Below are 53,422 nucleotides of genomic sequence, written 5' to 3'. Positions count from 1 at the left end.
TCCAAACCCGCCGAGCTGCAGGGATGGTTATGCCTTCCGCCAGCATGTAGCCGCTGCCAGGCGCAACCGCAAAGTGGATATGATCCCGGAATTTGACCAGTACCCTATTTTTTATTTTACCAATCACCATAGCATCCAGGGTGCGGGAGAAGTGCGCTGCATGCCCGATCATTTTGAAAAGCTGGATTTCGAACTGGAAGCAGCCATCGTGATCAGTAAAGCCTGCCGGAATGTTACTGCCGCTGAAGCGGATCAGTACATCGCCGGGCTGATGATCATGAACGATATGAGCGCCCGCAGACTACAGATGGAAGAGATGCTGCTGAACCTTGGCCCCGCAAAAGGAAAAGATTTTTCTACCGCCATCGGGCCCGCCCTGGTAACGCCGGAAGAACTCGAACAATATGAAGTGCCTTGTAAAGAAGGCCATACCGGCAAAGCCTGGAACCTGGAAATGACCTGCTCGGTAAATGGCATCCTGGTAAGCAGGGGCAACCTTGCCGATATGGACTGGACATTTGCAGAGATCATCGAAAGGGCGAGTTATGGCGCCACCCTCTATCCCGGCGATGTGATCGGAAGCGGTACAGTAGGAACCGGGTGTTTCCTCGAACTGAACGGCACGGGCAAGTTCAACGACCCGAATTACCAGGAGCAATGGCTGCAGGAAGGGGACGTAGTAGATATGGAAATAACGGGGCTGGGGAAATTGAGCAATACGATGGTGAGAGAGGACAGTGAGTTGAGTTTATTTGGGTTGAAGAAGAAATAGTTGCGGGTGAAGGGTGACGGGTTGGTTGATCGTTGGTGAAGAATGAAGCGGTGGAGTTTTGAAGAAATATATAGTTTAACTAAAGAAACATTAGTGGTAAGTTAGGGGCAGGGAAAGGAGGGTTTGTATATTTGTTTGCGGGTTTGTTATAAGCGAAGTTTTTTTAACCGCAGAGAAGCGAGGGAGCAGAGTTTTCGCAGAGATAAATATACAAACTGGAAGATGAACAAAGAGATGTTGAATGGTTTAGGAGCGATTATATTAGACGCGTCCATTACTGTCCATAAAGAATTAGGTCCGGGCTTGCTGGAATCTGCTTATCGTGTGGCTTTGAAACGGGAGCTGGAATTAAAAGGGCTGATGGTAAAATCGCATGTAGCAGTAGAATTGGTTTACAAAGATGAGCCCTTGGGTAAAGCGTATGAAATCGATCTTTTGGTAGAAAACGAGATCATCATCGAGACAAAGGCTACGGAAGGAATCGCTCCAGTTTTTGTTGCACAATTAATAACATACTTAAAATTATATAGTAAAAGTTTGGGCTATTTGATAAATTTTAATGTCCCACTACTCAAAGATGGATTCAAAAGAATAGTATATAAATTTTAATTTTTACAGCAGATAAAAAGATGTAACAGAGTTTTCCGTAAAAAATTTTTAGGTAAAATTTATCTCTGCGAAAACTCTGCTCCCTCCTGTTCTCTGCGGTTAAGAAACCTTCAAAAAATTCAGACTCCCTAAAAAATATGATCCTCGATTTAAAACATCTCTCCTCTGCCGATAGTCAAAACTACCTCCAGCATGCCATCGCACCAAGGCCCATCTGTTTTGCATCAACAATAGATGGTAACGGAAATGTCAACCTAAGCCCGTTCAGTTTTTTTAATTTATTTTCTTCCAACCCACCGATCGTAATTTTTTCACCGGCGCGGCGGGTAAGGGACAACAGTACCAAGCATACTTTACAGAATGTGCACGAAGTAAAAGAAGTGGTGATCAACATCGTGGATTATGATATGGTACAACAGGTATCCTTATCCAGCTGCGATTTTCCGAAAGAAAACAATGAATTTATCAAAGCTGGCTTTACCGAAGAAAAAGCAACCCTGGTAAAACCGCCGATGGTGAAGGAAAGTAAGATAAAACTTGAATGTAAAGTACTGGAGATAAAAGAGCTGGGCACCGAAGGTGGCGCCGGTAACCTCGTGATCTGCGAAGTGCTGCTGATGCATATTGATGACAGCATACTCGACGAAAATAAAAAAATAGACCAGCAGAAAATACAGCAGGTGGCCCGCCTTGGCGGCGACTGGTACTGCAAGGTAAACAGCAGCAATCTCTTCAAAGTAGCCAAGCCGAATATACAATTGGGTATCGGCATTGATGCCCTGCCGGAGAATATCCGCACAAGCACCATCCTCTCCGGCAACCATCTCGGGCAACTGGCCAATGTGCATGAAATGCCCTTGATAGATGCGGCTTTCAGCGACGACGAACTGGCCAAGATCGTTCATTATTACAGCCTCAATACTCAGGATATGGAAATTGAAATGCACCGTTATGCAAAAAAACTGCTGGATGCCGGCAAAGTAACAGAAGCATGGCAGGTATTGCTTTCAATATAATTTGATAATGGATAATGTTAAAATGGATAATTGATAATACATTAAATTCGAAGTTTAACCGATAATTGTAACCGGAAAGGCATTATCCATTATCGAATTATCCATTATAACATGCCATGAAAAAAGTATCTGTGATCTTCCTTCTTTTCATTTCGTCGGTTTCCGATGCGCAATACAAAAACCTTGTATTTGAAGGCGGTGGCACCCGTGGCCTGGCTTATGCAGGAGCAGTGCATGCCCTGGAACAAAAAGGTGTACTCGCCAATGTGGAAAAAGTGGCCGGAACTTCGGCGGGCGCTATCATTGGAATGATGCTGGCGCTGGGGTACAACAGCAAAGAGATCGATTCTATCATGTTCGGCTTGCGGATACAAAAATTCAACGACGGAAATGGCGGATTGGTAGGAAAATACAAAAGGGCGAAAAAATATTACGGCATCCACAAAGGTGATGCATTTGAAAACTGGCTCGAAGGGCTGGTAGAAAAAAAGACCGGCAACCCATTCTTCACTTTTGCACAACTGGATTCGCTTTCCAAACGAAATAAAAATTACCGCCAGTTTGCCTGCGTAGGTACCAACCTGAGTAAACAACGATCCGAAACATTTTCATTTGCCAACAGCCCATCCATGCCACTGAAAACAGCAGTGCGCATCAGTTGCTCCATTCCATTCTTCTACGAGCCGGTGCTGATAGATAGTGCAGGCAAACAAATAAAAGAACCGGTAAGAGGGTATAATTACCAGGTATATGCCGACGGAGGTATCCTCGCTAATTATCCCGTCAATATTTTTGATTCCTGCAAAAACATGGGCAACCCGTTGTTCTGCGACAGCATTTTTTACAATAAGGAAACGCTTGGTTTCAAACTTGACAGAAAAGAGCAGGTGGATCAATATCCTTCTTCCACCGACATTACTCCTTACAATATCCGGAACCTGAAAGAATACGGTGCCGCATTTTTCAATCTTATCATGGAAACCATGAACAGGAAAGCCGCTTTGCTGAACGAAAAAGACCGAACCGTCTATATACCTTATTCCGACCTGTTTTCGAACCCTAAAAAAGTGAGCGATGCCGAAAAGAAAGAGATGTATGAGAGCGGCAGGGCTGCTACGGAGAAATTCTTTAATAAATGATTACACGAATTTTTCGAATTACACGGAATAGCGAAGATTAAATAAGTAATCCATGTCATCCGTGTAATTCGTGTATTAAAATTATTTATACGCTCCGCCAAACACTTTCTTCAAAATATCCGAAGTACGTGCTGCCAGGTTGGTGCGGATATTCACTTCTTCTTTTGCCACCAGGTCAAACAGTGCATTGGTAGCCCTTTGTGTAACATACCCCGTAAGGTCCGGGTTTAGTTTATTGAAGGTTGTGGGGAGGCTGTTGTATTTATTGATGAGGTCGCCATAATATTTTGTACCATCTACTTTATCCAGTGAAGCCTTTATTACAGGGGTAAAAGCCGCGATGAGTTTTACAGTTGTTTTTTCGCGAAAAAAATGGGTGGCGCTGGTGTCTCCATTTCTTACCAGGCCGATAGCATCGGTGATCGTCATGCTTTTGATAGCATCCACAAAGATCGGCTTGGCATATCCTGCCGCATCTTCCGCCCCGCGGTTGATCTGCAAAATGGCTTTGTCCACCATACTATTCAACCCAAGCGCACGAAGTGTATTCTCAATCTTTTTTGCTTCCGGCGGTAATAATATTTTGTAAAGCGCATCTTTGAAGAACCCATCTACGGAATTCAGTTGCAGTACCGATTTTGCCAATCCCTGCGACAGCGCTTCTTTGATACCCTGACCGGCTTCAGTCTGTGAAATACCGCCGATGGCGCTTCCGGTGGTAGGCAGGTTTTGTATCACATCGCAGCTGCTGAGCCCGATTGATGCAACCAGTAAAAGTGTAATGATCTTTTTCATAAACGTTGTTTATTTTTTCCATAGACGAGCAAATAGGCTGCCACGTTTTTAAATGGATAATTGTATAATTGATAATGGACAATGCTTCTAACAGCTAATTACCGCAATACCTGAGTGTAGCACCATCCGAAAGTACGCATTATCAATTATCCATTATCACATTATCCATTGTCTTATCTTTGGCGCCGAATTAAACAAAATATGAGTACTCAACATTTATCTGAACAGGAGATCATCCGCAGGGAAAAACTGGCCGAACTGGCAAAACTGGGCATAGACCCTTATCCTGCTGCACTTTACCCGGTAAACAGCAGCGCCGCTTTCATCAAAGAAAATTTTAAGGAAGGCGAAAATAACGCCGACTTCGCGGAAGTATGCATCGCAGGCCGCATCATGAGCGTACGCGACATGGGTAAAGCCAATTTTGCCGTAATACAGGATGCCAGCGGAAAGATCCAGTTTTACATAAAGCAGGATGACATTTGCCCCGGGGAAGATAAAACCATGTACCAGACTGTCTGGAAAAAACTGGTCGACCTAGGCGATATCGTTGGTGTAAAAGGGTACGTGTTCACTACCAAGACCGGCGAAACCTCGATACATGTAAAAGAATTTTCTATTTTAAGTAAAGCGATCCGCCCGCTTCCTGTGGTAAGGGAAAAAGACGGGGAGACTTTTGACGAAGTGACTGATCCGGAATTCAGGTACAGGCAGCGTTATGCAGACCTTATCGTAAATCCGGGTGTGAAGGAAGTTTTTATCAAACGCACCAAAATGGTAAATGCCATCCGCGAATTCCTCAACGAACGCGGGGCGCTGGAAGTGGATACCCCTGTGTTGCAGGTGATCCCCGGCGGCGCGGCGGCAAGGCCTTTCACCACGCATCACAATGCACTGGATGTACCGATGTATATGCGTATCGCCAACGAGCTTTACCTGAAACGACTGATCGTAGGCGGTTTTGAATGGGTGTATGAGTTCAGCCGCAACTTCCGCAATGAAGGGATGGATCGCACACACAACCCGGAATTTACCGTGCTGGAATTTTATACCGCTTATAAGGATTACGAATGGATGATGGATACCACAGAGCTCTTGCTGGAAAAAACGGCGATCGCTACCAATGGTGTTCCGAATACCGTGATTGGAGATAAGGAAATCAGCTTTAAAGCGCCTTACAAAAGGATCAGCATGTATGATGCCATCAAGGAACATACCGGTCACGATATCAGCGAAATGGATGAAGACGGTATACGCGATGTATGCAAACAGTTAGGCATACACGCAGATGTGAAATGGGGTAAAGGAAAACTGATAGATGAAATATTCGGCGGTAAATGTGAAGCAAATTATATTCAACCAACTTTCATTACGGATTACCCGGTTGAAATGAGCCCGCTTACTAAGAAGCATCGCAGCAAACCCGGGCTGGTAGAACGTTTCGAATTGATCGTAAACGGGAAAGAGATCGCGAATGCTTATAGCGAGTTGAACGACCCGATCGAGCAGCGCGAACGTTTTGAAGAACAGGTTAAGCTGATGGAGCGTGGCGACGATGAAGCCATGTTCATCGATCATGACTTTTTACGTGCATTGGAATATGGCATGCCGCCTACCAGCGGGATCGGATTCGGTATCGACAGGCTCTGCATGCTGCTTACCGGTCAGGTTTCCATACAGGATGTGCTGTTCTTCCCGATGATGCGACCAGAGAAAACGGACTAGTGAATGAATAATTAATAATTAATAATTTTTTTGAGGGAGACTTCTGGTGATTGCAGAAGAACTTTCCTTTGAAAGAATTATTAATTATTAATTATTAATTCACACTTTAAACACCGTCCCTTCTCCTATGGCATAAAAATCACATTCCTCTATACAATAACCTACATCCAGCCCGGTAAATAAACTGAATGCCGGCAATACCAGCTGATTTTCATTGACTGCAAAACACGGCAGCTTTATCGCCTGCTTCGCTTTTCCCCGCAATAATACCCCGGGATGGATATGTCCCGAAATAGAAAAGTAGTTTTCATTCGGCCCTGTATATTCATGTACAAACTGAAAAGGATGCAGTGACAAATTCGGTTTGTACAATTCGATGTCCATGTGCATGTACTGCAACGGTTTCAGCCTGTCGTGGTTGCCCTGTACCAGCACTATCTTCAATCCGTTGAATGAATGGCGCCAGTTGGCAAAAGTTTCTATGTCAGTATTATGATTTTGATGATGAAACATATCTCCCACAACGATAAGTTGTTTTGGTTGAAATTCCGCGATCAGTGAAGTCAGTCTTTCCAGGTCAGCTGCCAGCAAACTGGAGGGAACCGGTATTCCGAATTGCCTGAAATGCGCCGCCTTGCCAAGATGTACATCCGCTATCACCAATGCTTTTTCCCGTTCCCAATACAATGCCCTTTTTTCAGAGAGAATAATTTCCTCTCCTCTTATCGTTATTTTCATTTCTTTCCAATTCTATTCTGTCAGCCTGAGCTTGTCGAAGGCGAAATTTTACACCCCGAATCGCCTTCGACAAGCTCAGGCTGACAGAAGCAAAAAAATTTAAACCTTCAGCATATCACTCTTCATTTTTTGTATCCGTGTCTCCAGTTTTTCGCTGGTAATATTATCCCGGAGGCTATCCACTTTTATCGGGAAACTGAAAGGCGTGAACACTTCTAATTCTTTGATCACAATATTACTATGTTTTATCCTTTCGAGGGCGGCAGCCAGCCGGGGCTCTTCCAATTGTTGATAAAAAACCTCGTCGTAAGCCTGGCGCAATAAAAGACTGTTGTTGTCAAACTGCTCAAACACATTAAAGAATATTCCTGCCGACGCCTGGATATTCCGGTTGCTTTGTTTCTGCCCTTTGAATCCCTGGAAGATCAGTCCCGCAATGATGGCGATGTCGCGGAATTTCCGCTTCGCCATTTCACCGGCATTGATGCTTTTCTGAATATCGGCAATGAGATGTTCTCCGCTTAAAATGGTTTTTACATTTTCATCGGTAATATCAATCGGCTGATCGCTGAGCAACTCAAACCCGTAATCATTCATCGCGATGGAAAAACTGATCGGGCTGATGCAGCTGAGCCGGTATGCCACCAGCGATGCCAGCACTTCATGTACCAGCCTGCCTTCAAAAGGATACACAAATAAATGATGGCCTTCTTTTGTATTGATCTTTTCGATCAGCAATTCATTTTCCTTCGGAAGATGTGAAAGCTTTTGTTGTTTTTCAAACAGCGGTTTCAATTTGATCAGCTCCACATCCGTGGAATTTCCATAAGCCGCTTCTGTAAACTTTTCCCGCAACACCGCACTCAGGTTTGCCGAAAGCGGCATCCTTCCGCCATTCCAGCTGGGTGAGATAGCTTTCTTTGATTTGCTTTTGCGCACAAGCACCGTCATTTCCTTTATCATCACAAACTCCAGGATATGCCCGCCAAGCGTAAAACTATCGCCGGGGTTCAGTCGCGACGCGAAGTATTCTTCCACCATGCCAATGTATCCGCCACTCATGAATTTGACCTTGATCATAATGGCGCCTACGATGGCGCCGATATTCATCCTGTGATTCATCGCGATCTTCCTGCTCGTTACTTTCCACAATCCGTCTACCAGCGACACTTTATTGAATTCTTCATATGCTCCCAACGTTTCGCCCCCTACCGTGATGAAGCGCATCACCCATTTCCACTCTTCCTCATTTATTTCAGAAAAAGCGAATGTTTTTTTCACTTCCTCAAAAATGATCTTATCATCAAAACCGTCGCCAACCGCAAGCGTTACGAGATATTGTATCAATACATCAAAAGCCATCAGCATCGGCACACGGTTTTCGATCAGGAGCCTTTTTTCAGCTTCTTTCAACGCGGCTGCCTCCACCAGCTCCAGCGAGTTGGTAGGCAGAAAGTAAATGTTCGATGTTTCATAAGGCGAGTGGCCGCTACGCCCGGCCCTTTGTAAAAAACGGGCCACGCCTTTGGGCGAACCGATCTGTATCACCGTATCCACCGGCTTGAAATCCACGCCCAGATCCAGCGACGAAGTGCAGATCACCACTTTCAATATCCCATCGTGCAGCGCATCTTCGATCCAGTTGCGTAATTCAAAATCTATGGAGCCGTGATGCAAAGCGATCAGCCCCGCCAGGTCGGGATGGATATTGAGCAAGACCTGGTACCACACTTCCGATTGGCCGCGGGTATTGGTGAAGATCAGCGTAGTATTGCTTTTTTCGATGATGGGGATGAGTGTATGCGCCATCTTCAAACCGAGATGACCCGCCCAGGGCAATAGTTCGATCTCATCCGGCAGGATGGAAATGATATTCGTTTTCTTTTTTTCTTTGGTAAAAACAAGGGTCTTTTTTATATCTCCGGGAATCAATACTTCCAGCGCTTCTTCTATATTACCGATGGTGGCCGAAATACCCCAAACGCTCAGGCCCTGCCGCAATCCTTTCAGTCGCGAAACTGCCAGTTCTGTCATCACGCCACGTTTACTGCCAATGAGTTCATGCCATTCATCCACCGCCACACAAAGCAGCTGATCGAAATATATTCCATGATTTTTTTGCCCCAGCAAAAGATGCAATGTTTCGGGAGTTGTCAGCAAGATCTCGGGCATCTGCTTTTGCTGTCGCTGGCGTTCCGCTACAGGGGTATCGCCATTTCGCACCCCCACTTTCCAGTCGATATCAAGATCGGATAAGGCAGTCTGCATGGCCCTGGCGATATCTTTCGCCAGCGAACGCAGCGGTGTTATCCATAACAATTTCAGCCCCTTCTTCCGGGATTTTTTTTCTTCGTTGAGGTGTTGAATGATAATGGCGAGAAATACGGAAAATGTTTTACCGTACCCGGTAGGGGCATTTACAATACCGGAGTAGCCTTCGTTGTAGCGCTGCCAGGTCTCTTTCTGAAAATCAAATGGCTTATTGCCCGACTTTTTCATCCAGGCAATTATTTCCTTATATCCCTTTGTCCGTTCTATCTGCATGCCTGGTACTGTTTAATAAATTTCTCAGGTCGTCGATGGTATTGATCTCGTCGGCTTTTTTATCTTTCCGCCAACGCCTGATCCTCGGGAAACGCAGCGCTATTCCGGCCTTGTGCCGCCCGCTTTCCGCGATGCCTTCAAAGGCGATCTCAAATACCAGTTCAGGTTTTACCGTACGCACCGGCCCGAATTTTTCAATCGCATTCCGTTTTACAAAATTATCCACTTCCCTGATCTCTTTATCTGTTAGCCCGGAATATGCTTTGGCAATACTCAATAATTTATCCCCATCCTTTACGGCAAAAGTGTAATCGGTGTAAAAATTCGATCGCCGCCCGGCACCTTTCTGCGCATAGATCATCACCGCATCAATGCTGAATGGCTCTATCTTCCACTTCCACCAGTCGCCACGCTTGCGGCCGGTACTGTAGGGCGACGATCGTTTTTTCAGCATCAGCCCTTCGCTGTTCATTTCCCGCGAACCTTCGCGGATGGTGGCCAGTTGCTCCCAGCTTTTAAAACCGATCACCTGCGATAAATAAACCGTATCATTTTCGGGCAACGCCGAAATGAGTTTTTCCAGTTGACTTCTTCGTTCGCCCAATGGTTTCTCCCGCCAGTCTTCGTAATTGAATTCCAACAGGTCGTAACAATAAAACCCGATGGGTGTTTCTTCCTGTTGCTTTTTAGAAACATTTTTGCGGTTCAATCTTTTTTGCAGGCTGTTGAAAGAAAGCACCTGGCTTTTTTCAACGGCCAATATTTCGCCGTCTATCACGCAGCCGTCGGGTAATATCGAAACCATTTTTTCCAGCTCCGGAAACTGGCTGGTGATGAGCTCTTCGCCCCGCGACCAGATGAATAATTCTTCTTTGCGCTTGATGATCTGCCCGCGGATACCATCCCATTTCCATTCGGCCTGCCACTCCTCCGGCTCGCCGATAGATCCCACTTCCTGCTCCAGCGGATAAGCCAGGCAAAAAGGATATGGCTGCGAAATGTTGGTGTCGAGATCCAGACCATTGATCAGTTCGGCATAATTGGTATCGGCCGGCACCCATTTTCCCATCAGGCTATGCATGATCTTGTTGGCTTCGATGCCGCTGTGCTTCGAGATTGCATTTACCAATAATTTATGCGATACACCTACCCGAAATCCGCCGCCGATAAGTTTATTGAAAATGAGCCGCTCCTGCACATTCAGTCCGCTCCAGGCATTCAATACATATTCTTTTTTCGCTTCATCGCTTTGCTTGCTGATGGCGGACAATTCATTGATCCAGGTGGAAATATTTTTGCTGATCTTATGTGTGGGTTTTGGCAAAATGAGCGAGATCGTTTCGCCGAGATCGCCGACTGAGTGATAACATTCTGCAAACAACCAATCCGGTATCCCGGAGATCTCGATCGCCCATTCGCGGAGTAATTTTGTATTGATACCACGCTTCGGCCGTTTGCCGGTAAACAATGCCACCAGCCAGATCTTGTCTTCTTCGGGCACCACATCAAGGTATCGCACGATCGCATCTATCTTGTCGTTGGTTTTATTGCTGATCTCCAGGTCGTGTATGAAACGGGCGAATTTTTCCATGTTTCGAATTCTTTAGAACCTCATTGCTTTTAATTAAAGTTGATGTCACCCTGAGCTTGTCGAAGGGTTATTAGAAGTACCGAAAACCCTTCGACAAGCTCAGGGTGACAGACTGGATTATCATTCTTCCTCATTTTTAGGTTCCCCAATCTCTTCATCGTCTTCCTTGCCATACTGTGTTGCCACTTCCGCCGCCTCGATACCGATCTCGTTCAGGTATTTGCTGAAAGTGGCGGTACTGCCGTGTGTCACATAAACCTTTTCTGCCCCGGTAGCTTTGATGGCCGACAACAATCCGCTCCAGTCTGCATGATCGCTTACCGCAAACCCTGCATCAGCAGCCTGCCAGCGGCGGCTGCCACGTACCTGCATCCATCCGCTGCAGATGGCTACGGAAGCGCTGGAAAGTTTTTTTATAAGATTGGTGCCGAGCAATGCCGGTGGTAAAATGACGACCTGGTTCTGCGTTTCCGTCCTGGGAGTTTCCATGGTAACCAATTCCGCCTGCGGTAAAACGATACCGTTGCTTTCGATCGCTTTATTGAGGTTGTTAATGGAATTGTGTACGAATAATTTAGCCGTTCCTTCCAGGCCTTTCATCAGGCGCTGTGCTTTTCCGAGGCTGTAGGCGATGAACACACTTGTTTTATCCTGGAGCTGGTTATTAGCGATCCAGTCTCTGATCCCGCCAAAAAGTTCATGCTGCGGCAGCCAGTTGTAAATGGGTAACCCGAAGGTGCTTTCCGTTACAAATTCATTGCACCTTACGGGTTCAAAAGCGGTGCTGATGCCGTCATATTCCGTTTTGTAATCGCCGGAGATAACGGCCACATATCCTTCATACTCCAATCTTATCTGGGCGGAGCCTACAATATGCCCTGCGGGAAACATGCTCAGTTTTACTCCGTTGATGAAAATGGTTTCGTTGTAATCGAGCGTGCTGATGCTGAGAGCAGGATCGATGCGCAATCTTAGTATGGGCTCGGTATATTTATGGCAGAGGTAATGTTTGCTTCCCCGGCGGGCATGATCCGCATGACCATGGGTGATAACGGCATGGTCGACCGGCAACCATGGATCGATGTAGAATTTTCCCTGCGGGCAATAGATACCTTTATTGGTGAAGGTGATGATGGACAAGTCTTTTTTGTGAAATTAATGCAATTACTGAACCAAGAAGTGAATAGTGAATGGTCAATAGTCAAATCTTCAAAGGTTATACTTTTTGCAGAAGCTATGTTATTAAAAAACAATATTTTTACAAGTGTAAAAAATGCCCCAAATCAGTAAAAGTAACGGGCTTTGACTATTCACTATTGACTATTCACTATGAGGCTCATCTCCTACAACGTAAACGGCATACGCGCCGCCATTAAAAAAGGATTCATGGATTGGCTGAAGACCGATCCCGCTGATATTATTTGCCTGCAGGAAACCAAGGCCACCGATGCCGACATCGATGTAAAGCAACTGGAAGAGCTGGGATTTTATCATCATTGGTTCAGTGCACAAAAAAAAGGCTACAGTGGGGTGGCTGTTTTTACCAAACTAAAACCTGATGCGGTAAAGATCGGCAGCGGTTTTGAAATGAGTGATTTTGAAGGGAGGGTGATCGAAGTGCAGTTTGGGGATATCAAGCTCATCAATGCTTATTTCCCGTCGGGCACTTCCGGCGACGAACGCCAGACATACAAGTACCAATGGCTGAAAGAATTCCAGGGATACCTGGAGGAGATCAGGAAGACCAACCCGAAGATCATCCTTTGCGGAGATTACAATATTGCCCACAACGAGATCGATATCCACGATCCGAAAGGGAATAAAAAATCATCCGGCTTTTTGCCGGAAGAAAGGGAATGGATGACACAGTTTCTCGGTTCGGGCTGGATCGATACATTCCGTGAATTCAACAAAGAACCGCATCATTACAGCTGGTGGAGCCAGCGTTTTCCAAGTGTGCGGCTGAACAACAAGGGATGGCGCATCGATTATTTTACCGTAACGCCCGAACTGAAAGAACAACTGGTGGCGGCAGCCATCTATCCTGATGTAAAACACAGCGACCACTGCCCGATATACCTGGAAGTCAAGGATTAGAGAGTAGAGTTTAGATGGAAACGCATTCAAACTAAACCCTAATCTCTAAACTAAAATAACAACCGATAATGAAGAAAAAGTGGTTTAATGTTTTGTGTTGCTCCCTGCTCGCCATGAGCGGTAAAGCGCAGGTCGAGGGTTATAAATATTACATGCAGCTGGATACGGTGTCCAAACCGGGCTATTACAATATCGCTTTGTCGCCGGAAATTACCGGCCGCATAAAAACTGATTACAGCGATGTGCGGATCGTGTACAATGCCCATTGGGTGCCGTATGTATTAAATACCGAAAAGGAATTATTACGGGAAGCCTACCTGCGTGACCTTAAATTTTCCATTCCGGAAAGCAACCGGCAGCACACTGTGGTGTTGGCTACAGCCAATGATTTTGATAAGACCACCCTGAACCTTCTTCTTACCATCCGCAATACTGCCGCTGAAAGAGCGTGTTCGGTGAGTGGCAGCGATGACCTTAAGAATTGGTTTGTACTGAACGATAGCACCTGGCTGAGCCCTTTCCCGGGTCCACAGCAAACTATCAGAGAAATAAGGATCCCTTTGCCTGCAAGCTCTTACAAGTATTTCAAAGTGGTCATCCATAACAACAACAGGGATCCCTTCGACATCATGAAAGTAGCGACGGCAGTAGCCGATGATGGCAACGACAATAAGATACAGCAATACACCCGCGTGATACAAAATCCACCGGTGAGGATGACACAGACGGATAGCGGTAATATTTCCTATATAACAGTGCGGCAGTCGCAGAGTTATCATTTCGACCGGATAAGTTACCAGATTTCGGGAACAAAATATTTCAACCGCAAAGCCGCCGTATACCTGTCAGGCGATGATGTCCCATCCATTGGCAATCCGGGCAGGCTTTACGCATTATTCACGATCGCCGACAACAGCTGCTTCAATACGAAACTGCCTGTTGCGAACAGCAAGACTTTTTTTATACTTGTTTATAATGAGGATAATCCACCGCTCAGGTTTTCTGAATTGAGCACTTCACTGAACCAGCGATTCATAACGGCGTATCTTGAAAGCAATAAGCTTTATCAGCTGATCTTTGGAAACAGTGATGCCACCTTACCGGCCTTCGATCTTAAGGTCGCTGACAGCAACCGGGTAAATGAATTGCCCTTTGTAAAGACCGGCAGCCTGGTGACGGTGAGAAGTGTAAAGCCTGATGCCCCCAAACATACTCCTGCAAATTATAAATGGTTACTCTGGACGGCCATCGGCCTCGTATTGCTGGCGCTGTTTTTTTTCAGCCTGCGAAGGTTCAGGGAGATCGGTAAAAATAAAACAACATGATCGTATATAACATCACCACTAAAGTAAGCCATACCATCCATGCCGCCTGGCTGAAATGGACCCAGGAAGAGCATATCCCCGCGCTGATAGCTACCGGCTGTTTTACGGAAGGTAAAATATTGCAACTGCTGGAAGTGGACGACAGCGAAGGGCCTACTTTTGCGGTTCAGATGATGGCCGAAAGCAAGGCTTTGTACAACCGGTACGTGGAGCAATATGCTGCCGCACTGAAGCAGGAATCTTTTGCCAAATGGGGCGACCAATTCATCTCTTTCAGGTCTGTAATGAAGGTTGTGAACTAATTGTGCAAAACAAAAAATTTACAATTTTTTTTAATGGAATTAGTTTTTATATTCCCTTGCAAGCCGCATCTGCAAAGGATTTTAAAGCATTGATCACCAAAACCCTGTATTGACAGGGGTTTCAGCAATCCGGTGGCAGAATTATACATAGAAAACGATCTATGCTATACGGGCAAAAACCTTGTAGAATCTGCATTGTAGCCATTTTCGTAAATTTACGTTCCTCAAAAAAAATTTTGTTGCAATTAAAAACCTTCTATATTTGTCCCACTATAAATTTTTCAAAAAAAATATTATGAACAAAGCTGAATTAATTGCAAAGATTGCTGATGACGCAGGCATCACAAAAACACAAGCGAATGCAACTGTAGATTCTTTTGTAGAAGCAGTTACTAAAACTTTAAAAAGTGGCAACAAAGTTACTTTGGTAGGTTTCGGTACATTCTCTGTATCTAAAAGAGCTGCACGTAACGGCCGCAATCCACAAACTGGTGCTGTTATCAAAATCAAAGCAAAAAAAGTTGCTAAGTTCAAAGCTGGTAAAGAATTATCTGCTAAGATCTAAGCATCAAAAAAAAATTAAAAAAGCAAGATGCGTTCGTATCTTGCTTTTTTTATAATCACTCAAAAAATTAAATATCATATTATGGGACGTGGCGACATCAAAACAAAAAAAGGAAAAATCACTGCAGGATCTTTTGGAAAGACAAGGCCTGCGAAGACTGCTAAGAAAGTAGCGGCTAATAAAGTAGAAGCTGCAAAAAAGAAAGCTTAATTAATTTGATAATGGATAATTGAATAATGGATAATGTTTCAGGCTTGACTTGCTAATGAAATAGCAATATTGTAAAGTTCAACATTATCCGTTATCAATTATATAATTATCCATTCTAAGGCGCTAAACGCTCAATCTTCCATTCATTGCCCTTTAGAATATATTGTATTCTATCGTGTAATCTACTCTGTCTTCCCTGCCAGAATTCTATCAGCGTTGGTTTTACCACATACCCACCCCAGTGTGGCGGGCGATCGATCTCTTTTCCTGCAAAGCTTTTTTCCAGTTCGGTTACATTTTCTTCTATCACTTCCCTGGAAGCTATCACGGAGCTCTGTGGTGATGCCCAGGCGCCGATCTTGCTACCTTCCGGCCTGGAGGCGAAATATTCATCGCTTTGCGACGCATCCACTTTTTCAATAACCCCTTCTATACGTACCTGCCGCTCCAGCTCTTTCCAGAAAAAAAGCAGCACTACTTTGTTATTGGCTTCCATATCGGCAGCTTTGCGGCTATGGTAGTTGGTGTAAAATACAAAGCCGGCCTCATCATACCCTTTCAGCAGCACGATCCTTGCCGACGGTGTGCCGTCTGCAGCTACTGTTGCCAGCGTCATCGCGTTCACCTCAGATATATCGCTTGCCATCGCTTCGTTCCACCAGCGGGTAAACTGGGCGAATGGTCCCGGTGCTACATCCGATTCGTGGAGGGATCTTAGTTTGTAATCTGTTCTTATTGCTGCGATGGAAGTCATGGTCAGAGTTTAGAGATTAGGGGTTTAGAAAGTTTAGATGGTTTAGGAGTTGAGATGATGTTCTGAGAGCAAAGTTGGTTTATTTATGTCAAACAAAAAAGCATCCTTTTAGGGGATGCTTTATAGAATAATTTATAAACGATCACACGGCAGGAGGTGTGGGGTTGTCATTTTTTGTTTTCTTTTCGATATCGTCTTTCAGGCTATCGAAACCGTCCTTCACATTAAATCCTGCGGCACGGTATTGATAAGTGGCAAACAGTACTGCCAGTGACGCGGCAATGGCGAGATAAAAACCGACAGAGAAGTAACTGATCGCATCCAATGCCCTTAAAAAATTAATGATCATGATCAACGCTGCCAGACCGGAGGCTATCAGCGAAATCATCCACATGGTCTTGTCGAGCGGTTTCGTCTGATCGCCTACTAACGTGATACCTGCGCACCCTAAGAAGCAAAGAAATACGAGGATGCCAAAACCGTGCATACCATTTACATTTCCGAAGGACATGCCCATTACAGAGATTGATACCCATGGCAGAAACATAGCGATCACACCAATGGCCGCAGCAATAAGGATAAATTTCCTTTGTTTGTTCATTGTTTGAAAGTTCATATTCAAGTAATTTTAGTTAGACAAAATAAGGTATATATCCCGTGAATACAAACTTTATACATTAAATTATTATAGCTTACCTGGAAGCAGGATCAGGATATGCATCCTTATAGTCCTTCAACTCTGCCTTCAACCCTTCAATTTCCATCTGGGCTATTTCAAGGTTGCTTTTTGTTTCGGTGAGCTGGGTGGTAAGCTGGCGTACTTTTTTGTAGAGGGAAGCGGCTTCTTCGAGTTCGGAGCTGGTGTCTTTGAGGTTGGCCTGCAGGCTTACGTTTTCATCGAGTATATTGTAATAATTTGTTTCCATCTTTATGGATTTGAACAACTCGTTTTCCAGTTCTTCCAGTCGCTGGTTATTTCCGGCCACCTCCCGTTGTTTTTCGCCGATGGTGTCCTGCATCTGTTGAAACTCGAGGAGGTTCATATCCAGCTTGCTCTGCAGCTGTGTAGCCTTTTGCATTTTCTGCCGCAATATCGCGAGTTCTTCTTCCCTGATAGCGATGATCTCGTTGACCTCCTCGAGCTGTAGCTTCAAATGCTCGTTTTCCGCCTGGATCTGTTGTAGTTGTCTTTCTGAAAGCATAGGAAATAAGAAATAAAAAATAAAAAAATAAGGAAGTTGTGGCCCTTCACGAGTTTCATCCCGTATAAAGTTACAACTTCCTTATTCCTTATTATTCTGTTCCTTATTTCTTATTTCTACTGGCTTACCAGTGTACCCACTTTTTCGCCTGTAACCACGCTCATCAGGTTGCCGGGTTTGTTCATATCGAAAACCACGATCGGCAGGTTATTTTCCATGCAAAGCGTGAATGCCGTCATGTCCATCACTTTCAGGTTTTTGGAGATGCATTCCGCGAATGTTATCTTATCGTACTTGGTGGCGTTGGGGTCTTTTTCGGGATCTGCGGAATAAATGCCATCCACCCTGGTTCCTTTCAGGATCACATCTGCTTTGATCTCGATTGCCCTCAATGAACCTGCTGTATCGGTAGTGAAATATGGGTTACCGGTGCCGGCGCCGAAGATCACCACGCGGCCTTTTTCCAGGTGGCGCATCGCCCTGCGGCGGATGTATGGCTCAGCGATCTGCTCCATCTTGATAGCGCTCTGCAACCTGGTATACATACCGGCTTTTTCAAGTCCGCTTTGCACTGCCATACCATTGATCACAGTGGCCAGCATTCCCATATAATCGCCCTGCGCCCTTTCGATACCGGTTTCGGCTTCGTTCATTCCGCGGTAAATATTACCACCGCCTATCACGATGGCAACCTGTACCCCCATTTCGATGATCTGCTTGATCTCCTGGGCATATTGTGCAATGATACGGTGATCGATCGGGTCGAAACTGTCTTTACTGCCCATCAATGATTCGCCGGAAAGCTTTAAAAGAACACGTTTGTATTTAGGAAGCATAAAGGATGTATGATTTTTTGATGTATGATGTATGATGTATGATCTGAGTGCAAAGATAAAAAGAAAAAAGTTGGCAGAAGCGGGTTGTCAGATGTCAGTTGCCAGATGTCAATGAATTACACTTGAAATTTAGCAAACAGCACGAGCTGAAATTATAGACTTACACCCTTATGACCCGCTGACAACTCAAATCTGACATCTGACAACTCCTAAAAAAGAATCGGGCCGACACTTGCGTGCAGCCCAATCCTCATAATACAGCTTCCCTAAAAGCCATACTAGTATTTGAAGCCCTTAATTTCGTTGTTATCACTTTTGTAGAATACCAGCTTGCCTATCTCGTCCAGTTGATAATCCGGGTCTTTTTTATCGCCCAGCAACATCTGCCTGCCGTCTTTACCCGAAACCTTATCTACAATGATCAGCCCGGCATCTCTTGCATTATTACTGCCGCCTACAGAAACCATCATACTCATGAAATTATTGGCTTCTTTGGTTGCCTTGAAACGTTTGCTGATAGACTTGAAACTGGCTACAGATGCATTGCTCCAGGCTCCTGCCATGGCATTATAATTCTTGATATCCGCATCCACCCTTGGATCGGTGCTTCCGTAATATCCCTTGGAGTAACTCAGCTGTGCGCTCGCGGCCATATTGGCTGCGCCCATCGCAGCCGAAGCTGCACCGCCCAAACCGCTGAATATTTTTCCAGCCATGGTCCTACCTGGCGCTTTCTGGTAATTATGCCAGATCTGTTTACCATCGTAGCTGTATAAACGGATGTTTTGCGAAGAACTCAGTAATATCCCGTTTTCCCTTACCTGCAAAGAAGTGGGGTCTTCGCCACCATCAAATTTGATATCGGTCACCCAATCAGTAAGATCGCCTTTCTCAAAATCTACCTTGTAGATCTTATCATTGGCAAAAACATATCCTTCTTTCGCGTTCGCGTTTTCGCCGGCGCAATTTTTCACTTTGAATCCTTTTTTCCATGTCTTGTCGCCCGATTCAAGATCAAGGATGTTGATCTCGTCTGTTGTGCGGTAATACAATCCCTGCGGAACGATCTGGAGGTCCTGCGCCTCGCCATTTATTTTCAATGCTTTCTTCGTGATCGATTTGCCTGCATTCAGGTCTACGATGCTGATGAAATTTGTTCCCTGGTCGCGGGCTGTAGCCAGAATAAGTTTATCGCCTGTTTTTTTATACGCCACTACATCCCCCTGAAGGTCTACTTCATCGCTCCATATTTCATTGCCTGTTGCGGGATCCAGGCAAAGTAATTCGGCACGGTTCTTTTTGCCGGCAGAACTTCTTTTCAGTTTTCCAATCAACCCACCACCACCTTTGTTGGCTTTCGCAATATCTTCTTCTCTTTTTTCCGCGGTAGTGATCAGCATGCCTTTTGTATCGAACAATATCTGTGTGATAGGGGAAGACAATTCCACTCTCTTCCATACTTCTTTTCCATCGGCCACATTGAATGCTGTAAGCACATCCTGGTTCCAGAAGTAAACGATGCTTTTATTTTCTTTCTGAAAAAAATCCGCTGAAGTAGCTGTAGCCTGTTCTGTTGCCCCTTCGGCACTGAAGGCGGCCTTGAAGCCACCAAAAGGGCCTTTCGCTTTTTTAGGCGGAGCCACTACCGGCAGATCGCTTTTCATATCTACTGTCCATAAGATTTCGCCGCTGGCGGGATTCAGTTTATAAATATTCCGGTTGGTTGCGATGAGTATCCCGTCGCTTACAACACCAGCCTGTGAAACGATCTGTTCGCTGTTCTTTTCAAAAAGTTTTGATTGTTCCCATTTCACTGTGCCGTCTGTATAACTTACCATGGTAAGCGATGGTTTGCCTGTTTTATTTATACCGTACAGTAGCATCGATGCCAGTCCGGGCATTTCCAGTCTCTTGGTAACTGTGTACATGCCGAGTTCTTTGGAATTGGCGATGATCTTACCGGTGGTGACATCCAGCACGGTGTGATGACGCTTGCTAAGTCCTCCTTTTACAATAGCAATGTAAGGCGAACCTTCGATAGGATCGTAATTGCTTTCGTTGACATCATCGAGGTTTTCAAGCTTCCATATTTCAGCGCCGCTTTCGGGCTGTATGCCATACAATGCATCACCGGTGCCCACTACGAGTACACCTGCATCGGAGATCTTGTACCATTTTACATTGCCGGGAAATTTTTTCGTCCAGTCTGCGTCAGTCTTTTGTGCAAAGCTGAAAATTGCCAGCAGGAGTGCTGTTGCAAGGAGAGCCATCTTTCTCATAACAAACGATTTTAGTTTAGTGTTGTAAAAGTGGCGAAAGAAAGAGGGTGGGTCAATACCCGCTCGACGGTATATTCATTTCGACGGGTCGAAATGAATTAAGAATTAAAAATGAAGAATGAAGAATATTTTTATGGGAGGTTGTTTCTTTTTTGAGAACGTTTACAGGATGAAATTTTTCGCTCCGTAGGAACGGTGTGGGTCTCGCCGGATGCACCCCGTCAATGGACTAAACAATGGGCAGCAACCCTGAAAGGGTTGAATTTGTTTTTCGCCATGGGTTGCAACCCATGGCGTGGATAGATTCGACCCCTTCGGGGTCGGCCATTTTTTAGACAGTTGTATAAAAAACAAAAAGGCGAACATTGCTGTTCGCCTTTTCAAAATTTATCTGCAAATGATTAACCTAATGCTACCCTTTTGAATTCGGTAACTTTCAGGTCAGCATTGATGCTTTTCAGGTAACCTTCTACTGACTGGTTAGCATCTTTTACGAATGCCTGAGCCATCAGCGTATTATCCTTGAAGAATTTGTTCAATTTGCCCATCGCGATCTTTTCAGCCATTTCAGCAGGTTTGCCTTCAGCTTTGATCATTTCGATAGCGATGTTCTTTTCCCTTTCGATTGTTTCAGGAGAGATAGAGCTTTCGTCCACTGCCAGCGGGTTCATAGCTGCAATCTGCATTGCAACGTCTTTGCCGGCTTCAGCAGCTTCCTGGGTTAATCCTACCAGTACACCCATACGGTTTGCACCGTGGATATAACTTGCTACGAATGGAGCTTCCACCCTTTCAAACTTAACGATCTCGATCTTTTCGCCGATTGCAGCGAGTTTATCGTTGATAAGGTCTGCAACTTTAGCGCCGTTAACAGAAACTTCGTTCAGTTCTTCTGCAGTTTTTACATTGTTTTCGATCGCAGCATCCATGATGCTTTGAGCGAAAGCCACGAAATCAGCATTCTTGCTTACGAAATCAGTTTCGCAGCTGATGCAGAATACGATACCGGCTTTATTATCTGCAGTAGTTTTAGCTAAAACCACCCCTTCTTTTGCTTCACGGTCGCTGCGTTTTGCCGCTACCTTTTGTCCTTGTTTACGAAGCCAGTCAATCGCTGCTTCGAAATCGCCGTTGCTTTCTGTCAAAGCTTTACGGCAATCCAACATACCGGCGCCGGTTGCCTGGCGTAGTTTGTTGATATCTGCTGCTGTTATTGTAACACTCATGTCAATGAATAATTAATAATTAATAATTAATAATTGGGGCAATCCCGATAGTAACGGCTAACAAATAACTAGTGAATTTTCCGATGAAAGAATTATTCGTTATTAATTATTCATTATTAATTGCTTCCAACTTTAAGTCTTCGCTATTATCTCCTCCATAGTTCCCCCTTCAGGGGCGGAGGGGGGATTAACGTGCGCCACCCGGAGCACCGCCACCTGCTGGCCTTCTGCCACCGGCACCCGGACCTGGTACACGACGTTTAGCCGGAGCGTTACCCCTTGGGGCACCTGCACCACGCCTGTTCCTGTCGTCACCTTCGCCTTGTTTCTGTTCGAAACGAGCCGCTTTAGCTTCTGCGCTTTCTTCGCTGTCGTCGCCACCGTCTTCGTCTTTGTTAGCCTGACGTTCAGCCAGCCCTTCAGCGATTGCTGCGGTGATGTAGTTTACGATGATCGCGATAGATTTGGTAGCATCATCATTTGCAGGGATAGCATAATCAACTTTATTTGGATCAGAGTTGGTATCAACCATACCGAAAGTAGTGATGCTCAAACGTTTTGCTTCAGACAAAGCGATGTGTTCGTGTCCTATATCCACCATGAACAATGCTGCCGGTACGCGGCTGATCTGAGCGATACCGCCCAAAACTTTCTCCATTTTATCCCTTTCACGGGCAAGTGTCAGCCTTTCTTTTTTGTTCAGGCTTTCAGCTGCTGTGTCGCCAAGCATCTTATCGATGCTCTGCATTTTCTTAACGCTTTTACGTACGGTGTTGAAGTTGGTAAGCATACCACCCAACCAACGTTCGGTAACGAAAGGCATGTTAACACGCTTTGCGCTTTCCTGTACGATTTCTTTTGCCTGTTTTTTTGTAGCTACAAACATGATCTTTTTACCGCTGCGGGCGATCGCTTTCATAGCTGCTGCTGCTTCCTGCAAACCTTCTACAGTTTTGTTAAGATCGATGATGTGGATCCCTTTCTTTTCTGCAAAAATGTAAGGAAGCATTTTTGGGTTCCACTTTTTCTTCAAGTGACCGAAGTGAACGCCTGCTTCGAGAAGCTGCTGTTGTAAGGAAGTGTTATTTTCCATTGTTGTAATTTAAGTGGCCTCCCCAACCCCTCCAAAGGAGGGGCTATCGAAGCGATTTTAAAAAAGTTTAATAATATTATAAACTTCCCAATAGTCCCCGTTGGGGGATTTAGGGGGCTGTTAACGTTTAGAGAACTGGAAGCTCTTCCTTGCTTTTTTACGGCCTGGTTTTTTACGTTCCACGCTGCGTGGGTCGCGTTTAAGGAAACCTGCAGCTTTCAGAGCCGGACGATAGTCGGCGCTTACTTCGATGAGGGCACGTGCGATACCCAGTTTTGCAGCTTCTGCCTGACCTTTTACACCACCACCGGTAGCGTTGATCACCACGTTGAATTTATCTGCGCTTTCTACAGTTTTCAACGGAGCTTCTACCTGGTTCTGTAAATATACCAGCGGAAAGTATGTTTTGTAGTCTTTACCGTTTACTGTAATGGTACCTTCGCCACGGCTAAGGAAAACACGTGTTACAGCTTCTTTTCTACGGCCAACTGCGTTTTTTTGCTTTTCCATTTATTGATTATTTTTTAGGGCCTGAAGTTGCAGGCGTAAGTTTAGTGAATGTTAATTCGGTTGGTTTTTGTGCGGTGTGCGGATGTTCTGCACCTTGATATACAAACAGTTTTTTGTACATCTGGCGGCCCAAACGATTTTTAGGCAACATACCTTTGATCGCTCTTTCGATCACCACTTCCGGACGGCGTTTCAGCAGGTCTTTTGCTGTTTCACCTTTTTGACCACCTGGGTAACCACTGAAGGTCAGGTATTCTTTGTCGTCCATTTTGTTACCGGTGAACTTCACTTTTTCGCAGTTCGTAACGATCACAAAATCTCCGCAATCTACGTGAGGAGTGTAATAGGCTTTGTTCTTACCACGGAGAACAGACGCAATTTTTGCGCACATACGACCAACGGTTTGATTAGTACCGTCAACAACGTACCAGTTACGTTGCACAGTAGCCTCGTTCGCATGTTTAGTGGTGAAATGTAATTTACTCATTGTTTTGTTTTTTTTAAGTTTGCCCGGCTATCCCCGGGACTTTTTTTAAATTGGAGTGCAAAGGTAGGGGCAAGGGGGTGTTTTTTCCAAAGAAAACAAGGATTAATTTCAGAGCAATGTTTGCAAACAATTGATTTTCAATAAAAAAAGTTGGCACTTTTAAAATCATGTTTCAAAAACCGGGTTCTTCGGGCATAAAAAAAGCCGCTAACGCGGCTCTTTACATCATGAATTTTGTTTACTTAGCAGGTTTCAGGTTGTATGTTATAGAAATGAACGACCCCCAACGATAATAGTTTTGTGTGGGCACTGTAGTGAGATTGAGCGATTTCGCTACTTTTTGATTTTCCTGGTATTCTTCCGTGAGGTCTTTTGCCTGGCTCAATGTAGCGCCCCCCGAAACTATTATACGCTGTGTTTCGCCAAATAGCAGCGAAAGCCCGCCGTGATAGTTCAATAATGATTGATTGCTGACACTTAACCCCAAAACCCCTCCAAAACTCACAAAAGAAGGTTGTTTCCAATAAAAATGCATCAACGCCCCCAGCGACGGCTGTATCTTGCGCCTGCTCTTATTCTTTAAAATGATATTATTATCAGGATCACCATCTATCGGATCAACCCGGTATGTCTGGTCAAACAGTTTTTTACCCATGATGGCAAAAATGCCGGAACTGAAATTTATTTTGAACCCATAGATAGTTCCTGTGTATTCCCCGTTAAAAATGCTGTAATTGCTGTTACATGCCAAAGGTTCCTTCGGTTCAATGTTTATTTTGATCGTCATCTCATCTTCTGTGGCTTTATACGATGGAGAAACATATTCAAAAGATGTCCGGTTGATCTTTCCATATACATCGATAAGTGTCTTTACAAAACCTTTCTCGTTCATTTCGTCCAGCTTCTCAGCCCTCGCTTTAACTACAGCTATGTTTTCATTGATGTCGTCTAGGCCCGCTTTTTCTGTTGCCAACTCAATTTCCTGGTCAGCCACCGATTTGGATCTTGTAACCGATGGTGTCTTTTTCAGTTGTTGCTTTTCCTTATCTATTTCAGCCAGGATCGTTTTTTCCAATAACGCATATTGCGACTTCAGTTGCTGATGTGTTATCCTTATTTTTTCCGCTGTTTCATTAATATCAGTAAAAAGGCTGTTAGCATTTGCTTCCAATTGCCCTTTCAGCGATAGCTCATCCGCGGCTACCCCAACTATCTTGGGAAGAAGATAAGCTCTCGTATCCTTTATTTTAGCGGCAGCTATGTCATCGTATGTATGGCAGCCATCCATAAGATACCCTGAGAGGTTCTTATAAAGCACACTCAATTCTTTTGCAATTCCGTTCAACAGGTCGAAATGTACGGAAAGCTGCAAAACCTCCGTTTTCAGTTTCTTGTATTTGTCAATGATAGCCTGCTGTGCACTGCCGGTATTTTTTCGTGAAATTTCAGTCATGATACCTGACCCATCGGCTTCCACTATTGCATTCTCCGCCGCGGCATCCTTCAATTTCGACAAATCCAGGTCGGTGATCACTCCGAATATAGGTGGCTGTTCAGCAAACAATGCCCGCTGATCCATGCTTACCGAAATATTGTAAAGCTGTTTGTTGAAATTAATGATCCTGTAACTAATCCTTTTCTTATTGAGTATATAAAAATCGCCGGGATGCAGATCTCCTTTCAAAAAATCGAATACCAGGGTTGCATCTTTCCGGAAAACGGGAGTTTGTGCTTTGCTGTATTGAATGGCAAATAGCCAGACGATCATACATACTAAGAGTTTCATTTTCATATTTTATAGTTTAGTGTTTGGGATAAACAGTTAAGGAACCGAAAGTATCGCTGCGGGAAAATTTCATTTCGCGGGTGCCTGCATCTCCACAGAAATAATGCATCACCGATAATTTGTCATAATAAGAAATGGGTATTCCCCTACTGGCTTCGGGATATTTGTACCTGCAATCCATTGGCACATCGGTGGAGCCCGAGCTGTGTTCGTGGTAAAAACCAAGTATATGCCCTATTTCATGCCTGAAAACCCCTGTTTTATCATAGGAGGTATTCCAGTAATTGGGATATATCACCAGCTGCCTTTTGATGGCCGGGTCGTTTGGAAAAAATGCTGTCGCGATGAAGCCGCTGCTGGCCGGAACATAAGTAACCACAAAGTCGATGGCGCCGGCCGGCAAGATCGGGCCTTCATCCGCTTCGGGCATATATAGAAAGCGGGTATTGCAAAGGCCCTCCCAGTCGTTGGTAGCTTTCAGCATATTTTCCCTTACCATTTCATATCTCCCCGGAACACCTGAAAATGATTTTTTGTCGATCCTGTAAGTGATGGGGAATTTATTCCATTTGACCGTATCATTCTTTTCAGGATCAAAGCCGATGATAATATCATTCCATTCCATCATCGCGTGTTTTTCAGGACTTTTAGTACTGTCGGTAACTATAGAAAATTTTTCATGCATTTTGACGGCCAGTTCTTCCCGGGTCAATAAGATATCGCCCTGGTACAAAAAGAATAACGAGCCGTTTATCGTCACAGTGTCGAAGCTTTTGATAAGAGAGTCGCGTGGAATTGAATTGATGATAAGCGATGAATCGGCTTTACTGATCAGTATGGCCGTATCCATATCGAAGTGATCATTGTCCGCCTTTTTTTCTCCCGCATCATTACATGCAGCTAAAATGACAATGCCTATGATTGGAAAAAGTAGTTTCAACATGATGGCTCGTTTTACTTGTAAATTTTTATTGCTGTAAAATTGAAAATCATTCCATTCACCATCAAACGTGTTTAGCCCGAATCGGGCAGGGTGAAAACACGGTAAATAAAAGGTGGCGACACTATTGCATTCGTCATTTTAATTATAGACTTTCATGCTATCCTAATCATCAAAAAAAACAAACAACATGAAAACTATTCTTATCTCCCTGGCAACACTAGCAATGTGCGTATTGTATTCCTGCAACGAAGAGCAAAAGCAAACAGGCAAAGTAGCTACAGTCGATTCTCCCACAGCAACTACCGGAGCAGAAGCCGGTAAAATTTACAAATTTGACAAGGATTGCATCGGCGTAGGCAACCTCACAGTACCAACCGCGGAAGCGGCAACGATGAAAGACGATTTTAATGCAAAATATGTTAACGGGAATGGCAAGATCACAACAAACATCTGGATCGATAAGGCTGTCCTCGAAGCATTGCTGAAACATTTTGGAGATTTTAAAAAATATGACGGCGTGCGATTTATCAATGCCGTAAAAGATAAAAACTCTTCCACCTCATTGATCATGGTGCCTACTACTTTTAATGCATCTGCAAAAGATCCTGTCAGCAAGCATGCAAATAGTTGGGTTGATATTAGTATGTCATCAACTCCTTATGAATACAAGGATTTCAACCTGAGGCAAAAGGAAACGGAAAGGAGGGCTAAATTGTTTGATACCATATATGGCAAAAAACCCGAAGATACCACGCTTTACTTCTCTTCCTCCGTATGGATCAGCGCCTGTGTTTTCAAATCGCTTTTCGATATTCTCGATGCACCAAATTCCGAATTCGACGGCATCCGTGTATGGCAGGGCGCTTATAATGCCAAATCACCGGCCGATATGAAACCAAGTCAGTACCGGCTGAGGCAGACTACACTCATCCTCGTGCCTACCTTTAAGCTGAGCGGCAGCGCAGAACACCGCGATGACTGGGACATCATTGAAACCAAGACAAAAGTCTCAGGCGGCGGCGGTTACAACCATGGTGAACTTTGCCCAAAAATCTGCCCATAATGTTCCCTCTACCCATCCACCTGTATTTTGAGATCGGTGCAATGATCACCGCTATACTTTACCACCGGAGCCTGCGTACGTCTGTGCTCCGGTGGTTCATTCCATTCCTTATTTTCATCGTACTGGTGGAACTTACCGGAAGATCCCTGGCATATATATTACACCAGCCGAATGCCTGGCTGTACAATTTTTCCGTACCCGTAGAATACCTGTTTTATTCAACCATGTTTTATTATCATTTCCGGAATAAATTCAGCAGGTTCATGGCCTTAGCATTCATCGGTAGTTTTTCATTATTTGTATTGATTCAAAACTTTTTCCTGTCGGGCATCGCCAGCTTCAATCTTCATTTTTTAAATATCGGTACCTTCGCCATGGTATTTTTCAGCGTGCTTTATTTTTTCGAATTTTATAATTCTTCCGGGGACAAACACCCGCTCAGGGAGCCCATGTTCTGGATCACTTCCGGGGTATTGCTGTTCAATGCCGGGGAATTTTCTTACAACCTTTTTTCTGAATACCTTGTTGAAAATGATTTTGACAAAACATTGCAAATATTCCGCGACATCAACAACCGCCTGATCCTGATCTTATATTCCACCATCATAATTTCATTTCTATGCATGAAAGTTACAGGGACATCCAGGAAGGCCTGACCAACCAGGTGAAAACAGGTACGGCCATCTTTCTGACCCTGGCCGCTTTGTTTATTTTTTTCATCGTCTTCTCTATGCTCAAAAAAAGAAAATTAATGCAGGAACAAAAAGACATGCAGTCCCAATTCACTCAATCGCTTTTGCAAACCCGCATCGAGATCCAGGAACAAACCCTCCGCACCATCTCCCAGGAAATACACGACAACGTAGGCCAGATACTCAGCCTGGCAAAACTAAACCTTGCCACACTGGAGTTTGGCGAAGGCGAAAAAAAAGAACTCAAGATCAAAAACGCCACCCAACTGGTGGGCAAAGCCATCAACGACCTCCGCGACCTTAGCCGCAGCATGAACGGCGATAAAGTAGCCGATCTTGGATTGAAAGACGCCATCGACAATGAATTGAAAATTGTAAAGAACACAGAAGTGTTCGATACCGAATTGATCGTTCAGGGAAAACCTTTCAGGCTGCCGCCGCAAAATGAAATGGTGCTGTTCCGCATCGTCCAGGAATCGATTCACAACACCGTCAAGCACAGCAAAGCAACGTTGTTGCGGGTTACGATCGAGCATACCGAAGGGCTTTTGCGCATCGCCGTACAGGATGATGGCAAAGGCTTTGACGCCGACAAACTGGAAGCTTCAGAAACCGGCATCGGGCTGAAAAATATGAAAAACAGGGCATCCCTCATAGGCGCACGCTTTTCCATACAATCGTTTCCCGGCGGCACTTCTGTTTTTATAGAATTACCTTATACTAACTCCTAATAAATTATCATGGCAAAAATCGCTTTAGTAGATGACCACGTATTGCTTCGCAATGGCCTCGCCGGCCTCATCCGGGACCTTGGGCATACCGTACTTTTTGAAGCCGATCATGGCCGCGAATTGGTACAGAAATTAGACCCCCTCGCACTCCCGGATATCATCCTTCTCGATATCAACATGCCCGAAATGGACGGTTACGAAACCGCCCGATGGATGAAACAGCATCACCCCGATGTCAAGATACTCGCGTTGAGTATGTATGATAACGAAAAAGCCATCATCAATATGCTGCGAAGCGGCGCCAAAGGTTATATACTCAAAGACAGCGATCCGGCGCAATTGAACTCAGCCCTGCACGACCTGCTGCAAAAAGGGTTTTACTATTCCGATCTCGTCAGCGGTAAACTCATACATGCCATCAACGGCCTGGAAGAAAAAGGGTCATCCGAAAACTATGCAAACATCAACGACCGCGAAACCGAATTCCTGAAATACGCCTGCACCGAACTTACTTACAAGGAAATAGCGGAAAAAATGTACCTCAGTCCACGCACTATCGACGGCTACCGCGACTCACTGTTTGAAAAGCTGAATATAAAAACCCGGGTAGGCCTTGCCATGTATGCCATCAAAACCGGGCTGGTAGAAATTAACTGAAATTTCTGCCTGCTTATGCCTGCCACAGGTGATCTTGTAAAAGACTTTCGGTAGATTTACTGTTCACAATCTTTCTATGCTTTTACAACCTTTGCCGTACCACCTCAAAGTGCGGGATCATTTTAAGCAGCAAACAAAAACCTGGGAGTTTTTTGCTGCCGTCAATAACAAAGACGGCCACCTGGCAGAATACAAATCGGGGCTGTTGAAAAATACCTACAAATTTGATCCCTCCATTGATCTTATCATTTATAATGCAGTAGATAAAGCAAGATCCGGACTCGGACTGCAGGGTTTATCAGTCACAGTTTACCAGACGGGGTATACAGATGAACTCAATGCCGGCATCGTTTATCACAATAACGAAGCACACATCGTTTTCAGCGGTCCGCTTACAACGTTGCTGGACGAAAAGGAACTGACAGCTGTGATAGCACACGAACTCACACACGTAAAATTATACAGTATGCTGGATGGCGACCTTGAAATCGCCGACCGCATCATTTCCGCCATCGCCAATAATCCGCAAAGCGAACCGGCACATTATGAAACAGCACGTTTGTATAAATTATATACAGAAATTTTCTGCGACCGCGGGGCCTATTCCGTCATCGGCGAAACAGCCCCTGCCATCAGCGGGCTGGTAAAGGCAACCACCGGCCTCGCCAAAGTAAGCGCCGAAAGTTATCTCCGCCAGGCGGAAGAGATTTTTGCCGAAGGCAGTCATGAAAAAACTTCTACCGTTTCGCACCCCGAAAATTATATCCGGGCGAGAGCACTGCAGCTCTGGCACAACAAGAAAGAAGCTGCAGAAGACGAGATCGTAAAAATGATCGAAGGAATCGCCGACATCGACCAGCTCGATATTTTCAGGCAACAGGAACTGGCAAACCTTACCAGGGAATTCCTTCAATTATTCCTCAAACCAAAATGGATGCAAGGCATTTTGCAGGTCAGCCACGCGAAGAATTTTTTCACTGATTTTTCCTTATCGGAAAATAGTTTACTCACCCGGGATCTTACAGAAAAAATAGCAAAAGCCCACAACAGCATCCGGGATTATTTAGGTTATTTGTTACTTGACTTTGCACTTGCCGACAGCTCCATTGAAGAAGCTGCTTTTGGCTGGGCTTTTCAGTTTTCGGAAGATGTTGCATTAAAAAATGTATTTGAGGCCATTGTCAAAAAGGAATTAAATCACAGCGATAAAAAATTGCTACAACACCGCAGCAGGTCACTCACGGCATTTTACGAAGTGAATGAAAAAGAAAGCGAACAGATTTACGAATAAGCTGAATTAATGATATGGATACGAAACCCCAGGCATTCCGTGATTTTTTGAAAAACTGTTTCGACATCGGCAATTATTCTGCCGATGACGTGATCGCTTTTGTACTGCCGGTATTTGAAGAAGTACTCAGTTTTCATGAAGCGGGGCTGGTGGCGCCATTTGAAACGCCTGGATCATTATTTATCACCAACAACCAACTGGATATCGAGGAGAAACTTGCTCATGCTCCGCAAAATGCCCTGGCAAAAATCTCGGCTGTTTCGGAGAAGACAGATACAGAAAGTTTTACCATTTCGGGCAGCATAAAATTAAATGTTGATCTGGATACCGGCCAGCAGGAACATGAAGACCTGGCTATCCAAACGGATACAGGCAAGCCGATCGATCAACCGGTTTATGTTGCAGGCTACAATTGCTACGAGATAATTGCAGGCCACCATGATGCGCTTACAGATATTTTTTGCCTCGGCCTGATACTTGGCAGCATGTCGTTCGGGCTTGATCTGTACGATCCGGAAGAATTGAAATTATTTGTACGCTACCGCTCAAACCCTGCAGCCTACAACGATCGGGTACATCCCGCCCTCAGCAAGCTGATCACCGAAATGACAGAACTGAAAAGGGAGCGACGGATCTCCGATCTGTATGATATCATCACCAGGCTGCGCAATTACCGCAATCATATCCCCGACAAACAGGCGGAACTGGAAAATCTTCCCGGTTGGGTAAACAAAGAATTGACCGGCAAGAGTCAATACATTTTGAATAAACTCCGCAACAGGCTGTTTGATACCAGTCGCCGCAACAGGCTCCTGTACTACAAACCCAACATGCGCTTCGTAAACCTGACAGTGAGCAGTGTGCCGATCGTTCTACATTACCAGAGCATTCGCCCCGAAACATTATTTACCTGGAACAACGAGATAGCGTCCAAAGTAACCGGGATGAAAGATATCCTGTTGAATAAATATTTACGTTTTGAAGATCATCTGTATTTATCTGCTTCCCTGGATAAGATAAGAGTGGAAGCGCAGCGGGATGTGCAGGAATATGGTTTCAGCCAGTTGAAAATGGTAGCCTCTTTTTTGAACTGGCACAATTTGAAGGAAGATAAAAACGAACGCATTCAAAGCCCGTTGCTGTTATTTCCTGTAACACTCAAAAAAAATAAAAAGCTGAAAGAAGATCATTACGTGGTAACGGTAATGGATAACGTAGCGGAAGTAAACCCCGTGCTGGCAAATTATCTTTCGGAATTGTATGGGATCAGGCTGCCCGATTTTGTTGACCTGGATGAGATGAGCATGAACCAGTTCTATGAAACCATCAGGCAGCAGATAGAAAGTGCCGGGCAAGGGATCAGGCTCAATTACATCAACAAGCCAATGATACGGCTGGTGCACAGTGTTGCGAAACAGGCAGTCAGTAATTATAAAAAACGATTGAACAGATCGGGCGGACAATTTGATAGTTACCGAAACATCCATTATAGCTATCAACCGAATCATTACAAACCGTTAGGCCTCGAAATATTCCGTCAGCGGGTAGAGCCGCGTTCCTCCTTGCCAGAGTTCCTGGTGAATGAAAACATGGATATTTCTTCGCATCGGCTTACGGGTACCGAGGGCACAAAAGAACGACAGTTGTTTGAATTGACGGGTAGCGAAGAAAACCCGTACAGCTGGGATTTCGATGTATGCAACATGGTACTGGGAAATTTCAATTACAAAAAAATGAGCCTGGTACGCGATTACAATTATGTCATCGACCACAAAGTGGAGCATGCAGTTTTTGAAAAGTTATTCAGTGCGCTGCCCAAACAGCAAAGCGAATCTGTGTTCAACCTTAATGATCCTGCGGATTGGTATCATGTGATTGCAGCCGATCCTACACAAACAAAAGCCATCCTGCAAGGCCGTACCGGTGAAAGTTATATCATCCAGGGACCGCCGGGCACGGGCAAAAGCCAGACCATCACCAACCTTGTGGCAGATTTTACAGCAAGGGGCAAAAGCGTGCTTTTTGTCTGCGAAAAAAGAGCAGCGCTGGATGTGGTATATCATCGCCTGAAGCAGCAGCAACTGGATGAGTTGTGTTGTTATATCCACGACAGCCGGCAGGATAAAAGGGCGTTTATCAAAAACCTGAAAGATACTTACAGCGATTTCATCAGGAATACGATAAGCCTGAATGAGATCTCCCTGAAGCGGAATATACAACTTCAGCATTTGCAGGAGCAGATCAGTTTGCTGGAACAATTTCATTCCGCCAATAAAAATATTGCCACGGAAGCGGGTCTGCCGGTCATTACGCTTATCGGGCGTCTGGTAGAGATCAAAAAAAACATTCTCCCGTTGTCTTCCGTAGAGCGGGAAAGGATTCCGCAATACCAGGAGTGGTTACGTTTCGGGCACATCATAAAAGAATTAAGCGCCGCTCTCGAAGAAACAGGTGCTGAGCCTGCGTTTGCAGATCACCCTTTCAGCAAACTTAATGATAAGTTGTTTGTAGCAGAACGTCCTTATGAATTGTTAGAAACCCTCACGAAAGACATTCATATTTCACTGGAAAAACTTTCGGCTTTCCTTTCCGAAAAAAATATTGCTTCTAACCATGCGGAAAAAATAGGGCAGGTAAAAAATCTTATCCAGGATGCGGTGTTGCTGCAGCCCCTGGCCGAAACGGACAATCTTTCGTTAGTTGACAGTAAAAGTGAAAAAGGCCGGCAGTTCAATAACGAGTTAAGGTCGCTGGCGCAACTAGAGAAAAATTTAGAGCAGGCAAAAAATACCAACATCAACTGGCGGCAAAAATTCAGTGAACAGGATGCCGATGCCGCTCTTGCGATAGCGGTGGAAAAAGAACATTCGTTTTTTCGTTTCTTCAGTTCCAGCTGGCGCAAATTAAAAAGACAGCTGGATGAATGTTACGCTTTCAATCAACACCAGGTTAAACCGGCCTACAGCAAAATATTGAAACAATTGCGGGAAGAATTTTCTCTTTCTGATTCCGTCGCATCGGAAAAGCTACGCTTGCAACAGGTTTACAAAACAGATAATATCGACCTCACATACGTGAGCGTGGAAATGTTGCGGAGCAAGCAAGGAGATGAGGAGATCGATTACCTGCTTCAGCGGGAAGACGCCAATTCATTGGTAGTGCAGCTCAGCCGGTTCAACAATAATTTATATGAACTTGAAAAGAAGCTGCAACAATTTTTCAATTCATATACAGAAAAAACAGTGGTGCAATTATCAGATGAACTGGAAAGCATTTCTGCCAGCGTTGAAGGATTGAAGGAATTGCTGCCCGCGTTGCGTTTGTTTGCCACATTACCAACGGCATTGAAAGAAATGTTGTCCACGATCGCCCTGTCTCCCGCGGAAGCCGAAGCTACGATGGCAGATAAATCTTTACAGACATTTTTTGCAGGCAATAAGAATTTCGCTAATGCGGACATGGCGCTCCTGGAAAAAACGGTGTCTGAACTTGGAACCGGTTATAAAAAATTACTGAAGCTGAATGCCGCGTTGATACGGGCAAAACAACGAAAGAAATTTTTAGATAATGTGGAACTCAGTAATATGGCCATCAGCCAGCTGGATGCTGAACAGCGCCAGTTCAAAAAGAATTACAACGAAGGGAGAAAAATATTGGAGAATGAATTTTCCAAAAGCATGCGTTACAAAAGTATCCGTGAACTGACCGCAAAAGAAAGCGGCCTTGTGTTAAAAGACCTTAAGCCCATCTGGCTGATGAGCCCGTTGAGCGTAAGTGATAGTCTCCCGGTAGACACTTCGTTTTTTGACATCATCATTTTTGATGAAGCCAGCCAGATCACATTGGAAGAAGGAATTCCGGCTTTGTATCGTGCACCCCAAACAGTGATTGTGGGCGATGACAAACAGATGCCCCCTTCCAATTTCTTTACCGCTAAAGGCGATGATCCTGATGATGTGGACAACAATGATGAGAATGATGAAATATTGAGCAGTGACACCGATAGCTTGCTGGTACAGGGTTCTAAGAAACTGGATAGCGTGATGCTCGGCTGGCATTATCGCAGCCGCTACGAAACGCTGATCAGTTACAGCAACCACGCGTTTTACGATGGCGGCCTGTTGACCATACCGGATAAAAAGATACACGATACACCAAAGCCGCTTATTGAATCCTTTTCTGCGCAAGATGCGGCACAAAATACCGATGCCATATTCGACAGGAGCATGAGTTTTCATTTTCATCCGGCAGGCATTTATGAAAAACGCAGCAACCTGGATGAAGCAAATTACATTGCAGAAATGATCCGTGAAATGCTGAAGCGGGATACCAGGGAAAGCATTGGCATTGTAGCTTTCAGCCAGGAGCAGCAACATACGATTGAAGATGCGTTGACAAGGCTGGCCAACGAGGACAAACATTTTGAACAACAATTGGAAGAAAATTACAACCGTACCGAAGAGGGACAATACATCGGGTTGTTTGTAAAAAACCTCGAAAATGTGCAGGGAGACGAACGCGATATCATCATTATAAGTGTATGTTATGGCTTTGATGCTAAGAAGAAAATGATCATGAACTTCGGGCCTATCAATAAAAAAGGGGGTGAGAAAAGGCTGAATGTTATTTTCAGTCGTGCAAAGAAACACATGGCCGTGGTAAGCAGCATCAAACATTTCAATATCACGAATGAATACAATGAAGGAGCCAGTTATTTCAAGCGCTTTCTTCAATATGCCGAACTGGTAAGCAATGGAAACATGCAAATGGCAAGGGTTGTACTGGACGGGTTGATGTTGAAAAAAGAAAACACAAGACCGGCAACTCCATTGCCTGCTACCTTAAATTCTATCAGTGAGCAATTAGTAAAAAACGGGTATCATGTTACAGCCAATGTAGGTCAATCAGGGTTTAAATGTTCGCTTGCGGTAAAACTGGATCCTGCGGATGACAATTACACTTTAAGCATTTTGCTCGATGATGAACAGTTTTATTCCGCCGACAATATTGTAGAACAGTATTATCAGCGCCCGGAAATACTGAAGAGTTTTGGCTGGAAGATGATCTTCATCAGCAGTAAAGACTGGCTGCTACAGCCGCAAGTAGTGATGAGCCAGATTGTAAAAAAACTGACCGAAAAGATCATTGAAGAAACAGAACAGGAAGAGGCGAATGTCAGTTTGCCGGGAAACAATCCTGTTTCGACTGTGGAGGATGGAGGAAAACTTTTTATCCAGGAAGGGGCTGGCATCTCATCGGGATTGTATAACGATCTGCACTTCCGGAGGCTTACTTACACAGATGAAGCAAGCAACAAATTCTGGGAAGTTGCCACAGATGGGCATAAACTCATCATCCGTTATGGGAAGACGGGCACAAAAGGGCAGGTACAGGTAAAAACCTTCGCCGATTTTGCAGCAGCAGATAAAGAAAAAGAAAGGCTCATAAAAGAAAAAACAAACAAAGGGTATAGGTAGCCGTTGGTAACCTTTAAAACCCGCCGCTGGCGCCGCCGCCGCCAAAACTTCCTCCACCGAATCCTGTGTCCGGTTTGGGTGAATGCCCGAATGTTTCAGTTACCACCAGTGCTTCGAGATTTAATTTATCCATGATGAATTTACCCTTGATCTCTTCAGAAGTAAAGCCCATTTTAGGTTTTGAGAGCCAACGGGTAATGAGGTAGGCAATCAGCACCAGCAATATTCCACCGAATAACATGACTATCTCTACCGGCCATATCGCATGATAATATCGTACGGTGAATACGATTGCCGCTACCAGCAAAAGGCCAATCCTTAACAACACAGGATCTTTTGTTTTTACACCCCAGCCAATATATAAAAGTGGTACAAGAAAAGTCAAAATCCAAAATAGCCATCCGTACAGGATGGTTTGTCCTGGCTGAAGATCAAGTTCAAACATGGCATTACTTGCTTCCCTCACGATAAAATAATTTCCGGCGGCATAAAATAAAAGAAGGGAAATAATCTTCACCATCATATTACAAAGAGTGTAATGTTTGAAGATGATGTTTTTTTCATTTCGCTTCGCGACAAAATAAATCATTCCTGCAAGGATCATCATAACAAAAGGCGTGGTCTCCTTCGCAAGATTTCCGAACTGTGTGTAATTATGAAAAAATAACGAAGCAAAAGCGATGACCGCCAGACCGGCCATCAGAATGTCGGCAAACCTTACTGCAAAATAAAGAGCTAATATCAATACTACAAATGCCATACTATTGAAGTTGAAATCAGTGGCTATCGCAATACCAAAAAGAATGCACCCGCCGGCTATCCACATCAGCGCATCGTCTACCCCTGACCGGTAGTGATTTTTTTGTCTAACAAAGAACTCCAGCATGGCATAAGCCCCGCCGCCGAAAAATATGAGTAGCCCACTAAGTATGGATTCGACGGCACTCATAAGTATCAGGCAGATCAGTCCGAAAGAAAACCCAGCAATTATAAAAGTCAGGATAAACAAGCCTACCCTGATAAAATAATTTGGCGAGTAAAATCCAACGGGAAACAGGGGGCAAGCCTGTTTTTTTTCTTCGGCACTGATCAGGTACATTTCATAAGCCTCATCAATATCGTCGTTTGCAGCCTGATTATCCAACCATTCTTTATTGTATGCGATCATGATGCCTTAATTTTTTTGTTCATTTTAACCAGGAATATGATCAATGCGATTGCGGAAAATATAAAATAAAAACAAGCGAGATAAACCCCGCCAATATCAGAACTCATTTCAAACAACCCACGAATGATGGTATAAGTAAGGCCTGTATAAAAATACAAAGTCAATATCAGCAGAAAATAAAATGATCTGTCACGCAATGCTTTTTTGTAAAAGAAAAAGCAGATTCCTGTCAGAACCAGCAGGTATGCGGCATAAACCTGGTCGTACATGAACATTGCGCCCAGTGTACAAATAAATAAAAGGTTTGCCCCAAAGTTGCTGTAAGTAAATTCGAAGTGTGCTTTTATTTTTCTTTTTGTAGAAACAAGCCCGGCAACGACCAATAATATCCCTAACAAAGCCCCGGTCAACAAAATAGTTTCGCTGTTAAAATCATTGTCCTGCAAAATCGTAGATGGCGTAACCGCAAATCCAGCCCAGGCGGCCAATGCAGTGATGGCCATGCTCAATACTCCCAGGTGATCAAAATAATATGCTGCCGCAAAAAGCAACACCATCGGGATGAAAGCAGCAAGTCCATACTTCGTGCCGAATACATTGTATTGGAATTGGAGGTAGCCGATAAAAGTGACCATGGTAAGGCATCCCAGCAATACTATATAATCAAAAAATGAATTGGGAGAAATGGCTTTGTTGTTAGTATAAGCGGGTTTCTTTTTGTGCGCATACACAAAACTGCTCATGCAAACCGCGGCAATAAAAGCCAGGATAACCTGGTGGCCGATGGTATCGATGTTTTTGTACACCAATATACCAAGTCCGCCACTCAGCAATAAGATCCCGAGATATAGGATGGTGCGCAATTCCCAGTAAAGCGAAAACAGCCTGTTGTTATCCGCCACTTTGATCTTTTGAAACGAGGCATCGGATAACTGCCCGCCTGAATGCAGTTTTTCGAATAAGGGTATATTCATTGTACAAATTACGTGAAATAAGGTGGCAGAAGTAAATAGAATCTATATCCGGCGGGAATTATTCATTTAGCGGTTAGGTGAATGGTGAATAGTGAATAGTGAATAGTCAATAGTGAATAGTCAAATCGTCCAAGTCTTTAATATTTTTTTAAATTTCTTCTCCGGGAATAGAGAAAAACAGAGCGCAGTTCAAATGAACTGCGCTCTGTTTTTCTGATATTAAAAACTTTGAAATAACAATTAACGTTCAAAGATTTGACTATTCGCTATTCACCATTCACTTAATAGCTTACACCCATATTATACAACACAAAGCTCCAGATATCGGTAGCTTCATCAATCGTCTTTGATGTTGGCTTACCGGCACCATGGCCGGCTTTGCTTTCGATCCGGATCAACGCCGGGTTATCGCAACCTTGCGCTTCCTGTAATGCAGCGGCGAATTTGAAGGAATGCGCCGGCACCACCCTGTCGTCGTGATCTGCTGTAGTGATAAGGGTTGCGGGGTAACAAGTGCCTTTTTTCAGATTATGCAATGGCGAATATTTCAGCAGGTAATCAAACTGATCTTTCTTGTCGCTGCTGCCATACTCTACCGCCCAGCCCCAGCCTACAGTGAATTTATGGTAACGCAACATATCGAGCACACCTACCTGCGGCAATGCCACTTTGAAAAGTTCCGGACGTTGCGCCATACAAGCACCGATCAGCAATCCTCCGTTGCTGCCTCCACGGATAGCAAGTTTTTCCGAACTGGTATATTTTTCTTTGATCAACCAGTCCGCACCCGCGATAAAATCGTCAAATACATTTTGTTTCTTATCCAACATACCTGCCTTGTGCCAACTCTCGCCATACTCGCCACCACCACGCAGATTGGCCACACAATACACACCACCAGCTTCAAGAAACGGCATGGCGGCAACCGAAAACGATGGCGTGATATTCACATTGAAACCGCCATATGCATACAACAGGGTCGGATTATTGCCATCCAGTTTCAATCCTTTTTTATGTGTGATGAACATAGGCACTTTTGTTCCGTCTTTGCTGGTATAAAAAACCTGTTTGGTTTCGTACGCAGCCGGATCGAATTTCACTTCAGATTTTTTGAATAATTCCGACTTCCCCGTTTTTATATCATATTTAAAAATGGTTGTAGGATAAGTAAATGAAGTAAAGCTGTAGAAGAAAAACGTATCTTCTTTTTTGCAGCCAAACCCACTGGCAGTGCCTACTCCCGGCAAGATGATGTTATGCTCCAGCTTTCCGTCCATGGTATATTGGCTCACCAAAGTAGTAGCATCTTTGAGGTAGCTGGTAAATATCCTGCCGCCACCGGTACCAACTCCTTCCAAGGGTTGTGGCTGTTCAGGCACGATTGTTTTCCAGTTCGATTCAGCCGGATTTTTCGGATCGAGCAATACGATCTTGAAATTAGGCGCGCCACTATTGGTTTGCAACAAGAGTTTATCACCAATATTATCCACCACATTAGCATTGGTGCTGAAGCCGGGAACGATAGTAGTAAATCCTTTCGCATTTTTGTCCCGCAGATCTTTTACTTTTATTTCGCTGCCGTCGGTTCCTTCCGCTATGCCCAATACCAGGAAACGCTCATCTTCGGTAAGGCCGCCACCAACATACCGCAACGGGTGTTCTTTATCTTCATAGATCAGTTGATCGGCCGATTGCTGCGTACCGATCTTGTGATAAAATATTTTTTGGTATTCTGTTTTTGCACTGAATTTCGTTTTTTCATCTTTCGGTTTATCATAACCGCTGTAGTAAAAACCATCTTCACCTGCCCAACTCATACCGGTGAATTTTACATATTCGAGTTTTTCACTCAATAATTTTTTGCTGGCAAAATCCATGATATTAATTTCCTGCCAATCGCTACCGGAAGCTGAAACCGCATAAGCGAAATATTTTTGCTTTTTCGAAAAGGCAGTCGCCTGCAAGGCTACTGTACCATCGGCAGATAATTTATTAGGATCGATCAATACTTCAGGGGTTCCGTTGAGGCCTTTCTGTACGTACAATACAGCCTGGTTCTGCAAGCCATCATTTTTGTAAAAAGTGAACCATTCGCCTTCTTTTTGGGGTGCGCCGTACTTCGGATAATTCCAGAGTTCCGTCATGCGCTGATGGATCTTGGCCCTGAACGGGATCTTGCTGAAATAATCGCCGGTTACCTTGTTCTGCTCCTTTACCCAGGCTTCGGTATTTTTTGCCGTATCGTTTTCCAGCCAGCGATACGGGTCTGCTATTTTTGTTCCGAAGTAATCGTCCGTCTGATCCACCTTAGCCGTGGTGGGATAACTGATCTTTTGTGCTGTCATAACTGTTGGTATGGACGATAGTGCCATCAATGCGGTGAAAAATTTTTTCATGATGCAGGTATTGATTGAGTGTGTCAAAGATAATATGAAAAGCGGTGCTCGTTGCTGGTTATCATAGCGAAGAAGTTTGCGAACATGAAATATAACAGCTTTCAAGTATCTAGTATCTAGCATCCCGCCCGAACGGCGTTCAGCCGGGCGGGCAGCATCGACCTTTTTAAACCATATCTTCTGCGGCAAATAGCCGAATACAAATTCCGTTACTCCGCAAAGCCAGAGTTTATGACCGATCTTTTTGCCGTTGTAATGTTCCAGGAAATAATCGCCGCCGTTGCTCAGTTGTGGGTCGCGTCTATGAATGAGCGTTAGTACGTCTGCATCGACGATCTGGTCGTCAGACATGTCAATCCTGCATTCGGAGGCATCTCCGGCTATTATATCCAGCATGGTATCGGCGCCTTCTACCATCTGAAGCTCGCCCACATCTCCTTTCCATTCCGGCAGGTCGATGTACCACTCTTTGATTTCCGTTTTATAAAATCTAAACGTCTGTCGCATCATCTTTTGTTTCGTTCCAGGTCTTGTATTTTTTATTTTCCATTTTGTAATTTTCCGGCAATTCCCGTAGCGGCTCACACACTTCCCATCCTTGCCGCATGTCGTCCGGAAGTTGCTGGTAAATCCGGGTGCCTTCCGTTTTCCAACCGATCATTTCATCACTCACTTCCTTCACGATCTTTGCCGGATTGCCCACCACCACACTTCTTGCCGGAATAATAGTATCTGCCTTGATAAATGTAAGCGCTCCCACCACACATTCATCTCCCAATACCACATTGTCCATGATCACCGCATTCATACCCACCAGGCAATTACTGCCAATAGTGGCTCCGTGAATGATAGCGCCATGCCCGATATGCGCATTTCGTTTAAGCGTAACCGTTACCCCGGGAAACATATGCACCGTGCAATTCTCCTGCACATTGCAGCCATCTTCGATGATTATCCGGCCCCAGTCTCCACGGATAGCAGCACCAGGGCCGATATAAACATCTCTGCCGATGATAACACTCCCTGTAACCGCCGCCTGTGGATGAATAAATGCGGACTCGTGAATAACAGGGATGAAGTTGTTGAATTTATAGATCATAAATAAACGCTGATTAAAAAGGATTGATCGATTTCGCAGGTTTTTGCTGCGCAAACTTTCGCGAGGCGAAAAAATCAGCGCAATTTCTTCATCATTATAAAATCTGCGTTTATTCTTCTTTTATCATCGGCTTCGAAGTACGAAAACAGGTTCCTTTGAAAACCGCGACCACATGGCCTTTCTGGTTGGTGATTGTAATGTGGTACAATCCCGTGGTCTTGCCGTTGTGCAACTCTTTCGATTCAGCGATCAGTTCGTCGCCGACATGCACCGGCTTTAAAAAATTGATGGACGTATCCAGCGCTACAGACAGGTTATTCCTGTTGTTGCAGGCAAATGCAAAACAACTGTCGGCCATCGAAAACGCAATGCCGCCGTGCACGATGCCAAAGCCATTGATCATTTCAGGGCGTACCGCCATTTTTATTCTACTGTAGCCTTCTTTTACTTCCACGACAGAAATGCCCAACCATTGGGAGAAAAGGTCATTTTCCATCATATGGTATACTACGGAAGCGGGTTCGTGCTGATTGGCCATAATTAATAGGTTCAAAAGGTTTAAAACGTTCAAAAGGCTTAAGAGGTTAGCAACATTTTAAACTTTTGAACCTCTTGAACTTCTTGAACTTTGTTATCGTCCTTTAAAAATCGGTTTTCTTTTTTCCAGGAAGGAATTCACCCCTTCGTTGTAATCTTCTGTAGCCGCAGCTTTACGCTGCAATTCATCTTCCTTCAGCAATTGCGTTTCGAAAGAAACATTCATGGAGTTATTCAATGCCTGCTTGGTAAATGCCAGCCCCTGGGTTGGCATAGCTGCAAGTGTGGCTGCTATCGCGAAAGACGCAGTGGTAAATTCTTCATCAGCAAAAACTTTGTAAAGCATGCCGATCTTTTCCGCTTCATCCGCATTTACTTTATCCCCCAGCATCATAAGCGCACTTGCTTTCTGAAAGCCGATCAGGCGTGGTAAAAAATAAGTACCGCCGCTATCCGGTATTAACCCGATCTTACTGAAAGCCTGTATAAAAGACGCTGAAGCCGTTGATACCACTACATCACAACACAAGGCAATATTTGCGCCGGCTCCCGCTGCCACGCCATTTATCGCCGCGATCACCGGTTTTTCCAGCAAACGTATCCTGCTCACAATCGGGTTATAGTGTTCCGAAAGTATCTTATCGATGCCGATGGCATTTTCTCCCGTAAGTTCCGCCAGGTCTTGCCCGGCACAAAATGCTTTACCATTTCCTGTCAGGTATACCGCACGGATATTTTCATCCGAGGCGCACTCGTCCAGTTTCTGTTGCAGCAGCAACGCCATTTCACGATTGAAGGAATTGAATTTTTCCGGCCGGTTGAGTGTGATGACCGCGACATTGTTTTTTACTTCAAATAAAACTGAAGACATATTTTGTTAAATTTTATACTTCAAAACTTTTCACTTCTTTATGCTTGATGAGGAAATCGTTCACCAGATCATAGCTCCTGTCAGGCGATCCGATCCGATAGAGGTATACTACGTCATTATTGTCTTTCAGAGCTTTCATGAGGTTAAAGGCAAGGTCGTGTTTTTCAAAAAAACTTTCCACCTCCGTTTTGAAATTATTCCCCAGACCGACCGTACGTATCTTGTAATCCTTTACTTTATGAAAACGGTTGATGAAACGCTGCACCGGTTCCAGCACGAAGAGAACAATTACCACAATGCCGGATACCACTATAGCAATGGGATAATTGTGATAGCCGATCGCCATACCAAGCGCTGCGGTGATCCAGATCAGCGCAGCTGTAGTGAGCCCGTTTACCGTGATCCCTTCCTTAAAGATCACCCCGGCGCCAATGAACCCGATACCTGTCACAATATTACTGGCTATACGGTCAGAGCTATCGGTGCCGGCCTCCCTTGAAATGATAGTGTACAGGCATGATCCTACACAGATCAATATCATCGTACGAAAACCGGCGGGTTTACTGCGAAACTCCCTTTCAAGACCGATGATGGAGCCAATGATAAAAGCGAATAACACCTGGGCTGCTTCCTCAAAATAAATAGTAAAATCCATAGTGAATGGTCAATAGTGAAACCTTCGCGGCTTCACTAAATTTGCAAGCTTTATAATCTTTGATACGTCAAACCTAAACTATCTGTCGCAAAATCCCTAACCTTCTTTCCCTAAACACTACTCTCTAAACCCTAAACCCTTAGTGGCATTTAAAATAATCGAATGGTTCTTTGCAATCATCACATTGATACAATGCTTTACAGGCGGTACTTCCAAAGCGGCTGACAAGATGGGTATGGTAGGAATTGCATTGCGGGCACTGGATCGTTTCATCGGCGCCAAACGATTCGCTGCTGCAAACCTGCTGCTGTACATTAGGGGGAGCTATACCGTAGGCTTTCAGCTTTTGTCTGCCACTTTCCGTCATCCAGTCGGTTGTCCAGGCAGGAGAAAGGACAGAAATCACTTTTACATTTTTATAGCCGTTGGCAAAAAGCAGGAATTTTATGTCCATACTGATGGCATCCATCGCCGGACAGCCTGTATAAGTAGGCGTGATGGTCACTTCCACCAATTCCCTGTCAACACTCACTTCTCTCACAATACCCAGGTCGAGTATCGAAAGAACGGGCACTTCGGGATCTGCTACAGTTTCAAGCAGTTTCCACACCTTCTCCGCTTCCGCTGAAATGTTTTTATATGATTGTGCTATTGCCATTGTAATTGTGCAAATTTCGGGTTATTTTTATGGATAGACTGCTGCGCCGTAATTATTTATTAATTTGTTAGGATATGTATCAACAAGACCCAAAGGCTTTGCAGCAATTCAATAACCAGGTTGCCATCAAGTTTCAGCTATTCAATGGCTTATTTACGGCATTGCCGTTTCATCGTATTGAAAATACGGGCATTCTGCTTTCCCTGCTTTTATCCGAATGTGAAGAAGGTTTCCAGAAAAAATCCAGTCCCGAAAACATCATCGACAGTTTTTTTGCGAAGCAGATATCTGCCAAAAGCGACCAGGAAAAGATCGACATGCTCTTCCGTTTCACGCAATATGCCGAGCGGCAGGTAGTGCTTTTTGATGCATTGGAAGATGCGGCTTTTACTTCAGTGAATGATGTAACGGGAGCGGGTACACTAAAACACCTGATGGCGGAAGTGGCTACATCCGGCCGCGATGAAGAGTTTCAGCGCAAGCTGGAAGATTTTTGCGTGCAGCTTGTACTCACAGCACATCCCACACAATTTTACACGGGGTCGGTGCTCGGCATCATACACGACACTACAAAAGCCGTGGAAGAAAATAATGTTTTTAATATCAATACTTATTTACAACAGCTGGGCAAAACCCCTTTCCTGAAAAAACAAAAACCCACACCATACGACGAAGCCGTAAGCCTGATGTGGTTCCTGGAAAATGTGTTTTACAATGCGGCAGGAGATATCGTTTCGCAGATAACGGCCAAATACCCGAAGATACTGGCACAAAAAAATCCTGTTATCAAGATGGGCTTCTGGCCGGGCGGCGACAGGGATGGCAATCCTTTTGTAACTGCCGCCACCACTTTACGGGTGGCCGATGCATTACGCAGCCTCATCATAAAATGTTATTACAATGATGTAAGGGCCATGCGGCGCAGGCTTACCTTCAGGGGTGTTGAACCGCTTGTGGTGGCCTTGGAAAAAAAATTATACGACAGCATTTTCGTTCCCGAAAACCGTACGGCATTGAGCCAGGAAATCATCATGCAGAAACTGCAGGAGATGAAAGAGATCATCGTGAACGAACACAACAGCCTGTTTGTGTACCTGGTGAACGACCTGATCAATAAAGTACATGTATTCGGATTGCATTTTGCTACGCTGGATATCCGACAGGAAAGCGGGGTGCATTCGGATGTGCTGAACACCATTGCTGAAAAAGAAACCATACTTCCTAAAAACTATGTATCGCTGCCCGATGCCGAAAAAATGAAAGTGCTGGCAGGCATACGTTCTTCCACGGCCAACTATATTTACGAAGGCATTGTGAAAGATACATTGCAAACGATTTCCGCAGTAAAGCGGGTGCAGAATTATAATGGCGAACAAGGCTGCAACCGGTATATCATCAGTCAATGCAAAACGGCGCTCAATGTGCTGGAAGTGTACGGGCTCTTTTTATTGAGTGGCTGGAAGGTGGGCGAAATGCCGATCGATATTGTGCCGCTGTTTGAAACCGTAGAAGACCTTCGTAATGCCGCCGATGTGATGAAGGCATTGTATGAAAATACGACCTACACAAAACATCTTTCCCGCAGGGGCAACAAACAAACGATCATGCTGGGCTTTTCGGATGGCACCAAAGACGGCGGGTACCTGATGGCCAACTGGAGCATTTATAAAGCGAAAGAGGAACTGAGCGCCATTTCGAAAGAATATGATATCGACGTTGTTTTCTTTGATGGCCGTGGCGGGCCACCGGCAAGAGGCGGAGGCAAAACGCATCGTTTTTATTCCAGCATGGGAAAAAATATAGCCAGCAAGGAAATTCAGGTAACTGTGCAGGGGCAAACCATCAGTTCCAGTTTTGGTACAGTAGCATCGGCGAAGTTCAACATCGAACAATTGCTGAATGCCGGTGTATCCAATGCACTTTTTTCCACTTTGCAAACAACACTACCGGAAGAAGATGAGGCGCTTTTATTACAGCTTTCAGAAGATAGTTTTCAGAAATATATCACACTGAAAGAACATCCGAATTTTATGCAATACCTGAACGATATCAGCCCGCTTCAGTATTACAGCGAAACGAATATCGGCAGCCGGCCTTCCAAAAGGGGCAACGGCGACCTCACGCTCAAAGACCTACGTGCGATACCATACGTAGGCGCCTGGAGCCAGTTGAAACAAAACGTAACCGGCTTTTATGGCGTGGGCACCGCATTGGAATCGCTCGACCATCAAGGGCGTTTTGACGAAATAAAAAAATTATACAACGATTCGTTGTTTGTAAAAACATTGTTTGATAACTGCGAGATGGCGATGAAAAAATGTTTCTTTCCATTAACCGAACACCTGTCTGCACACCCCATTTATGGCCCTATCTGGACGATGGTGCATGATGAATTTCAGCTTACTAAAAAGTACATTCTCCGCCTTTCGGAACGCAACATACTGATGGAAAACTACACTGTCGACAGGATGTCGGTAGAAATGCGGGAAAGGATCGTGCTGCCGTTGAGCACCATCCAGCAATACGCTATCGGCAAGATCAACCAACTGGGCACCGATGAAACAGAGAAAAAAGAAGTATTTAAAAAGCTGATCATACGGAGTTCCTTCGGGATCATCAATGCGGCGAGGAACTCGGTGTAATCCCGATGCTGGTTGTGGGTTGCTCAATATTTTAGAGAAGCATTATAAATCTAACACAGCAACTTAATAGTATTGTCATTGCGGGGAACGAAGCAATCTCTTCGCTTCTTTCGTTAACTCGAAGAGATTGTTCGTTCCCCGCAATGACTACTTATCAGGCTTTACGGTTCAAATTTGCGCCTTTACGAACCTTTGTATGAAACACTAAAACTTATACACCGCCGCCAGGATAAAACTTCCGGCTGTTTTTTTAGGTGCTCCACTGCTCTTCAGATAAATCTCATCTTTTGCGTTTTCAATCCTGAATTCGGGAATGAGGATGAACCCATCTACTTTAAAATTCGCTGAAAGCGTATTGGCAAACAAGGAAGAGCCTATTCCCTTCACGCCATCTTTATCGCTGAAATATTCGCTGCGCAAAGTAAGACCTAGCCAGGGCAACGGATCCGCATTGAGGTATACAGCCGCGCCATACCATTCGTTGGCATCTATATTTTTCACACCATCCCATGGTTTAACGGTGCTATATGTACCATTTACACCAAAACCAAATTTGCTGTTGATGGTAGCTGTAACCACCGCATCAAACTGGCTGCCTTTTGAAGTATCCGGATTTTTCCCGCCTACATAATTCACGTATAATTTCACGTTATCGCTTGCAGCATAGCTGTATTGTGCGATGAAAAATTTCTTATTGATGAAACCGGAAGGCGGTTTCCTGTAATCGGTTGGATTGGAGACCCCCACCATCACGCCGTGTTTTCCTTTAGTGAGATCTGCTTTTAGCCCGGTGTGCGAAAATGGCCCGTTGGTAAACAGGTAGCTCATGCTGTAATTGCGGTTGGCCTGCGGATCCAGCAGTTCGTAACCAACATGTGTAGCCCAGGTACCGGCGGTAAATTTCAACCAGTCTTTAGCTGTATAAGTAATATATAATTGTTTGACCGCCTGCGTGATGCCATCGTCTGTGTAAGCGAAATCCTTTGCCCGCTGGCCAAAACCGATGTCGAGTACGGCGCCAACTTTTCCGCTGTTGTGTTCAAATTTTACCGATGCCATCCCTAATGCGAATTCGTTGTGAGTACCGGTAAAACTTGTGCGGATATTGCCTGGTTGTTTGTCAAAATCGTAGCGGTAATACGCATCCGCCGAACCACTGATGACCAAAAGCGGCTTTTTTTCTACCGGGGGTGGAACTGCTGATGTGTTGGAACTTCCTGATGTTACCTCATCAGGTTTAACGGTTGGGGTAACGGCGGCTATCTGCGAAAAAGCCATGACACTTGTGAACAGGAGTGCGCCTGTTGCAAAAATTTTTTGTAACATTGTAGTAGATTTAATTATCAAGAAAGAGGTACGGCAGAAAACTTTGTCGAGGAGTTTTCGTTATTGCTGTACCTTTTTTATTTACAGGTATTTTTAATCGCGAAGAACAAGAGAGAGCAGAGTTTACGCAGAGGCGTTTGTTTTAAATAATTATCTCTGCGTAAACCCTGGCCACTCTCGTTCTCTGCGGTGAACTTAACCGGCATCCACTTCGGCTACCAATCCATCTTTTTGGGTAACTACCAAAGTGCCCTGGGAATACTTTTCATCATGCTGGGTAAAGTCGAGGCCCAGTTCTTCTTCCTCCTCCGAAACGCGGATCGGTAAAATGAAATTGATGAATTTGAAGATCAGGAATGATACAGTGAAGCTGTATGCCACTACAATCAGCAGGGCTTTTAATTGAGTAAAAAAGAAACTGGCGTTGCCATAAGCGAGACCATCATTGCCCAGGCTGTTCACAGCTTTTGAAGCAAACACACCTGTAAGCAACATACCTACCATACCGCCGATACCATGACACGGGAACACATCCAGTGTATCATCCAGTGACGATTTTTGCTTGATGGTGATAGCGATATTGGAAACCAATGCCCCCACTACGCCAACGATGATACTCTGAGGAATTGCCACAAAACCTGCAGCCGGTGTAATAGCCACGAGGCCAACTACCGCCCCTATACAAAATCCGAGTACTGATGGTTTTTTACCTTTCAATACATCGAAGAACATCCATGCAAGACCTGCAGAAGCAGCAGCCGTATTGGTAGTACCAAATGCGCTTACCGCGAGCGAATTGGCTGCTACAGCCGAACCGGCATTGAAGCCAAACCAGCCAAACCAAAGCAAACCGGTTCCGATGAGTACATATGGGATATTGGCTGGCGGAATTTCTTTGTGCTCGAGATGGCTTTTCCTGCGTTTAAGCACCAGCGCCCCTGCAAGTGCTGCGCAACCTGCAGTAATATGTACCACCGTTCCGCCGGCGAAATCAAGCGCACCCATTTTTGCCAGGAAACCGTTTGGATGCCAGCTCCAATGCGCTACCGGTGCATATACCAGGAGTGCAAAAAGCACGGTAAATAATATATAGGAGGTAAAACGAATACGCTCTGCTACCGCGCCTACCACCAATCCAGGGGTGATAACGGCAAACATCAGTTGAAATAAGGAGAACAGCGAAAGAGGGATCGTATTGGCTGCGCCCCAGGCCGGACCAGAGTTAACTCCTTTGAAAAAAGCGAAAGTTCCCGGGTTACCGATGAAGCCACCAATGGATTCGCCAAAGCAAAGGCTAAAACCACATACCACCCAAAGGACACCCACCACTCCGGCGGCTACCACGCTCTTGATCATGGTTGAAAGCACATTTTTCCTGTGAACCATGCCGCCATAAAAAAATGCCAGGCCGGGGGTCATCAAAAATACCAGCGCCGTTGATATCAACACCCAGGCAATGTCGGATGTATTATATTGCGGATCTTTTTCGCCGGGCACGTAATCCGCTACCGGTTTTATAAAAGCAGCTATTACCGCTACTGCGATCAAAACAAGGAAGGGGGCAACCTGCTTAAACGTGACTTTTTTCATGCATTCGTAGATTTTGGTATTAGAAAATAAAATATATAAAGCTTAAATGTAAAATACATTATAAAATTGATGTTTTGTTAAACATTATTAACATATTTATAATTATAATATATTAAAAATACTCTTATAAGGTATTAATTAATAATTATTTATAAATTCGCTTTAATTAGTAAGCGAATTTGATAATTTTCAATTAATCGTTAAATACTTGAATAAAATTGAATAGTGCTATCTTTGCTTTCCAGTAGCGAAAACCCCATCAGGGATTCATCTACTTTCCGGGCGCATTCCCTCCCTTCGCTGATGGCCCACACTACCAGCGATTGGCCGCGGCGCATATCGCCCGCCGTAAAAATTTTTGCAATATTGGTCTGGTAGCTTTTTTCAGCTGCTTTTACATTTCCGCGTTCATCCAGGTCAATGTCAAGCTGGGTGAGCAAACCGTCTTTTTGCGGAGCCACAAACCCCATTGCCAGCAATGCCAGTTCGCAGGGGATCTCCCGCTCACTACCCGGTACTTCAGTAAATTTTGCAGGCCCGCCTTCCGGAGGTGTTTTCCACTCAAGGTCTACTACTTTTAAAGCCCGGAGGTTCCCGTTCTCGTCCCCGAGAAATTCTTTGGTAGCGATACTCCAATGACGTTGCACCCCTTCCTCATGTGATGTAGTAGTTTTGAGGATCATCGGGTAACTCGGCCAGGGCATCGTTTCGGTACGGCTTTCCGGCGGTTTGGGTAAAAGCTCGAATTGTGTGACGGTTTTTGCACCATGACGGTTGGAGGTTCCTACACAATCGCTACCGGTATCGCCACCGCCGATCACCACTACATTTTTTTTACCGGCGAAAAGATGATCCGGGTAAATATTACTTTCCAACCCATCATTGGCCAGTGGATCTTTTTGAGCATTTCTTTTGTTCTGTTGTTTGAGGAACTGCATCGCAAAATGCACCCCTTTCAATTGCCTGCCCGGAACCGGCAAATCCCTTGGAATGGTAGAACCTCCGGCCAGTACGATCGCATTATACTCGCGGAGCAGATCGTTGATGCTCACATTTACGCCAACATTTGCACTGCAGCGAAATTGAACGCCTTCCTCAGCCATAATATTTATGCGGCGATCGATCACCCATTTTTCCAGCTTGAAATCGGGAATGCCATAGCGCAACAAACCACCCGGCGCATCGTCCCGTTCAAATACAGTTACCTGGTGGCCAACAGAATTCAATTGGGCCGCCGCCGCAAGGCCTGCAGGACCGCTACCGACTACCGCCACTTTTTTCCCCGTACGTATGTTGGGTTGTTTTGCCTGCACAAAACCTTTTTCAAAAGCTATCTCGATGATATGTTTTTCTATTTCCTCAATGGCCACCGCGGGTTTATTGATACCAAGCACGCAGGCTGACTCGCAAGGCGCCGGACAGATCCTCCCGGTGAATTCAGGGAAATTATTGGTAGAAGAAAGTATGTCGTAGGCTTCTTTCCAATCTTTATTATATACCGCGTCGTTGAATTCGGGGATCACATTGCCAAGAGGGCAACCATTGTGGCAAAACGGAACGCCGCAATCCATGCAACGGGCACTTTGCTCGTTCAATTCGTTATCAGAGTAACGAAGCACATATTCATCATAATTCTTCAGGCGCTCCGCAACCGGAACCCTGGCCGGCAGATGCCTGTTGAATTCTGTAAAGCCTGTTGGTTTGCCCATGGTAATCTTTTTTGCCGGGAAGACGGGAAGAAAAAAACAAAATATTTGTTTGCTACTTCCTGAACTCCGCCAGTTTTAATCGATGAATTCTATTATCATTGTTATAATACCTTGTTTTTCTTCCCGTCTTTACGGCAAAGAACTACTGCTTCGTCACCCCTGTTGCCACTTTCTTTTGCAATACTTTTTTATAATCCTTCGGAAATACTTTTACAAAATGCTGCAACTGGTTGTCAAGATCATCCAGTACAAATTTTGCTACCGTACTTTTCGTATTTAAAAAATGCTGCGTCAGCATTTCCTTCAATTCCTGCAGATCATTTTCCTCTACCGGATCGAGGTCTACCATTTCCTTATTACAATTATCCGGAAGCGTTCCCTTCACATCATATACATAAGCGATGCCGCCACTCATGCCTGCGGCAAAATTTCTTCCGGTTCCACCGAGTATCACTACACGCCCGCCGGTCATATATTCGCAGCCGTGGTCGCCAATACCTTCCACCACTACATTAGCGCCTGAATTACGCACGGCAAACCGTTCGCCCGCTTTTCCACGGATATACGCATTGCCGCTGGTAGCACCATAAAATGCCACGTTACCGATGATACTGTTTTCTTCGGGAACGAATGACGAAGATCCTGGTGGATAAATGATCAGCTTTGCACCGCTCAACCCTTTCCCGAAATAATCATTCGCATCACCTTCCAGTTCATGGGTGATCCCTTGGGTATTGAAGGCTGCAAAACTTTGCCCCGCAGTACCGGTGAATTTGAAATGAATGGTATCTTCCGGCAGACCGGCTGCTTTGTAACGTTTCGTTATTTCATTCGACAATATTGTTCCTATTGTACGATCCGTATTGATCACTTCAAATGAAGCGCTTGTTTTCGTACCATGATCCAATGATGCCTGCGCTGCCTGCAATAACTTCCAGTCCAGCACTTCATGCAAACCATGATCCTGCATTTCCTGGTTGTACAAACCGGTAACATCTGCTGCAGGCTCACGGTAAAGGATAGGCGAAAGATCGAGTTTGCTGAATTTCCAGTGATTGATATTTTCTCTCATTTCCAGATCATTCACCTGGCCCACCATTTCATTCACCGTCCTGTAACCCAGGTGAGCCATGATCTCCCTGAGTTCTTCTACCATGAAACGGAAAAAGTTTACTACATGATCCGGGTTGCCGGTAAATTGTCTCCGCAGATCCTGGTCTTGCGTTGCCACACCAACCGGACAGGTATTCAAATGACACTTGCGCATCATGATGCAACCTTCCACCACTAATGCGGCGGTAGCCACACCCCATTCTTCGGCACCCAGTAAAGCTGCTATCGC

The 53,422-nt window shown here is 44.7% G+C and carries 45 protein-coding genes; 17 read left to right on the top strand and 28 right to left on the bottom strand.

Going from position 1 to position 53,422, the window contains the following annotated elements; genetic code table 11:
* From EGI32_RS13915 to EGI32_RS13900, 4 genes are all read left to right on the top strand, one after another.
* A partial coding sequence (locus EGI32_RS13915; protein WP_255155972.1) for a fumarylacetoacetate hydrolase family protein occupies window positions 1-772 on the top strand: 772 nt, incomplete at its 5' end.
* Between the two features lie 222 nt (window positions 773-994).
* Window positions 995-1,381, top strand: coding sequence for a GxxExxY protein (locus EGI32_RS13910; protein WP_255155971.1), 387 nt, complete (start codon window positions 995-997; stop codon window positions 1,379-1,381).
* Between the two features lie 137 nt (window positions 1,382-1,518).
* Window positions 1,519-2,397, top strand: coding sequence for a flavin reductase family protein (locus tag EGI32_RS13905; protein ID WP_255155970.1), 879 nt, complete (start codon window positions 1,519-1,521; stop codon window positions 2,395-2,397).
* A 116-nt stretch (window positions 2,398-2,513) separates the two neighbouring features.
* The gene (locus EGI32_RS13900) at window positions 2,514-3,536 is read left to right on the top strand and encodes a patatin-like phospholipase family protein (protein ID WP_255155969.1); all 1,023 of its coding nucleotides are present in this window, start codon (window positions 2,514-2,516) and stop codon (window positions 3,534-3,536) included.
* Window positions 3,537-3,617: 81 nt separating this feature from the next.
* On the opposite strand, the gene EGI32_RS13895 is transcribed toward EGI32_RS13900, so the two are convergent.
* On the bottom strand, window positions 3,618-4,331 hold the full coding sequence (locus EGI32_RS13895) for a DUF4197 domain-containing protein (protein ID WP_255155968.1): 714 nt from the start codon (window positions 4,329-4,331) through the stop codon (window positions 3,618-3,620).
* Window positions 4,332-4,532: 201 nt separating this feature from the next.
* Here EGI32_RS13895 and lysS point away from each other — a divergent pair, with 201 nt between their 5' ends.
* Window positions 4,533-6,056, top strand: coding sequence for a lysine--tRNA ligase (gene lysS / locus EGI32_RS13890; protein WP_255155967.1), 1,524 nt, complete (start codon window positions 4,533-4,535; stop codon window positions 6,054-6,056).
* 99 nt (window positions 6,057-6,155) lie between these two features.
* Here lysS and pdeM read toward each other — a convergent pair whose 3' ends face one another.
* The 4 genes from pdeM to EGI32_RS13870 form a co-directional block, all read right to left on the bottom strand.
* Entirely contained in the window at window positions 6,156-6,794 is a 639-nt protein-coding gene (pdeM, locus tag EGI32_RS13885) for a ligase-associated DNA damage response endonuclease PdeM (protein WP_255155966.1), read from the bottom strand.
* A gap of 99 nt (window positions 6,795-6,893) precedes the next feature.
* Window positions 6,894-9,338 (bottom strand): ligase-associated DNA damage response DEXH box helicase, encoded by a 2,445-nt coding sequence (locus tag EGI32_RS13880; protein WP_255155965.1) that lies wholly within the window; start codon window positions 9,336-9,338, stop codon window positions 6,894-6,896.
* Window positions 9,310-10,929 (bottom strand): ATP-dependent DNA ligase, encoded by a 1,620-nt coding sequence (locus EGI32_RS13875; protein ID WP_255155964.1) that lies wholly within the window; start codon window positions 10,927-10,929, stop codon window positions 9,310-9,312. Before EGI32_RS13875 ends, EGI32_RS13880 begins: the two co-directional genes overlap by 29 nt.
* Window positions 10,930-11,049: 120 nt before the next feature.
* A complete protein-coding gene (locus EGI32_RS13870) occupies window positions 11,050-12,069 on the bottom strand; it encodes a ligase-associated DNA damage response exonuclease (protein ID WP_255155963.1) in 1,020 nt (339 codons plus the stop codon).
* Window positions 12,070-12,258: 189 nt separating this feature from the next.
* Here EGI32_RS13870 and EGI32_RS13865 point away from each other — a divergent pair, with 189 nt between their 5' ends.
* From EGI32_RS13865 to EGI32_RS13845, 5 genes are all read left to right on the top strand, one after another.
* Entirely contained in the window at window positions 12,259-13,026 is a 768-nt protein-coding gene (locus tag EGI32_RS13865) for an exodeoxyribonuclease III (RefSeq protein ID WP_255155962.1), read from the top strand.
* A gap of 68 nt (window positions 13,027-13,094) precedes the next feature.
* Window positions 13,095-14,351, top strand: coding sequence for a DUF3999 family protein (locus EGI32_RS13860; RefSeq protein WP_255155961.1), 1,257 nt, complete (start codon window positions 13,095-13,097; stop codon window positions 14,349-14,351).
* Window positions 14,348-14,653: a DUF4286 family protein gene (locus tag EGI32_RS13855; protein WP_255155960.1), complete on the top strand. Its 306-nt coding sequence runs from the start codon at window positions 14,348-14,350 to the stop codon at window positions 14,651-14,653. Before EGI32_RS13860 ends, EGI32_RS13855 begins: the two co-directional genes overlap by 4 nt.
* Window positions 14,654-14,915: 262 nt before the next feature.
* Window positions 14,916-15,218: an HU family DNA-binding protein gene (locus EGI32_RS13850; RefSeq protein ID WP_255155959.1), complete on the top strand. Its 303-nt coding sequence runs from the start codon at window positions 14,916-14,918 to the stop codon at window positions 15,216-15,218.
* A gap of 81 nt (window positions 15,219-15,299) precedes the next feature.
* Entirely contained in the window at window positions 15,300-15,428 is a 129-nt protein-coding gene (locus EGI32_RS13845) for a 30S ribosomal protein THX (protein ID WP_255155958.1), read from the top strand.
* 115 nt (window positions 15,429-15,543) lie between these two features.
* On the opposite strand, the gene pdxH is transcribed toward EGI32_RS13845, so the two are convergent.
* From pdxH to EGI32_RS13790, 11 genes are all read right to left on the bottom strand, one after another.
* Window positions 15,544-16,182, bottom strand: coding sequence for a pyridoxamine 5'-phosphate oxidase (pdxH, locus tag EGI32_RS13840; RefSeq protein WP_255155957.1), 639 nt, complete (start codon window positions 16,180-16,182; stop codon window positions 15,544-15,546).
* Window positions 16,183-16,324: 142 nt separating this feature from the next.
* A complete protein-coding gene (locus EGI32_RS13835; RefSeq protein ID WP_255155956.1) occupies window positions 16,325-16,798 on the bottom strand; it encodes a hypothetical protein in 474 nt (157 codons plus the stop codon).
* 76 nt (window positions 16,799-16,874) lie between these two features.
* The gene (locus EGI32_RS13830; RefSeq protein ID WP_255155955.1) at window positions 16,875-17,384 is read right to left on the bottom strand and encodes a hypothetical protein; all 510 of its coding nucleotides are present in this window, start codon (window positions 17,382-17,384) and stop codon (window positions 16,875-16,877) included.
* 116 nt (window positions 17,385-17,500) lie between these two features.
* On the bottom strand, window positions 17,501-18,220 hold the full coding sequence (gene pyrH, locus EGI32_RS13825) for a UMP kinase (protein ID WP_255155954.1): 720 nt from the start codon (window positions 18,218-18,220) through the stop codon (window positions 17,501-17,503).
* A gap of 278 nt (window positions 18,221-18,498) precedes the next feature.
* Window positions 18,499-20,499, bottom strand: a complete 2,001-nt coding sequence (locus EGI32_RS13820; protein ID WP_255155953.1) for a PQQ-binding-like beta-propeller repeat protein — start codon at window positions 20,497-20,499, stop codon at window positions 18,499-18,501.
* 401 nt (window positions 20,500-20,900) lie between these two features.
* A complete protein-coding gene (tsf, locus tag EGI32_RS13815) occupies window positions 20,901-21,725 on the bottom strand; it encodes a translation elongation factor Ts (protein WP_255155952.1) in 825 nt (274 codons plus the stop codon).
* Window positions 21,726-21,912: 187 nt separating this feature from the next.
* Window positions 21,913-22,818, bottom strand: a complete 906-nt coding sequence (rpsB, locus tag EGI32_RS13810) for a 30S ribosomal protein S2 (RefSeq protein ID WP_255155951.1) — start codon at window positions 22,816-22,818, stop codon at window positions 21,913-21,915.
* A gap of 120 nt (window positions 22,819-22,938) precedes the next feature.
* Window positions 22,939-23,328, bottom strand: a complete 390-nt coding sequence (gene rpsI / locus EGI32_RS13805) for a 30S ribosomal protein S9 (RefSeq protein WP_255155950.1) — start codon at window positions 23,326-23,328, stop codon at window positions 22,939-22,941.
* Window positions 23,329-23,335: 7 nt separating this feature from the next.
* The gene (gene rplM, locus EGI32_RS13800; protein WP_255155949.1) at window positions 23,336-23,815 is read right to left on the bottom strand and encodes a 50S ribosomal protein L13; all 480 of its coding nucleotides are present in this window, start codon (window positions 23,813-23,815) and stop codon (window positions 23,336-23,338) included.
* Between the two features lie 238 nt (window positions 23,816-24,053).
* Window positions 24,054-25,601, bottom strand: coding sequence for a hypothetical protein (locus EGI32_RS13795; protein ID WP_255155948.1), 1,548 nt, complete (start codon window positions 25,599-25,601; stop codon window positions 24,054-24,056).
* Window positions 25,602-25,617: 16 nt separating this feature from the next.
* Window positions 25,618-26,544, bottom strand: a complete 927-nt coding sequence (locus tag EGI32_RS13790; RefSeq protein ID WP_255155947.1) for a hypothetical protein — start codon at window positions 26,542-26,544, stop codon at window positions 25,618-25,620.
* A 187-nt stretch (window positions 26,545-26,731) separates the two neighbouring features.
* Here EGI32_RS13790 and EGI32_RS13785 point away from each other — a divergent pair, with 187 nt between their 5' ends.
* From EGI32_RS13785 to EGI32_RS13760, 6 genes are all read left to right on the top strand, one after another.
* Window positions 26,732-27,607 (top strand): hypothetical protein, encoded by an 876-nt coding sequence (locus EGI32_RS13785; RefSeq protein ID WP_255155946.1) that lies wholly within the window; start codon window positions 26,732-26,734, stop codon window positions 27,605-27,607.
* Complete coding sequence (locus tag EGI32_RS13780; protein WP_255155945.1) at window positions 27,607-28,263, top strand: hypothetical protein; 657 nt, start codon at window positions 27,607-27,609, stop codon at window positions 28,261-28,263. The genes EGI32_RS13785 and EGI32_RS13780 overlap by 1 nt, the downstream gene beginning before the upstream one ends.
* Window positions 28,227-29,030, top strand: a complete 804-nt coding sequence (locus EGI32_RS13775) for a sensor histidine kinase (RefSeq protein WP_255155944.1) — start codon at window positions 28,227-28,229, stop codon at window positions 29,028-29,030. The genes EGI32_RS13780 and EGI32_RS13775 overlap by 37 nt, the downstream gene beginning before the upstream one ends.
* A gap of 9 nt (window positions 29,031-29,039) precedes the next feature.
* On the top strand, window positions 29,040-29,687 hold the full coding sequence (locus tag EGI32_RS13770; RefSeq protein ID WP_255155943.1) for a response regulator transcription factor: 648 nt from the start codon (window positions 29,040-29,042) through the stop codon (window positions 29,685-29,687).
* Between the two features lie 76 nt (window positions 29,688-29,763).
* A complete protein-coding gene (locus tag EGI32_RS13765; protein WP_255155942.1) occupies window positions 29,764-30,978 on the top strand; it encodes a M48 family metalloprotease in 1,215 nt (404 codons plus the stop codon).
* Window positions 30,979-30,992: 14 nt separating this feature from the next.
* Window positions 30,993-36,455 (top strand): AAA domain-containing protein, encoded by a 5,463-nt coding sequence (locus tag EGI32_RS13760; protein ID WP_255155941.1) that lies wholly within the window; start codon window positions 30,993-30,995, stop codon window positions 36,453-36,455.
* 13 nt (window positions 36,456-36,468) lie between these two features.
* Here EGI32_RS13760 and EGI32_RS13755 read toward each other — a convergent pair whose 3' ends face one another.
* From EGI32_RS13755 to paaD, 8 genes are all read right to left on the bottom strand, one after another.
* The gene (locus tag EGI32_RS13755; RefSeq protein ID WP_255155940.1) at window positions 36,469-37,623 is read right to left on the bottom strand and encodes a hypothetical protein; all 1,155 of its coding nucleotides are present in this window, start codon (window positions 37,621-37,623) and stop codon (window positions 36,469-36,471) included.
* On the bottom strand, window positions 37,620-38,597 hold the full coding sequence (locus EGI32_RS13750) for a DUF2157 domain-containing protein (protein ID WP_255155939.1): 978 nt from the start codon (window positions 38,595-38,597) through the stop codon (window positions 37,620-37,622). Before EGI32_RS13750 ends, EGI32_RS13755 begins: the two co-directional genes overlap by 4 nt.
* Before the next feature lie 281 nt (window positions 38,598-38,878).
* Window positions 38,879-41,500, bottom strand: coding sequence for a DUF6717 family protein (locus EGI32_RS13745; RefSeq protein WP_255155938.1), 2,622 nt, complete (start codon window positions 41,498-41,500; stop codon window positions 38,879-38,881).
* Window positions 41,484-42,092, bottom strand: coding sequence for a transferase hexapeptide repeat family protein (locus EGI32_RS13740; RefSeq protein ID WP_255155937.1), 609 nt, complete (start codon window positions 42,090-42,092; stop codon window positions 41,484-41,486). Before EGI32_RS13740 ends, EGI32_RS13745 begins: the two co-directional genes overlap by 17 nt.
* Window positions 42,093-42,201: 109 nt before the next feature.
* Complete coding sequence (gene paaI / locus EGI32_RS13735) at window positions 42,202-42,630, bottom strand: hydroxyphenylacetyl-CoA thioesterase PaaI (RefSeq protein WP_255155936.1); 429 nt, start codon at window positions 42,628-42,630, stop codon at window positions 42,202-42,204.
* 93 nt (window positions 42,631-42,723) lie between these two features.
* Window positions 42,724-43,500, bottom strand: coding sequence for an enoyl-CoA hydratase-related protein (locus tag EGI32_RS13730; protein WP_255155935.1), 777 nt, complete (start codon window positions 43,498-43,500; stop codon window positions 42,724-42,726).
* A gap of 13 nt (window positions 43,501-43,513) precedes the next feature.
* Window positions 43,514-44,155, bottom strand: a complete 642-nt coding sequence (locus tag EGI32_RS13725; RefSeq protein ID WP_255155934.1) for an MgtC/SapB family protein — start codon at window positions 44,153-44,155, stop codon at window positions 43,514-43,516.
* 139 nt (window positions 44,156-44,294) lie between these two features.
* Window positions 44,295-44,813, bottom strand: coding sequence for a 1,2-phenylacetyl-CoA epoxidase subunit PaaD (gene paaD, locus EGI32_RS13720; RefSeq protein ID WP_255155933.1), 519 nt, complete (start codon window positions 44,811-44,813; stop codon window positions 44,295-44,297).
* Window positions 44,814-44,887: 74 nt separating this feature from the next.
* Between paaD and EGI32_RS13715 the strand changes: the two genes are divergently transcribed.
* The gene (locus EGI32_RS13715) at window positions 44,888-47,455 is read left to right on the top strand and encodes a phosphoenolpyruvate carboxylase (RefSeq protein ID WP_255155932.1); all 2,568 of its coding nucleotides are present in this window, start codon (window positions 44,888-44,890) and stop codon (window positions 47,453-47,455) included.
* Between the two features lie 204 nt (window positions 47,456-47,659).
* Here the strand turns inward: EGI32_RS13715 and EGI32_RS13710 are convergent, their stop codons facing one another.
* The 4 genes from EGI32_RS13710 to EGI32_RS13695 form a co-directional block, all read right to left on the bottom strand.
* Window positions 47,660-48,781 carry an outer membrane beta-barrel protein gene (locus EGI32_RS13710; RefSeq protein WP_255155931.1) on the bottom strand — a complete coding sequence of 374 codons (1,122 nt, stop codon included), beginning with the start codon at window positions 48,779-48,781 and terminating at the stop codon, window positions 47,660-47,662.
* 195 nt (window positions 48,782-48,976) lie between these two features.
* Window positions 48,977-50,371, bottom strand: a complete 1,395-nt coding sequence (locus EGI32_RS13705) for an ammonium transporter (protein WP_255155930.1) — start codon at window positions 50,369-50,371, stop codon at window positions 48,977-48,979.
* A 200-nt stretch (window positions 50,372-50,571) separates the two neighbouring features.
* Window positions 50,572-52,080 carry a glutamate synthase subunit beta gene (locus EGI32_RS13700; protein WP_255155929.1) on the bottom strand — a complete coding sequence of 503 codons (1,509 nt, stop codon included), beginning with the start codon at window positions 52,078-52,080 and terminating at the stop codon, window positions 50,572-50,574.
* A 142-nt stretch (window positions 52,081-52,222) separates the two neighbouring features.
* Window positions 52,223-53,422 (bottom strand): glutamate synthase-related protein (locus EGI32_RS13695; protein WP_255155928.1); only part of this gene is annotated, 1,200 nt, incomplete at its 5' end.

The organism is Ferruginibacter sp. HRS2-29 (assembly GCF_024343615.1).
Classification (GTDB): domain Bacteria; phylum Bacteroidota; class Bacteroidia; order Chitinophagales; family Chitinophagaceae; genus Ferruginibacter.
This window is presented reverse-complemented; position numbering and strand designations above follow the sequence as displayed.

What these genes read in the sequence shown, in the direction of transcription:
- EGI32_RS13710 (WP_255155931.1), bottom strand. Translation starts at nt 48,781, where the DNA reads ATGTTACAAAAAATTTTTGCAACAGGCGCACTCCTGTTCACAAGTGTC.
- EGI32_RS13905 (WP_255155970.1), top strand. Translation starts at nt 1,519, where the DNA reads ATGATCCTCGATTTAAAACATCTCTCCTCTGCCGATAGTCAAAACTAC.
- EGI32_RS13700 (WP_255155929.1), bottom strand. Translation starts at nt 52,080, where the DNA reads ATGGGCAAACCAACAGGCTTTACAGAATTCAACAGGCATCTGCCGGCC.
- rplM (WP_255155949.1), bottom strand. Translation starts at nt 23,815, where the DNA reads ATGAGTAAATTACATTTCACCACTAAACATGCGAACGAGGCTACTGTG.
- EGI32_RS13745 (WP_255155938.1), bottom strand. Translation starts at nt 41,500, where the DNA reads ATGCGACAGACGTTTAGATTTTATAAAACGGAAATCAAAGAGTGGTAC.
- EGI32_RS13820 (WP_255155953.1), bottom strand. Translation starts at nt 20,499, where the DNA reads ATGAGAAAGATGGCTCTCCTTGCAACAGCACTCCTGCTGGCAATTTTC.
- EGI32_RS13755 (WP_255155940.1), bottom strand. Translation starts at nt 37,623, where the DNA reads ATGATCGCATACAATAAAGAATGGTTGGATAATCAGGCTGCAAACGAC.
- EGI32_RS13875 (WP_255155964.1), bottom strand. Translation starts at nt 10,929, where the DNA reads ATGGAAAAATTCGCCCGTTTCATACACGACCTGGAGATCAGCAATAAA.
- paaI (WP_255155936.1), bottom strand. Translation starts at nt 42,630, where the DNA reads ATGGCCAATCAGCACGAACCCGCTTCCGTAGTATACCATATGATGGAA.
- EGI32_RS13770 (WP_255155943.1), top strand. Translation starts at nt 29,040, where the DNA reads ATGGCAAAAATCGCTTTAGTAGATGACCACGTATTGCTTCGCAATGGC.
- EGI32_RS13795 (WP_255155948.1), bottom strand. Translation starts at nt 25,601, where the DNA reads ATGAAACTCTTAGTATGTATGATCGTCTGGCTATTTGCCATTCAATAC.
- EGI32_RS13790 (WP_255155947.1), bottom strand. Translation starts at nt 26,544, where the DNA reads ATGTTGAAACTACTTTTTCCAATCATAGGCATTGTCATTTTAGCTGCA.
- EGI32_RS13775 (WP_255155944.1), top strand. Translation starts at nt 28,227, where the DNA reads ATGCATGAAAGTTACAGGGACATCCAGGAAGGCCTGACCAACCAGGTG.
- EGI32_RS13900 (WP_255155969.1), top strand. Translation starts at nt 2,514, where the DNA reads ATGAAAAAAGTATCTGTGATCTTCCTTCTTTTCATTTCGTCGGTTTCC.
- EGI32_RS13740 (WP_255155937.1), bottom strand. Translation starts at nt 42,092, where the DNA reads ATGATCTATAAATTCAACAACTTCATCCCTGTTATTCACGAGTCCGCA.
- rpsI (WP_255155950.1), bottom strand. Translation starts at nt 23,328, where the DNA reads ATGGAAAAGCAAAAAAACGCAGTTGGCCGTAGAAAAGAAGCTGTAACA.
- EGI32_RS13765 (WP_255155942.1), top strand. Translation starts at nt 29,764, where the DNA reads ATGCTTTTACAACCTTTGCCGTACCACCTCAAAGTGCGGGATCATTTT.
- EGI32_RS13705 (WP_255155930.1), bottom strand. Translation starts at nt 50,371, where the DNA reads ATGAAAAAAGTCACGTTTAAGCAGGTTGCCCCCTTCCTTGTTTTGATC.
- EGI32_RS13760 (WP_255155941.1), top strand. Translation starts at nt 30,993, where the DNA reads ATGGATACGAAACCCCAGGCATTCCGTGATTTTTTGAAAAACTGTTTC.
- EGI32_RS13730 (WP_255155935.1), bottom strand. Translation starts at nt 43,500, where the DNA reads ATGTCTTCAGTTTTATTTGAAGTAAAAAACAATGTCGCGGTCATCACA.
- paaD (WP_255155933.1), bottom strand. Translation starts at nt 44,813, where the DNA reads ATGGCAATAGCACAATCATATAAAAACATTTCAGCGGAAGCGGAGAAG.
- EGI32_RS13865 (WP_255155962.1), top strand. Translation starts at nt 12,259, where the DNA reads ATGAGGCTCATCTCCTACAACGTAAACGGCATACGCGCCGCCATTAAA.
- pdeM (WP_255155966.1), bottom strand. Translation starts at nt 6,794, where the DNA reads ATGAAAATAACGATAAGAGGAGAGGAAATTATTCTCTCTGAAAAAAGG.
- pdxH (WP_255155957.1), bottom strand. Translation starts at nt 16,182, where the DNA reads ATGACTTCCATCGCAGCAATAAGAACAGATTACAAACTAAGATCCCTC.
- EGI32_RS13780 (WP_255155945.1), top strand. Translation starts at nt 27,607, where the DNA reads ATGTTCCCTCTACCCATCCACCTGTATTTTGAGATCGGTGCAATGATC.
- rpsB (WP_255155951.1), bottom strand. Translation starts at nt 22,818, where the DNA reads ATGGAAAATAACACTTCCTTACAACAGCAGCTTCTCGAAGCAGGCGTT.
- EGI32_RS13895 (WP_255155968.1), bottom strand. Translation starts at nt 4,331, where the DNA reads ATGAAAAAGATCATTACACTTTTACTGGTTGCATCAATCGGGCTCAGC.
- EGI32_RS13880 (WP_255155965.1), bottom strand. Translation starts at nt 9,338, where the DNA reads ATGCAGATAGAACGGACAAAGGGATATAAGGAAATAATTGCCTGGATG.
- EGI32_RS13835 (WP_255155956.1), bottom strand. Translation starts at nt 16,798, where the DNA reads ATGAACTTTCAAACAATGAACAAACAAAGGAAATTTATCCTTATTGCT.
- EGI32_RS13715 (WP_255155932.1), top strand. Translation starts at nt 44,888, where the DNA reads ATGTATCAACAAGACCCAAAGGCTTTGCAGCAATTCAATAACCAGGTT.
- lysS (WP_255155967.1), top strand. Translation starts at nt 4,533, where the DNA reads ATGAGTACTCAACATTTATCTGAACAGGAGATCATCCGCAGGGAAAAA.
- EGI32_RS13855 (WP_255155960.1), top strand. Translation starts at nt 14,348, where the DNA reads ATGATCGTATATAACATCACCACTAAAGTAAGCCATACCATCCATGCC.
- EGI32_RS13725 (WP_255155934.1), bottom strand. Translation starts at nt 44,155, where the DNA reads ATGGATTTTACTATTTATTTTGAGGAAGCAGCCCAGGTGTTATTCGCT.
- EGI32_RS13750 (WP_255155939.1), bottom strand. Translation starts at nt 38,597, where the DNA reads ATGAATATACCCTTATTCGAAAAACTGCATTCAGGCGGGCAGTTATCC.
- EGI32_RS13845 (WP_255155958.1), top strand. Translation starts at nt 15,300, where the DNA reads ATGGGACGTGGCGACATCAAAACAAAAAAAGGAAAAATCACTGCAGGA.
- EGI32_RS13860 (WP_255155961.1), top strand. Translation starts at nt 13,095, where the DNA reads ATGAAGAAAAAGTGGTTTAATGTTTTGTGTTGCTCCCTGCTCGCCATG.
- tsf (WP_255155952.1), bottom strand. Translation starts at nt 21,725, where the DNA reads ATGAGTGTTACAATAACAGCAGCAGATATCAACAAACTACGCCAGGCA.
- EGI32_RS13785 (WP_255155946.1), top strand. Translation starts at nt 26,732, where the DNA reads ATGAAAACTATTCTTATCTCCCTGGCAACACTAGCAATGTGCGTATTG.
- EGI32_RS13910 (WP_255155971.1), top strand. Translation starts at nt 995, where the DNA reads ATGAACAAAGAGATGTTGAATGGTTTAGGAGCGATTATATTAGACGCG.
- EGI32_RS13830 (WP_255155955.1), bottom strand. Translation starts at nt 17,384, where the DNA reads ATGCTTTCAGAAAGACAACTACAACAGATCCAGGCGGAAAACGAGCAT.
- pyrH (WP_255155954.1), bottom strand. Translation starts at nt 18,220, where the DNA reads ATGCTTCCTAAATACAAACGTGTTCTTTTAAAGCTTTCCGGCGAATCA.